57 protein-coding genes and 1 tRNA gene (2 of these 58 cut by a window edge) are annotated in these 55466 nt (G+C 54.7%); 22 read left to right on the top strand and 36 right to left on the bottom strand.

Annotated features, from left to right (window positions below; genetic code table 11):
- Together yicI and ABIE02_RS19515 are read right to left on the bottom strand one after the other, a co-directional pair.
- Positions 1-1909: the 5' portion of an alpha-xylosidase gene (gene yicI / locus ABIE02_RS19520; protein WP_336995105.1), read on the bottom strand. The gene continues 410 nt to the left of window position 1, outside the view; only the first 1909 of its 2319 coding nucleotides appear in the window; it begins with the start codon at positions 1907-1909; its stop codon lies beyond the left edge, outside the window.
- Positions 1910-1921: 12 nt separating this feature from the next.
- The gene (locus tag ABIE02_RS19515; protein WP_077226459.1) at positions 1922-3316 is read right to left on the bottom strand and encodes a glycoside-pentoside-hexuronide family transporter; all 1395 of its coding nucleotides are present in this window, start codon (positions 3314-3316) and stop codon (positions 1922-1924) included.
- Positions 3317-3596: 280 nt separating this feature from the next.
- Here ABIE02_RS19515 and ABIE02_RS19510 point away from each other — a divergent pair.
- Positions 3597-3691 (top strand) — tRNA-Sec (locus ABIE02_RS19510).
- A gap of 72 nt (positions 3692-3763) precedes the next feature.
- Positions 3764-4345 (top strand): DUF6680 family protein, encoded by a 582-nt coding sequence (locus tag ABIE02_RS19505; RefSeq protein ID WP_130588026.1) that lies wholly within the window; start codon positions 3764-3766, stop codon positions 4343-4345.
- Between the two features lies 1 nt (position 4346).
- Here the strand turns inward: ABIE02_RS19505 and ABIE02_RS19500 are convergent, their stop codons facing one another.
- Positions 4347-4538, bottom strand: coding sequence for a toxin-antitoxin system HicB family antitoxin (locus tag ABIE02_RS19500; RefSeq protein ID WP_130588027.1), 192 nt, complete (start codon positions 4536-4538; stop codon positions 4347-4349).
- A 135-nt stretch (positions 4539-4673) separates the two neighbouring features.
- Between ABIE02_RS19500 and ABIE02_RS19495 the strand changes: the two genes are divergently transcribed.
- The gene (locus ABIE02_RS19495; RefSeq protein ID WP_336995106.1) at positions 4674-4964 is read left to right on the top strand and encodes a SymE family type I addiction module toxin; all 291 of its coding nucleotides are present in this window, start codon (positions 4674-4676) and stop codon (positions 4962-4964) included.
- A gap of 136 nt (positions 4965-5100) precedes the next feature.
- Here ABIE02_RS19495 and ABIE02_RS19490 read toward each other — a convergent pair whose 3' ends face one another.
- From ABIE02_RS19490 to ABIE02_RS19480, 3 genes are all read right to left on the bottom strand, one after another.
- Positions 5101-5538, bottom strand: coding sequence for a GNAT family N-acetyltransferase (locus ABIE02_RS19490; RefSeq protein WP_336995107.1), 438 nt, complete (start codon positions 5536-5538; stop codon positions 5101-5103).
- 287 nt (positions 5539-5825) lie between these two features.
- Positions 5826-6824 (bottom strand): class I SAM-dependent methyltransferase, encoded by a 999-nt coding sequence (locus tag ABIE02_RS19485; protein WP_336995108.1) that lies wholly within the window; start codon positions 6822-6824, stop codon positions 5826-5828.
- 75 nt (positions 6825-6899) lie between these two features.
- Positions 6900-7424 carry a lipocalin family protein gene (locus ABIE02_RS19480; protein WP_077226454.1) on the bottom strand — a complete coding sequence of 175 codons (525 nt, stop codon included), beginning with the start codon at positions 7422-7424 and terminating at the stop codon, positions 6900-6902.
- A gap of 115 nt (positions 7425-7539) precedes the next feature.
- On the opposite strand from ABIE02_RS19480, the gene ABIE02_RS19475 reads away from it, so the two are divergent.
- The 4 genes from ABIE02_RS19475 to ABIE02_RS19460 all read left to right on the top strand — a co-directional run bounded on the left by ABIE02_RS19475 (position 7540) and on the right by ABIE02_RS19460 (position 11068).
- On the top strand, positions 7540-8265 hold the full coding sequence (locus tag ABIE02_RS19475; RefSeq protein WP_032615658.1) for a MerR family transcriptional regulator: 726 nt from the start codon (positions 7540-7542) through the stop codon (positions 8263-8265).
- A 99-nt stretch (positions 8266-8364) separates the two neighbouring features.
- The gene (gene uraH, locus ABIE02_RS19470) at positions 8365-8775 is read left to right on the top strand and encodes a hydroxyisourate hydrolase (RefSeq protein WP_130589319.1); all 411 of its coding nucleotides are present in this window, start codon (positions 8365-8367) and stop codon (positions 8773-8775) included.
- 102 nt (positions 8776-8877) lie between these two features.
- Positions 8878-9837 carry a YbgA family protein gene (locus ABIE02_RS19465; protein WP_032615654.1) on the top strand — a complete coding sequence of 320 codons (960 nt, stop codon included), beginning with the start codon at positions 8878-8880 and terminating at the stop codon, positions 9835-9837.
- A gap of 142 nt (positions 9838-9979) precedes the next feature.
- On the top strand, positions 9980-11068 hold the full coding sequence (locus ABIE02_RS19460; protein WP_336995109.1) for an AAA family ATPase: 1089 nt from the start codon (positions 9980-9982) through the stop codon (positions 11066-11068).
- A gap of 34 nt (positions 11069-11102) precedes the next feature.
- On the opposite strand, the gene nlpA is transcribed toward ABIE02_RS19460, so the two are convergent.
- Both nlpA and ABIE02_RS19450 read right to left on the bottom strand, forming a co-directional pair.
- Positions 11103-11906, bottom strand: coding sequence for a lipoprotein NlpA (nlpA, locus tag ABIE02_RS19455; RefSeq protein ID WP_336995110.1), 804 nt, complete (start codon positions 11904-11906; stop codon positions 11103-11105).
- A gap of 139 nt (positions 11907-12045) precedes the next feature.
- Positions 12046-13545 carry an MDR family MFS transporter gene (locus ABIE02_RS19450; RefSeq protein WP_032615648.1) on the bottom strand — a complete coding sequence of 500 codons (1500 nt, stop codon included), beginning with the start codon at positions 13543-13545 and terminating at the stop codon, positions 12046-12048.
- Positions 13546-13623: 78 nt separating this feature from the next.
- On the opposite strand from ABIE02_RS19450, the gene ABIE02_RS19445 reads away from it, so the two are divergent.
- Positions 13624-14283 carry a TetR/AcrR family transcriptional regulator gene (locus tag ABIE02_RS19445; protein WP_032615646.1) on the top strand — a complete coding sequence of 220 codons (660 nt, stop codon included), beginning with the start codon at positions 13624-13626 and terminating at the stop codon, positions 14281-14283.
- On the opposite strand, the gene ABIE02_RS19440 is transcribed toward ABIE02_RS19445, so the two are convergent.
- Positions 14280-14699 carry a GNAT family N-acetyltransferase gene (locus ABIE02_RS19440; protein ID WP_032615644.1) on the bottom strand — a complete coding sequence of 140 codons (420 nt, stop codon included), beginning with the start codon at positions 14697-14699 and terminating at the stop codon, positions 14280-14282. The two genes, ABIE02_RS19445 and ABIE02_RS19440, sit on opposite strands and share 4 nt — an antisense overlap.
- 321 nt (positions 14700-15020) lie before the next feature.
- On the opposite strand from ABIE02_RS19440, the gene ABIE02_RS19435 reads away from it, so the two are divergent.
- Entirely contained in the window at positions 15021-15317 is a 297-nt protein-coding gene (locus ABIE02_RS19435; protein WP_032615642.1) for a YicS family protein, read from the top strand.
- Between the two features lie 36 nt (positions 15318-15353).
- Here the strand turns inward: ABIE02_RS19435 and ABIE02_RS19430 are convergent, their stop codons facing one another.
- Positions 15354-16301, bottom strand: a complete 948-nt coding sequence (locus ABIE02_RS19430; RefSeq protein WP_032615640.1) for a LacI family DNA-binding transcriptional regulator — start codon at positions 16299-16301, stop codon at positions 15354-15356.
- A gap of 294 nt (positions 16302-16595) precedes the next feature.
- Between ABIE02_RS19430 and ABIE02_RS19425 the strand changes: the two genes are divergently transcribed.
- The 6 genes from ABIE02_RS19425 to ABIE02_RS19400 all read left to right on the top strand — a co-directional run bounded on the left by ABIE02_RS19425 (position 16596) and on the right by ABIE02_RS19400 (position 22558).
- Positions 16596-16910 (top strand): PTS sugar transporter subunit IIB, encoded by a 315-nt coding sequence (locus ABIE02_RS19425; protein ID WP_032615638.1) that lies wholly within the window; start codon positions 16596-16598, stop codon positions 16908-16910.
- Positions 16911-16922: 12 nt separating this feature from the next.
- Positions 16923-18248: a PTS sugar transporter subunit IIC gene (locus ABIE02_RS19420; protein WP_032615636.1), complete on the top strand. Its 1326-nt coding sequence runs from the start codon at positions 16923-16925 to the stop codon at positions 18246-18248.
- 17 nt (positions 18249-18265) lie between these two features.
- Positions 18266-19651: a glycoside hydrolase family 1 protein gene (locus ABIE02_RS19415; protein ID WP_336995111.1), complete on the top strand. Its 1386-nt coding sequence runs from the start codon at positions 18266-18268 to the stop codon at positions 19649-19651.
- A gap of 11 nt (positions 19652-19662) precedes the next feature.
- Positions 19663-19965: a PTS lactose/cellobiose transporter subunit IIA gene (locus ABIE02_RS19410; protein WP_072250852.1), complete on the top strand. Its 303-nt coding sequence runs from the start codon at positions 19663-19665 to the stop codon at positions 19963-19965.
- Between the two features lie 159 nt (positions 19966-20124).
- Positions 20125-21504, top strand: coding sequence for a carbohydrate porin (locus ABIE02_RS19405; RefSeq protein ID WP_117386647.1), 1380 nt, complete (start codon positions 20125-20127; stop codon positions 21502-21504).
- Between the two features lie 148 nt (positions 21505-21652).
- Positions 21653-22558: a DMT family transporter gene (locus ABIE02_RS19400; protein ID WP_032615626.1), complete on the top strand. Its 906-nt coding sequence runs from the start codon at positions 21653-21655 to the stop codon at positions 22556-22558.
- 122 nt (positions 22559-22680) lie between these two features.
- Here the strand turns inward: ABIE02_RS19400 and nepI are convergent, their stop codons facing one another.
- The 6 genes from nepI to rbsK form a co-directional block, all read right to left on the bottom strand.
- The gene (nepI, locus tag ABIE02_RS19395; protein WP_336995112.1) at positions 22681-23874 is read right to left on the bottom strand and encodes a purine ribonucleoside efflux pump NepI; all 1194 of its coding nucleotides are present in this window, start codon (positions 23872-23874) and stop codon (positions 22681-22683) included.
- Between the two features lie 166 nt (positions 23875-24040).
- Positions 24041-24493: a DUF1198 domain-containing protein gene (locus tag ABIE02_RS19390; RefSeq protein ID WP_117386649.1), complete on the bottom strand. Its 453-nt coding sequence runs from the start codon at positions 24491-24493 to the stop codon at positions 24041-24043.
- 163 nt (positions 24494-24656) lie between these two features.
- Positions 24657-25661 (bottom strand): alpha/beta fold hydrolase, encoded by a 1005-nt coding sequence (locus ABIE02_RS19385; protein ID WP_336995113.1) that lies wholly within the window; start codon positions 25659-25661, stop codon positions 24657-24659.
- A gap of 156 nt (positions 25662-25817) precedes the next feature.
- Positions 25818-26828, bottom strand: coding sequence for an aldose 1-epimerase family protein (locus tag ABIE02_RS19380; RefSeq protein ID WP_336995114.1), 1011 nt, complete (start codon positions 26826-26828; stop codon positions 25818-25820).
- Between the two features lie 11 nt (positions 26829-26839).
- A complete protein-coding gene (fucP, locus tag ABIE02_RS19375) occupies positions 26840-28156 on the bottom strand; it encodes an L-fucose:H+ symporter permease (protein WP_059309035.1) in 1317 nt (438 codons plus the stop codon).
- 29 nt (positions 28157-28185) lie between these two features.
- The gene (gene rbsK / locus ABIE02_RS19370) at positions 28186-29106 is read right to left on the bottom strand and encodes a ribokinase (protein ID WP_336995115.1); all 921 of its coding nucleotides are present in this window, start codon (positions 29104-29106) and stop codon (positions 28186-28188) included.
- 322 nt (positions 29107-29428) lie between these two features.
- On the opposite strand from rbsK, the gene ABIE02_RS19365 reads away from it, so the two are divergent.
- Positions 29429-30220: a DeoR family transcriptional regulator gene (locus ABIE02_RS19365; protein WP_077226447.1), complete on the top strand. Its 792-nt coding sequence runs from the start codon at positions 29429-29431 to the stop codon at positions 30218-30220.
- A gap of 1 nt (position 30221) precedes the next feature.
- Here ABIE02_RS19365 and ilvN read toward each other — a convergent pair whose 3' ends face one another.
- The 5 genes from ilvN to ABIE02_RS19340 all read right to left on the bottom strand — a co-directional run bounded on the left by ilvN (position 30222) and on the right by ABIE02_RS19340 (position 34430).
- The gene (gene ilvN, locus ABIE02_RS19360; protein WP_032615597.1) at positions 30222-30509 is read right to left on the bottom strand and encodes an acetolactate synthase small subunit; all 288 of its coding nucleotides are present in this window, start codon (positions 30507-30509) and stop codon (positions 30222-30224) included.
- Between the two features lie 3 nt (positions 30510-30512).
- A complete protein-coding gene (gene ilvB, locus ABIE02_RS19355; RefSeq protein ID WP_032615595.1) occupies positions 30513-32201 on the bottom strand; it encodes an acetolactate synthase large subunit in 1689 nt (562 codons plus the stop codon).
- 102 nt (positions 32202-32303) lie between these two features.
- Positions 32304-32402 (bottom strand): ilvB operon leader peptide IvbL, encoded by a 99-nt coding sequence (ivbL, locus tag ABIE02_RS19350; RefSeq protein WP_071886509.1) that lies wholly within the window; start codon positions 32400-32402, stop codon positions 32304-32306.
- Between the two features lie 638 nt (positions 32403-33040).
- Positions 33041-33520, bottom strand: a complete 480-nt coding sequence (locus tag ABIE02_RS19345; RefSeq protein ID WP_032615593.1) for an Hcp family type VI secretion system effector — start codon at positions 33518-33520, stop codon at positions 33041-33043.
- A 196-nt stretch (positions 33521-33716) separates the two neighbouring features.
- Positions 33717-34430, bottom strand: coding sequence for a hypothetical protein (locus tag ABIE02_RS19340; protein ID WP_117386654.1), 714 nt, complete (start codon positions 34428-34430; stop codon positions 33717-33719).
- 823 nt (positions 34431-35253) lie between these two features.
- Here ABIE02_RS19340 and tisB point away from each other — a divergent pair.
- The 4 genes from tisB (at position 35254) to dsdA (ending at position 38627) form a co-directional block, all read left to right on the top strand.
- Positions 35254-35343: a type I toxin-antitoxin system toxin TisB gene (tisB, locus tag ABIE02_RS19335; RefSeq protein ID WP_039032257.1), complete on the top strand. Its 90-nt coding sequence runs from the start codon at positions 35254-35256 to the stop codon at positions 35341-35343.
- A 64-nt stretch (positions 35344-35407) separates the two neighbouring features.
- The gene (locus ABIE02_RS19330; RefSeq protein ID WP_032615583.1) at positions 35408-35854 is read left to right on the top strand and encodes a GNAT family N-acetyltransferase; all 447 of its coding nucleotides are present in this window, start codon (positions 35408-35410) and stop codon (positions 35852-35854) included.
- A 228-nt stretch (positions 35855-36082) separates the two neighbouring features.
- The gene (emrD, locus tag ABIE02_RS19325) at positions 36083-37267 is read left to right on the top strand and encodes a multidrug efflux MFS transporter EmrD (RefSeq protein WP_148569675.1); all 1185 of its coding nucleotides are present in this window, start codon (positions 36083-36085) and stop codon (positions 37265-37267) included.
- Positions 37268-37328: 61 nt separating this feature from the next.
- Complete coding sequence (dsdA, locus tag ABIE02_RS19320; protein ID WP_280713632.1) at positions 37329-38627, top strand: D-serine ammonia-lyase; 1299 nt, start codon at positions 37329-37331, stop codon at positions 38625-38627.
- On the opposite strand, the gene ABIE02_RS19315 is transcribed toward dsdA, so the two are convergent.
- The 6 genes from ABIE02_RS19315 to ibpA form a co-directional block, all read right to left on the bottom strand.
- Complete coding sequence (locus ABIE02_RS19315) at positions 38624-39130, bottom strand: radical SAM protein (protein ID WP_336995116.1); 507 nt, start codon at positions 39128-39130, stop codon at positions 38624-38626. The two genes, dsdA and ABIE02_RS19315, sit on opposite strands and share 4 nt — an antisense overlap.
- Positions 39127-39489 carry a DUF202 domain-containing protein gene (locus ABIE02_RS19310; RefSeq protein ID WP_032615573.1) on the bottom strand — a complete coding sequence of 121 codons (363 nt, stop codon included), beginning with the start codon at positions 39487-39489 and terminating at the stop codon, positions 39127-39129. Before ABIE02_RS19310 ends, ABIE02_RS19315 begins: the two co-directional genes overlap by 4 nt.
- A complete protein-coding gene (locus ABIE02_RS19305) occupies positions 39479-39826 on the bottom strand; it encodes a YidH family protein (protein ID WP_032615571.1) in 348 nt (115 codons plus the stop codon). The genes ABIE02_RS19310 and ABIE02_RS19305 overlap by 11 nt, the downstream gene beginning before the upstream one ends.
- Before the next feature lie 73 nt (positions 39827-39899).
- Complete coding sequence (locus ABIE02_RS19300; protein WP_032615569.1) at positions 39900-41561, bottom strand: putative transporter; 1662 nt, start codon at positions 41559-41561, stop codon at positions 39900-39902.
- Between the two features lie 197 nt (positions 41562-41758).
- Complete coding sequence (gene ibpB / locus ABIE02_RS19295) at positions 41759-42187, bottom strand: small heat shock chaperone IbpB (RefSeq protein WP_059309044.1); 429 nt, start codon at positions 42185-42187, stop codon at positions 41759-41761.
- Positions 42188-42324: 137 nt separating this feature from the next.
- Positions 42325-42735, bottom strand: a complete 411-nt coding sequence (gene ibpA, locus ABIE02_RS19290) for a small heat shock chaperone IbpA (protein WP_032615564.1) — start codon at positions 42733-42735, stop codon at positions 42325-42327.
- 311 nt (positions 42736-43046) lie between these two features.
- On the opposite strand from ibpA, the gene ABIE02_RS19285 reads away from it, so the two are divergent.
- Positions 43047-43379, top strand: coding sequence for a YceK/YidQ family lipoprotein (locus ABIE02_RS19285; protein ID WP_032615561.1), 333 nt, complete (start codon positions 43047-43049; stop codon positions 43377-43379).
- Here ABIE02_RS19285 and ABIE02_RS19280 read toward each other — a convergent pair whose 3' ends face one another.
- The 6 genes from ABIE02_RS19280 to ABIE02_RS19255 all read right to left on the bottom strand — a co-directional run bounded on the left by ABIE02_RS19280 (position 43380) and on the right by ABIE02_RS19255 (position 50506).
- A complete protein-coding gene (locus ABIE02_RS19280) occupies positions 43380-44606 on the bottom strand; it encodes a DUF3748 domain-containing protein (RefSeq protein ID WP_280713631.1) in 1227 nt (408 codons plus the stop codon). It lies immediately after the preceding gene.
- 114 nt (positions 44607-44720) lie between these two features.
- Positions 44721-45533, bottom strand: a complete 813-nt coding sequence (yidA, locus tag ABIE02_RS19275) for a sugar-phosphatase (RefSeq protein WP_032615557.1) — start codon at positions 45531-45533, stop codon at positions 44721-44723.
- Between the two features lie 159 nt (positions 45534-45692).
- Positions 45693-46928 carry an MFS transporter gene (locus ABIE02_RS19270; protein ID WP_419720663.1) on the bottom strand — a complete coding sequence of 412 codons (1236 nt, stop codon included), beginning with the start codon at positions 46926-46928 and terminating at the stop codon, positions 45693-45695.
- 100 nt (positions 46929-47028) lie between these two features.
- On the bottom strand, positions 47029-48042 hold the full coding sequence (locus tag ABIE02_RS19265) for an Ldh family oxidoreductase (RefSeq protein ID WP_103793426.1): 1014 nt from the start codon (positions 48040-48042) through the stop codon (positions 47029-47031).
- A gap of 11 nt (positions 48043-48053) precedes the next feature.
- On the bottom strand, positions 48054-49070 hold the full coding sequence (locus ABIE02_RS19260; protein WP_032615551.1) for a zinc-binding alcohol dehydrogenase family protein: 1017 nt from the start codon (positions 49068-49070) through the stop codon (positions 48054-48056).
- Positions 49067-50506, bottom strand: coding sequence for a mannitol dehydrogenase family protein (locus tag ABIE02_RS19255; protein WP_051916095.1), 1440 nt, complete (start codon positions 50504-50506; stop codon positions 49067-49069). The genes ABIE02_RS19260 and ABIE02_RS19255 overlap by 4 nt, the downstream gene beginning before the upstream one ends.
- Positions 50507-50900: 394 nt before the next feature.
- On the opposite strand from ABIE02_RS19255, the gene ABIE02_RS19250 reads away from it, so the two are divergent.
- Positions 50901-51989 (top strand): mandelate racemase/muconate lactonizing enzyme family protein, encoded by a 1089-nt coding sequence (locus ABIE02_RS19250; protein WP_336995118.1) that lies wholly within the window; start codon positions 50901-50903, stop codon positions 51987-51989.
- Positions 51990-52028: 39 nt separating this feature from the next.
- Here the strand turns inward: ABIE02_RS19250 and ABIE02_RS19245 are convergent, their stop codons facing one another.
- The 3 genes from ABIE02_RS19245 to recF form a co-directional block, all read right to left on the bottom strand.
- Complete coding sequence (locus ABIE02_RS19245) at positions 52029-52778, bottom strand: FadR/GntR family transcriptional regulator (protein ID WP_130588044.1); 750 nt, start codon at positions 52776-52778, stop codon at positions 52029-52031.
- A 92-nt stretch (positions 52779-52870) separates the two neighbouring features.
- Positions 52871-55285, bottom strand: a complete 2415-nt coding sequence (gene gyrB / locus ABIE02_RS19240; RefSeq protein WP_032615543.1) for a DNA topoisomerase (ATP-hydrolyzing) subunit B — start codon at positions 55283-55285, stop codon at positions 52871-52873.
- A gap of 28 nt (positions 55286-55313) precedes the next feature.
- Positions 55314-55466 carry the final stretch of a DNA replication/repair protein RecF gene (gene recF / locus ABIE02_RS19235; protein WP_032615541.1) on the bottom strand. The gene runs 921 nt beyond the window's last position, so 153 of the gene's 1074 nt are visible here — the last part of the coding sequence; its start codon lies off the right edge, out of view — the gene reads right to left on this strand; it ends in the stop codon at positions 55314-55316.

Raw genomic sequence — 55466 nt, 5'->3', positions numbered from 1 at the left:
GCGTCCAGCGCCCTTCCGGCAGGTAGAACTGCACATCCCCCGCCTCGCTGAACACCGGTGCCACCAGCACCGAATCCCCCAGCATGTACTGGCGGTCGAGATAGTCGCAGGCCGGATCGTCCGGGAACTCGAGCATCATCGCCCGCAGCATCGGCGTGCCAGACTCACGCGCCAGTGCCGCCTGGCGATAGAGGTATGGCATCATCCGGCATTTCAGCTGGGTAAAGTGGCGCACCACGTCGCAGGATTCATCATCGTAAGCCCATGGCACGCGGTAGGATTTGCTGCCGTGCAGGCGGCTATGGCTGGAGAGCAGCCCAAACGCGCACCAGCGTTTGTAGACGTGCGCCGGAGCGGTGTTTTCGAACCCGCCGATATCGTGGCTCCAGAATCCGAACCCGGACAGCCCAATCGACAGCCCGCCGCGCAGGCTTTCGGCCATCGACTCGTAGTTGGCGTAGCAGTCGCCGCCCCAGTGCACCGGGAACTGTTGCGCACCCACCGAGGCCGAACGGGCAAACAGCACCGCCTCCTCTTCGCCTACCGTCTCTTTCAGCACGTTCCACACCAGCTCGTTATAGATATAGGCGTAGTGATTGTGCATCTTCTGCGGATCGGAGCCGTCGAACCACTGCACGTCGGTTGGGATGCGCTCGCCAAAGTCGGTCTTGAAGCAGTCAACGCCGATATCTACCAGGCCTTTCAGCTTGTCGGCATACCACTGGCAGGCTTCCGGGTTGGTAAAGTCGTAGATCGCCAGCCCCGGCTGCCATTTATCCCACTGCCATAGCGAGCCGTCCGGGCGTTTCAACAGATAGCCCTTCTCTTTCAGTTCCCTGAAGATCGACGATTTCTGGCCGATGTACGGGTTGATCCATACGCAGACCTTCAGCCCTTTCTCCTTCAGACGGCGGATCATCCCTTCCGGGTCCGGGAAGGTCACCGGGTCCCACTCGAAGTCGCACCACTGGAAGGCCTTCATCCAGAAGCAGTCGAAGTGGAAGACGTGCAGCGGCAGGTCGCGCTCGGCCATGCCGTCGATAAAGCTGTTTACCGTCGCTTCGTCATAGTTAGTGGTAAACGAGGTGGTGAGCCACAGGCCAAACGACCACGCTGGCGGCAGCGCCGGGCGTCCGGTGAACTGCGTATAGCGGTTGAGCACCTCTTTTGGCGTTGGGCCGTCGATGACGAAATACTCCAGATACTCGCCCTCGACGCTGAACTGCACCTTGGACACTTTCTCGGAGCCGATTTCGAACGAGACGTTTTCCGGGTGGTTCACCAGCACGCCATAGCCACGGTTGGTGAGGTAGAACGGGATATTTTTGTACGACTGCTCAGTGCTGGTGCCGCCGTCGCGGTTCCAGGTTTCGACCGTCTGGCCGTTGCGCACCAGGGCGGTAAAACGCTCGCCCAGGCCGTAGACGGTTTCGCCCACGCCCAGATCCAGCCGCTCGAACATGTAGTTGCGATCGCTGTTGCCATCCTGCACGTAGCCGTTGTTTTTCAGCTGACTGCCGGTGATGCGCTGCCCGTTCCTCAGGAAATCGAGCGCCCAGAACTCGCCTTTGGTGACGCGCACGCTGACGTTGCCGCTTTTCAGCTCGGCAAATTCGGCGTTGTTTTCAATCTGCACGTTAACGTCCTTCAGGACGTTGAGCGGATAGTGCGGGCCGTTATCCAGCGCGCCCTGGAAGTGCTCGATGCGCACCCCGACAACCCCCTCCTGCGGCGAAAACAGGCGCACCGTGAACATCAGAGTGTCGAGCTGCCAGGTGCGCTCGCGCACGTCGCGCGGGGCGACATACACCACCAGGTCGTTGCCCTGCTGCTCCACATCGAATACCTGAACCGGATAGGTCACGTTCAGACCCGGTTGAATGAGCCAGTTTCCATCACTGATTTTCATACGTTCGTCCTCTTAGTTCTGTAATTCTTTGCTGACCGGCAGGGTGTTAAATTCCTGCTGATTACGACGCGCACCCTGTGCCAGATCGTCCATGATTTTCATCAGGAATGGCGTTTTCAGGCTGTAGAAGCGTTTGGCGATCACCGCGCTCAGCAGGTAGCACGCTGCCGGAACCAGAGTAAACAGGGCAATAATGATGCTGATGGTGGCGCTGTTCTGGGTTTTAGCTGCGGCATCGTAGCCGCCGCCTGCCAGCATCCAGCCAATCAATGCGCCACCCAGCGCCAGGCCCAGCTTGAGCACGAACAGCGTGCCCGCAAAGCTGATGCCGGTGAGGCGTTTGCCGTTGGTCCACTCGCCGTAATCGACGGTATCGGACATCATTACCCACTGGATCGGGGTCACCAGCTGGTGCAGCACGCCAATCACGAAGATAAAGGCAAACATGGTGATGTTGGCCTGCATCGGCACGAAGAACATCGCCACGCTCGCTACCGCCAGCAGGGCGTTAGTCCACCAGAAGACGCTGACTTTGCACTTCCAGTCGGTGAGCGGTTTTGCCAGCGCGGAGCCAATCAGGTTTCCGACGCAGTAGGTGGTGAGGAAAGCGACGAACAGCGCCGGCGACCCCATGATCCAGGTGACGTAATACATCATCGCGCCACCGCGCACGCAGACCGCCAGAATATTGAGGATGGTGAGCAGGCCGACGATGCGCCACTGGTCGTTCTGCCAGATGTCGCGCAGATCTTCGCGCATGGAGGTGGTGGCAGGCGGCACCTGGATGCGCTCTTTGGTGGTGAAGAAGCAGAACGCCAGCATCATGAACGCCACCACCGACAGCACCGCGATGCCGCCCTGGAAGCCGAGCGCTTTATCCTCGCCGCCAATCAAATTCACCAGCGGCATCATCAGCACCGTGGAGAGCATGCCGCCCGCCGTCGCCAGCACAAAGCGCCAGGATTGCAGGGAGATGCGCTGAGTCGGGTCGTTAGTGATCACCCCGCCCAACGCGCAGTACGGGATATTAACCACCGTATAGAGCAGGGTCAGCAGGGTGTAGGTAACGGCGGCGTAGATCATTTTGCCGTTCAGGCTGAGGTCTGGCGTGGTGTAGGCCAGCACGCAGACCAGGCCAAACGGGATGGCACCGAACAGGATCCACGGACGGAACTTACCCCAGCGGCTGCGGGTGCGGTCGGCAATCAGCCCCATGCAGGGGTCGGAGATGGCATCCAGCGCACGGGCCAGCAGGAACATAGTGCCGACGAACCCGGCGGGGATGCCGAAGATATCGGTATAGAAAAACATCATGTACAACATAACGTTATCGAAAATGATGTGACTTGCGGCGTCACCCATGCCGTAACCAATTTTCTCTTTGACAGACAAAACTTCGCTTTTCATTGTTATTCCTTCACGCGTAGGGGCGCTGAGACCGATTACATGTTTTGTAAACCATCCCCTACTCGTCAGGTATTGCGTTTTCTGGTTACGTTTTTACGATTCTTGTTTTTTGTGATCGCGGTAAAAGTGCGAAAGAAATCGTAACATGAGGATTTTCTTAAGATTTAAGTTGAAGAGGTAACACAGGTCAAAAAAGGGGTGAAATAAGTGTGCGAAAAGATGGGGTAAATGTTTGAAAGTAGCTATAATGCGCCCCGCCTCCATGTAGCAATCGAGGCGCGGAAGATCGTCATCTCCGGTGAGGTGGCTGGACTTCAAATCCAGTTGGGGACGCCAGCGTTCCTGGGCAGGTTCGACTCCTGTGATCTTCCGCCAAAATTTCTGCTTCTTTTATATTTAATCTTCATCTCAATAGTCCTAGCCTTTCCAGAAAATAAAGGAAAAGACATGAATTGGGCATTAGCGATCGCTACGATTTTTGCAACTTTATTTAGCCCTTTAATAGCTGTGAGGGTGCAAAAACTTATAGAAAAACATTCTGAGAAAAGAAGCACTAAAGTTAATATATTCACTGAGCTAATGGCTACTAGATCAGCTCCTGCTCGTCTTTCGAATGACCATGTTAGAGCCTTGAATATGATTGACTTAGCATTCTACGGTGATATTAAAAATGGAAAGCATAAGAGGTCAAAATCAGAAAAGAAAGTTTTGGATGCATGGAAAGAATATTTTACTCACCTTTGCACTCAGTGCCCAGAAAATGAAAGTGGTAGCACTATATGGAATCAAACCAGCGATAGATTTTTTGTAAATTTATTATCGGTCATGGCTGAAGATATAGGTTATGAATTTGACAGAGTTCATTTGCAAAATGCAATTTACATTCCTCTCGCTCATGGGCAAATGAATCTCGATAACGAAAAAATACGTAAAGGTTTAGCGTCTGTTTTCTCAGGTGAAGGTGTATTGAAAATGGATGTGGTTTCTTTTCCTGAGATCGATAACTCTAAAAATAAAATTAGTAATTAATTTAAGATCTTGGCTCAATACCTAACTTGTGTAACTCATTTCTACCAAGGGTCTTGAGCCAATTCCCCAAACTCATCCCCTCCGCCTTAGCCGCTGCCTCAAACTGCGCCTTCAACTCCGGCGTAATTCGAATCTGGAAAGTCGGTGCTTTACCGGATTTTGACTGATTTGGATCGCGTTTAGCTGTTGACATGTACGTACCTATGAGAGCAATATCTAACCATTCAGGTACGTACCTTATCACAGGATAACCTGAGTCGAAACGCCCTCGCCCGGTACTCGCAATACCCGACGAGAGCTAACCTCACCAACTATCAAGGAGTTGATTATGGCTGATTCGCATTCTACCCCAGACACCACCGCAATCGGAACTGAGCGTACTTTAATTGTGGGATATCGCCCGCAAGGTCGCGATCGCAGTACGCCAAACCTGCTCCTGTCCGGCAAATGGCTGCGCGCGGCGGGGTTTGATACCGGGGATAAAGTCACGGTGAAAGTCATGGACGGTTGTATCGTGGTGATGGCGCACAACCCGTATGAGAAGGCGCTGCTCGCGGAGTTAAAGCAGGCGCAGCAGAAGCTGAAAGGGATTGAAGGGGCATTGGCTCTGGCATCATGACCCCGGGTTAAACCGGATGCGGGATGTTTCACCTCACCCCAGCCCTCTCCCCAAAGAGGAGAGGGAGTTGATCGTGCCAGTGTTTTTTTGTGGTGCTCCCTCAGTTCTCAGTGAGAGGGGGCAGAATGTGCGGCCATCAACCCCCATACCGCATATGCAATAACGGAAACGGATTGCCCTGCCCGTCCAGTTCCGACCGCCCGACCTGCACAAACCCCCTGTGCTGATAAAACCCCACCCCCTGCGGGTTTTGCTCGTTCACGTCCACCTCGTTGGCACCGAAATGGTCCCTGGCGTAATTCAGCAATAACGAGCCGACGCCTTTTCCCCGGCTTGCATCGTCAACAAACAGCATTTCAATGCGGTTGTCATCCACCCCCAAAAAGCCGTGAATAGCGCCCGTTTCATCCCGGGCAATCACAACGTTTAAATTCGGCAGATACGCATTGAGCAGGAGCGGGCGTAAGGCCGCAATATCACTCTCCTGCAAAAAGTGGTGGGTAGCACGAACGGATGATTCCCAGATCGCGACAAGACGTTCAAAGTATGAAGGGACTGCGGGTTCGATTTTCATAAAGCGATCATCGTTAAATACCGGAGCGATATCAAGCGTAGCCATTGCACTGATAAACAAGGACGATACACGTAATGACAGACCATTCTATTAACGGCTCATTTTCCCTGCCCGAAAACACTAATTTGCGTACGCTGAATGAATTGATAGCGTCCTGTTCACCAGAAAGCCAACAGCGCATCAAAATAGCCGCCGATAAGATAATCCAGGAAATGCGCCAGCAAATTCTGCGCGACGCGTTGAAAAGGTCGTAGCGCGTTTTCCCCTCTCCCAACGGGAGAGGGAACCTAAACCCGCACCTCCATCACTGCATACACCCCGTCTTTCGGCACAATCACCGTGACGTTTTCCGTCGGGATACCTGCTGCGAGATGAATATCCTGCAGTTGCTGCAATGTGCGCGGGAAGATAGGAGTCCAGCCAATACAGCGCAGGGCGAAATCAATCTGCGGGCTGCTGGTCAGCATGTTCGAGATAATCAGCGCCCCGCCGGGTTTAAGCAGGCGCAGGACATGTTTCAGGAAGGTCACCGCGTCGGTGTCGTTGAAATATTCGAAGATCCCCAGCGCATCCACCAGCTCGACGTTGCCTTCGCCCAGCTCCTGGATCAGTTTATCGCTGCGGATAAGACCCTCGATCAGATCGCGCGGCAGTATCGTCACCTGCTCACCGACCTTAAGCCCCTCGGCGGCGGCCATTTTCTCTGCCCAGCGCAGGGAGACGGGATCGTAATCCACCAGGGTTAAATGCACTTTTTGCCCGTCCAGTTGGGCACCGCGCAGCGCCTCCAGCACCGGAACGGCGGCACCGCTGGCCAGGCTGACCCAGACGTTGTCGATATCGTTAGCCAGATACTGTGCCGCCAGCACGGAGAGCACCTTCGCGCGGGAACGGATGCCGATAGCATCGTTGGCGTGGATAAACCACTGACGGCTGCGGCTGTCCATCCGCGTGCCGTCGGGGAGATGATCATCCAGCGGGTTCTGGATGGCATACAGGGCCAGCGCGGTGGGCACCAGCCGGGTACGCCAGGCGACAACCGCCGGGCGTGTTGCAAACGCCTTTTCAGACCAGTGATGCTGGCATTTAATCGTCTTCCCGCCGCTGGCATCCTTTTCGATGAGCGGCGGCATCAGCTGCGGGTCTGCTTTTAAGGCCCGATCGACGGCGTTCAGCTCACGCGTCACCTCGTCTTTCATCGGCCAGTTGTCGCTGACATCGGGAAACGACGCGCTGTAGATGGTCATGGAGGTCGGCGCGGTGCCGCGAAAGGGTTGCCAGTGCATATGTCATCTCCCGTGTGCCCATGACGCAAGTCTATTCCCTTGCCCGCGCATTACCCCAGGAAGAAAGCACGATCTTTATTGCCTGACCCATACCAGCTCATCAACCCGGAAGCCAAGGCTACGCGCGGTATTGAGGTAATCCTGTTTCACCGCGTCCGGGATGGTTGGCGTGCGCGACAGGATCCACAGATAGTCGCGATCCGGGCCGCTGACCAGCGCGTACTGGTAGTCATCATCCAGCTTGATCACGTTATAACCGCCGTAGAACGGGCCGAAGAACGACACTTTCAGCGCCGCAGTGGTTGGCGCGCCGGTGTAGTAGGCTTTACCCTCGCTCTCATTCCACTTGCGTTTCAGGGGGTCGTATCCGCGGTTAAGCACGCTGATCCCGCCGTCGCTGCGCTTGCCGTAGGTGGCGGTCACCTTCTCCAGACCGCGTTCGAAGCGGTTTTCCAGACGGGCGACTTCGTACCATTTACCCAGATAGCGGCTGGCATCAAAGCCCGTAATCGGCTGTACACCTTTCGGTGGCGTAGGGGATTTGCAGGCTACCAGGGTCAACGCAATGGCGACACCGGTCACAACGGGCCATAGTTTCATGATAACTCCTGTCATTTTGCACGGTTGGAATTAAAGTGTAGTGCAGCGCTCTGGCGCTTCATCCCATGGGAAAATATTCGTAGAATATTGAGATTAATCCTCTTCGGACGCAGACATGGCTTACTCCATTGGCGAATTCGCCAGACTCAGTGGCATCACTCCTACCACGCTGCGGGCGTGGCAGCGTCGCTACGGTTTACTCAAGCCGCTGCGCACCGAGGGCGGCCATCGCCAGTACAGCGACGAGGATGTCCAGCAGGCGTTAAAAATCCTCGACTGGGTGAAAAAAGGCGTGCCCATCGGCCAGGTAAAGCCGCTGCTGGAACGCCCTGTTCCCAGCCGTACCAACAACTGGCAGACGCTGCAACAGAACATGCTGGAACGTTTGCAGGCGGGCAGAATCGAATCCCTGCGCCAGATGATCTACGATGCCGGTCGTGAGTACCCGCGCCCGGCACTGGTCGTGAACGTGTTACGCCCGCTGCGCAGCCTGGTGTCGGCCAATGTTCCCGCCGCCATGACCCTGCGCGAAATCCTTGATGGCATTATCATCTCCTACACCTCGTTTTGCCTTGAAGCCGATAAAAAAGCGCCGGGCGATAACCTCCTGATTAGCGGCTGGCACCTGAACGACCCGTGCGAGATCTGGCTCGAAGCCTTAGCGCGCACCGGCCAGGGCCACCGTATCAACCTCCTGCCCATTCCCCCTGCCGCACTGGCACCGGAGATATTCCCCGATCGCCAATGGCTGCTGGTCACCAGCGCTAAACTCACCGCCGCGCGCCGCAAACAGGTGGAACAGTGGCAACAGCAGGTTGCCCTTGAGGTGATTATCCTCTGATTATTTTGTCCTGCGGGAATGTTCACGAAAAGTTGAATATTTTCCCGCGCGGCAAATGCTAACGTTTTCCTGTGACTTATCACTCCACAGGAAAAGATGATGAAAAAAACTGCCCCTCTGCTGTTGCTGGCCTCTATGGCCGTTGCCCCTGTCGCCTTTAGCGCCCCTGTCGGCACCCTGAGCGTGCATATCCTTGATCAGCAAACCGGCACGCCGCCACCGGGCGTTACCGTCACGCTGGAAAAGCAGCAGCAGGATAAATGGACCCCGCTGGCCAGCGGCAAAACCGACCAGGATGGCCGCATCAAGTCGCTCTACCCGGCGGATCAGGATATGCAGCCAGGCGTCTATAAAGTGACCTTCAAAACGGCAGAGTACTTCCACGGCAACAAGCTGGAGTCGTTCTTCCCGGAGATCCCGGTGCTGTTTACCGTCACCCGCACCAACGAAAAGCTGCACATTCCTCTGCTGCTCAGCCAGTACGGTTATTCGACTTACAAAGGCAGCTAAAAGCTATTGATATCGTTAAACAATAAAAAATAACTCCGCCAATACTTGGACAAAATAATCATTTTGTGTAACTTTTATAGAGAGACTCTGGAGGTGCACATCATGACAACGAAACCTGTACTGGGTATTAGCGGATGTTTGACCGGCTCCGCCGTTCGCTTCGACGGCGGGCATAAGCGTATGGGCTTTGTCATGGATGAGCTGGCTGAGTGGGTTAACTTCCGGCCTGTTTGCCCGGAAATGGCGATCGGCCTGCCGACGCCCCGTCCGGCACTGCGTCTGACGAAGACCACCAGCGGTGAGATCCAGATGCGGTTCAGCAAAGCACCTCATGAAGATGTCACCCAAAAAATGGCCGATTTTGCGGCAGGTTATGTGCCGAAAATGGGCGATCTCTGCGGCTTTATCGTCTGCGCGAAATCCCCAAGCTGCGGCATGGAGCGTGTGCGTCTGTATGACGAAAAAGGCAATGCGGGCCAAAAGGAGGGTGTCGGGCTGTTCACCGCTGCCCTGCTTGAAAAATGGCCCTGGCTGCCGGTGGAAGAAGATGGACGCCTGCACGACCCGGTACTGCGGGAAAACTTTGTGGAGCGGGTTTTTGCTCTGCATGAGCTGAATACGCTGCGGGCAAACGGCCTGACGCGCCACGCGCTGCTCGACTTCCACAGCCGTTACAAACTCCAGCTGCTGGCACACCATCAGGCGGGCTACCGCGAAATTGGCCCCTTCGTCGCCTCGCTGCACGAGTGGGACGATCTGGAAGCCTTCTTCGAGGCGTACCGCGAAAAACTGATGGCGATCCTCAGGAAACCCGCCTCACGGAAAAACCACACCAACGTGCTGATGCATATTCAGGGCTATTTCCGTAACCAGCTGAACAGCCGCCAGCGCGGCGAACTGCGCGATGTGATCCTGCATTACCGTGACGGATTACTGCCTATTCTCGCCCCGCTGACGCTCCTGAAACACTATCTGGCCGAATACCCTGACCGCTATCTGATGACGCAAAATTATTTTGATCCCTATCCAGATGACCTGGGTTTACGTCTGGCCGTGATCTGAATTCAAACGCGAGGCCCCATTGACCCTGAAAGGCCCGAAGCACTACCCCGTTTAGACGACACCTCACTGTCGTCTTTTTTTTGCACTTTGTCTGAAACACTGTAACTTTGTACAGGTTTAGTCCGCAAAATTGGGTTCGCTTATGATCACTACCCTGCATATCCAAAACTACCGCTCGATTCGCGATCTCTCCCTGGAGCTGGAGCAGCTCAATATCGTTTTCGGCCCGAATGGCACCGGAAAATCCAATATTTACAAGGCGATCCACCTGATGCACAGCGCGGCACAGGGGCAATTCTCCCAGGCGCTGGCCAATGAGGGCGGGATTTTAAAGGTCTTCTGGGCGGGCAAAACCCGCAGCGATCAGCTGCGACGCATGAACCTCGCGGTAGAAACCGAGACTTACGAATATGAGCTTCAGGTGGGCTTTGTCGAAAAACTGCCTTATCCCTCGCAGTTCCAGCTCGATCCGGTGATCAAAGAGGAGTCCATCTGGCTGAGCGGTCAGCACCGTCGCCCGTCGTCACAGCTGATGAAGCGCAAGAATCAGGCCGTGTTTCTCAATAATGTGCACCACGAAAAAGTGACCCACAGCGGCACGCTTTACGAGAACGAATCGGTGTTCGGACAGCTGGGTGAACCGCACCTCTACCCGGAGGTGTCGCAGATGCGTGAGTCCCTGCGTAACTGGCGCTTTTATCATGAGTTTTCGGTCGCAACCGGCTCGGCGATGCGTGCGCCGCAGGTGGGGTTCCGCTCCCCGGTGCTGGCCAGCGACGGCGCAAACCTGGCCGCGGCCTTTCAGACCCTTGTTGAGATTGGCGACGAGATGCTGCTGATGCGCATTCTCGACCAGGCTTTTCCGGGCTGCGTGTTTTACAGCGACAATACCGGCGGGCGTTTTCGCATGATGATGCAGCGCGAAGGCTTAAGCAGACCGCTGGAGCCTGCGGAGTTCTCCGACGGCACGCTGCGTTTTTTGTGTCTGGCGGTGGCACTGTTAAGCCCGCGTCCGCCCGCGTTTATCGCGCTCAACGAACCGGAAAACAGCCTGCATCCACAGATGCTGCCCGCGCTGGCGAGCCTGATCGCGGAGGCCAGCCGTTACTCGCAGATCTGGCTCACCAGCCACTCGCCAGAGCTGGCAAGGTTGATTGAAAAGCACCGCGCATTTTCCCTGTATCAGCTGTCGATGGTGGAGGGAGAGACGAAGATGGAGAAGCTGGGATAGCTGGAGTAAATGCGGGGCGCGCCCCGCATGCCTGCTATTCCCAACCCGGCACTGCCCCGCCGTTGAAGATCGTCTCTGCCGCCTTCGCCACTTCTGGCGACTGATACGCCTGAACAAATTCCTTCACGTTTTCCGCCTCTTTATTGTCTTCCCGCGCCACCACGATGTTCACGTACGGCGAGTTTTTATCTTCGATAAAGATGCTGTCGTGCACCGGTGACAGCCCGGTTTGCTGGAGATAGGTGGTACTGATAATCGCCACATCCACTTTCGGATCGTCCAGCACGCGCGGCAGCTGCGCCCCTTCCAGCTCCATGATGTTCAGCTTTTTCGGGTTAGCGGTGATATCCAGCGATGTCGGCAGCAAGCCCACGTCCGGTTTCAGGGTGATCAGCTTTTCGTTTTGCAGCAGCAGCAGCGCACGGCCCAGGTTGGTCGGGTCATTGGGGATGGCGACAGTTGCGCCGTCCTTCAGCTCGGTCACGGATTTGATCTTGCGGGAATAGCCCGCCATCGGGAAGACAAAGGTGTTGCCGACGGCCACCAGCTTGTAGCCGTGCGCTTTGTTATCTTCCGCCAGGAACGGGCGATGCTGGAAGACGTTGGCGTCCAGCTCCCCGTGACTGGTGGCATCGTTCGGCAGCAGCGAGCCGCTAAAGCCCACCAGCTCGACATCAAGACCGAATTTCTCTTTCGCCACTTTTTTGGCGACTTCCGCCACGTCCTGCTCGGCACCGTTAATCACGCCGACTTTAATGTGTTTAGCATCGCTGCCGTTTTGATCACAGCCCGCCAGCAGCAGGCCAGCGAGAAGAAGCGCACCCAATCGAAGTTTCACCCGTCATATCCTTTTGATAACTGTTTTCCCGACTATATCGGCAACGCAGCGGCAGGCTAAAAAACGAAATGGCATCAGTAAGAAGGATAAGTTATATGCGGGTAGTGCCCGGTAAGCGTCGCGCCACCGGGCATGGGTATCAGGCCTGTTTCTTGCGTAACGGCGTTTCGCGCAAAAACCACGACAGCGCAAACGCCAGCACCATAATCCCTGCCGCCATCAGGAACACCGCATGAATGGCGGAGCCAAAGGCATCCAGATAGTTCAGGCGCAGGGCGTCAGGCAGATGGTGAATGGCGGCGGGGTTCATCTCCCGCGGCAGTTCGGTGCCCTCGGGTATCCGCGCCATCAGGCCCGACTGCAACACGTGAGTGAAGACCGCGCCGAACAGCGCCACGCCAATCGCCCCACCAATAGAGCGGAACAGCGTCACGCCGGAGGTCGCCACACCATACTGATCCGCAGAGACGCTGTTCTGCACCGCCAGCACCAGCACCTGCATCACCAGACCCAGCCCCGCCCCCAGCACGCCGGTAAAGAGGTACAACTGCCAGACCGGCGAATCAATGGTGATCCGCGTTAGCAACGCCATGCCGATCACACCCAGCAGGGTGCCCAGGATCGGGAACAGGCGGTATTTCCCGGTGCGGCTGATAATACGACCGCTGATAATCGAGGTCAGCAGCAGCCCGCCCATCAACGGGATCAGCTGTAACCCGGCCTCGGTCGGGGTGGCGTCTTTGACAATCTGCAGATAGAGCGGCAGGAATGTCACCGAGCCAAACAGCGACATGCCGATGATAAAGCCAATCAGACTGCACAGCAGGAAGCTACGATCCCGGAAGAGCGACAGCGGAATAATCGGCTCCCACGCCAGACGCTCCTCATAGATAAACCCGGCGATGCCCGTCAGGCCAAAGGCCAGAATGCACCACAGTTGCGGGTCGCTCCACTCGCGTACCGTACCCCCTTCGCTGGTAAACAGGATAATGCACAGCAGCGCCATGCTGAGGTAAATCGCCCCCAGATAGTCGATCTCATGTTTATTACGCTTCGCGCTGCCGTGGAATACCGCCCCGATCACCAGCAGGGCAAACAGCCCCAGCGGCAGGTTGATGTAAAAGATCCAGCGCCAGGAGGCGTGCTGCACCAGAAAACCACCGACCAGCGGGCCGATCACCGTCGCCAGACCAAAAACCCCACCGAACAGCCCCTGATAGCGGCCACGATCGGCAGGCGGGATGACATCAGCCACCGCCGCCATGCTGATCACCATCAGCCCGCCGCCGCCTAACCCCTGTAAAGCGCGCATCAGCACCAGTTGGGTCATGTTCTGCGCCAGCCCGCACAGGGCGGAGCCAAGCAGAAACAAGACTATCGCGATTTGCAGTACGATTTTGCGGCCAAAGAGATCGCCAAACTTGCCGTACAGCGGTACCACGATAGTGGAACTCAGGATATACGCCGTCACCACCCAGGAGAGCTTATCCAGCCCGCCAAGCTCGCCCACAATGGTGGGCAACGCCGTGGAGACGATGGTCTGATCGAGGGCCGACAGCAGCATTACCAGCAAGAGCGCGCTGAACAGCAGCCGGACAGAAGGCGCGTTTTTGGTTTGCGTTGTCGATTCGGACGCCATAAAACACCGCTTGAAATTAATTAATTGGGTAATTAATATTTAATGAAGTTATGAATCAGGTCAAGGGATCCTCCGCGCATGTCAGCACATAAAGATAATTCTGAACCCAGGCCACAGGCCCGCCGCCCGGGGCGTCCGCGCGGAAGCAAACCCACCGCCACCAGCCGGGAACAATTGCTGGATATCGCGCTGGATCTCTTTTCGCGTCAGGGGATTGCCCGCACCTCCCTCAACGCCATTGCCAAAGAGGCGGGCGTGACGCCGGCGATGCTGCACTACTACTTCAACTCCCGGGAGCAACTGCTCGATGCCATGATCGAGGAGCGTTTTTTGCCGCTGCGCAGTGCCATTGGCGCGCTGTTCAGCGCCCACCCGGACGATCCGGTAACCGCCCTGACGTTAATGGTGAAAAAGCTGGCCGATCTGGCCGTCGAACACCGCTGGTTCGCGCCGCTGTGGATGCAGGAAGTGATCGGGGAGATGCCGGTGCTGCGGACGCATCTGCAGGCCCGGTTTGGTGATGAGAAATATCAGGCGACGCTGGAAACCATTGCCCGCTGGCAACAGGAGGGAAAACTGAATCGCGACCTGGCACCCGAGCTGCTGTTCACCACCCTGTTAAGCCTGGTGCTGGTGCCCTTTTCACGGATGCGCAATGACGAGAGGTTACATACCCTCTCGCCTGACAGCATCGTGCGCCATGCGTTGGCGGTAATCGGTAGCGGTATTGGCGCTTAAAGCGCCTTCGACAGGTAATGGCGCTGTATGCCCGGGTAAGGAAAATCGTTCAGCGTCATTTCAAGCTTATAGCCCTGCTTTTCATAAAACGGACGCGCCTGGAAACTGAAGGTATCCACCAGCGCATGGCGGCAACCCTGACGTCGCGCTTCGCCTTCGGCGGCATCCATCAGTTGTCGTCCCAGCCCGCTGCCGCGTTTCTCGTCGCTGACCCACAGATATTTAATGTTCAGCCACTCGCCCTGGCGATTGCCGATAAGCCCGCCGCGCATTTTGCCGCCCTCATCGCGGGCATACACGGCGATATCATTCCCCACGCGGGAAAAATCAATAAACTGGCTGTTGTAGATCCGCAACTGCTGCAGTAACTCTTCTTGTTCTTGTTCGGTAATGGTGTCGGTAATACTCAGTTGCATATCATTCTCCCGTTACGTTGCTTCTCGACTATCCCACATTCTGCCGACGATAAAAACACCAAAATCTGGCGTAACGCGCGCTAAAAAATGTAAGTGCAATCAATGCCAAATTCCCTTTGCGAACATCATCACCTTTTGTTGCGTGACTGTCACCCGCCGTCACAAATTTTTCGTTTGCGCGTATCTGCCTGGTCAGTTCTGTGGCTACGCTTATTCATACCCTGGAGCAACTATTCGCAAAATTAATACTTTCGGCTGGGGTCGAAAACAGGGATGTAACGATATATTTCATAAACGTGTGTGGTTTTCCCGGAGGTTTCCATGAAGTCAGCGCACCTGTTTTGCCTGGTAGTCTGCTTGCTTTTTGCCGCCTTCGTTCATGCTCAGGAACTGAACGACCCGGTAAAATTAGAACAAATGAAACAGTCGGTTTTGAAGGATGTGAAGAAAGCCTGTGCCCCGCAACGCAAGCAAAGTGATAAAGAGTGGCAGGCGATGATCATGGCTTCGGAAGCCAATCAGATGCTGGTCAAAAATGCGGTCGTGGCGATGGAGCGGAACAATCAGGAGGGTTACTGGGATGCCGTGAGTCAGGTGGACTGCATGGAGGATTACTGATTACGCATTAAGGGGCCATGCAGCCCCCTTAATTTTTTATCGCCGCACGTCTGGAATAATCAAATCCCCACGCAGCACATACGAACCCAGCATCTGGGTCTTCTCATTCAGCCAGGTGACGATACGTGCCGCCATGGCATCCATCGAGTATTCAATCGCCGGGATGGTCGGAATGCCCGGCAGATGCAGCGATCCCGCCAGACTGAACACCATGATGTCGCCCGGTACTGACCTGTTGAACGCCTGCAGCTGCGGGATCACCCGCTGTGCTTCCTGTTCGTCGGCGACCAGTAAAGCATTGAAATTCAATGTGCTGGCGTTGTTGAGCAGCTCCTGCAGGGCCACGGAGGATGACGTGGCTTCCATAAACACCAGGTTGCGATTAAACGGCAGGAAGTTCTTCTCCAGCCCATGCTTGTAGCCCAGCAGCACCTGATCGGCAAAGCCGCTGCCGTGCGGGTGGATCAGGGCAATCTGGCGTCGGCCCTGGCTGGCGAGGAAGTTACAGGCGGTTTCCGCGGCAAAAGCATGGTCGTACTGGATGCTGTTGACGTTGTTGGTTTCCATGCAATCCACCAGGATGACATTCTCCTGATCGATGTGCAGCGGGAAACGGGCGCCGATAATCAGAATGTCATCGCATAATCCGCAGGAGAGTTCATCCAGCGCGCCCATGACTTCGGCTTTGGTGTTGGCGAAGCGAAGCAGCAGGTGCTTCTGGTGCTGGCTGAGGTGTTTTTCCAGCGCGTACAGGTAACCCGTGGTTTGATTAATGTTGTCCTGCGCGCAAATGACGCCGATACAGCCGGTAGACTGGCTCAGCAGCGACTGGGCAATGACATTTGGCCGATAGTTCAGCTCTTCCACCGCTTTTAGTACGGCCTGGCGGCTGGCTTCCTTTACGCCGCGCGATCCGCTCAACACCCGTGATACCGTGGCTTTGGACACCCCGGCCAGACGTGATACATCGTTGATTGTAGACATCTTTATCCCCTGACAGGTCGCTCCAGGCACCTGTAATTCCTGAATCCACTTCGGCTCATATTATAGCCACTGAGGAGTATATCTGTTTCCGTTTTCCATGGAAACCGATTTTCCGTTTCCACTCCATATGCTGCAAAAACAGTCAAAATACGTGACCTGAATCCGATAATAAGGCGCGATAAGTAAGGGATCTTGATGGCTGTCACACTTCTGTCTTATACCAATGGAAACCGGTTTCCATATGTTATCCAATCATCCCCGCAATAACTATTTACATTTTGAGGATGGTTGTCGATGTTCAAGATAATGCTGTGCTGTTCTGCCGGGATGTCCACCAGCCTGCTGGTTCGGAAAATGGTCGAAGCCGCGAACGAACGCGGTTTACCGGTCAAAATCGATGCGTACGGTGTTTCAGAATTTGATACACAGTTTCCGCAATACCAGGTGGTGCTTCTCGGACCCCAGGTCAAATACATGTTAAAAACGCTCTCAGACAAGGCTGCCACCCAGGGCATACCCGTACAGTCCATCGATACAATGGATTACGGTATGCAACGTGGCGATAAAGTGCTGGACTATGCTCTGTCGCTCATCGAAGCGGCACACTAAGAAGGTGTTCTCATGAGTTCGTTATATCAATCTATGGTTGCCGTCATTGAGCAGTCCATCGCGCCGCTGGCAGGCAAGCTGGGCCAGCAGAAGTACGTGATTGCCATCCGTGACGGCTTTACCGCCGCGCTGCCGTTTATGATCATCGGCTCGTTTATGTTGGTATTTATCTTCCCGCCGTTCTCCGCAGATACCACTAACAGCTTTGCCCGCGGCTGGCTCGATTTCTCTGAGACGTACCGCGAACAGCTGATGCTGCCATTTAACCTCAGCATGGGCGTGATGACGTTCTTCATCTCGGTAGGGATTGGTGCCAGTCTGGGCCGTCAGTTTAATCTCGACCCGGTGATGTCCGGCCTGCTGGCCTTTATGGCGTTCCTGCTGGTGGCCGCGCCGTATGCCGACGGTAAAATCTCTACCCAGTATCTGTCGGGCCAGGGGATCTTCACCGCGCTGATCACCTCCATCTATGCCACCCGCGTTTACGCCTGGCTGAAGGATCATAAAGTCACCATCCGTCTGCCGAAAGAAGTGCCCACCGGCGTGGCGCGCTCGTTTGAAATTCTGATCCCGGTCGTGGTGATCATCGGTACGCTGCACCCGCTGAACCTGTTTATCGAAGCGCAAACCGGGATGATCATTCCGCAGGCCATTATGCACCTGCTGGAGCCGCTGGTTTCCGCCTCTGACTCCCTGCCTGCCATTCTGCTCTCTGTGCTGCTGTGCCAGATCTTCTGGTTCGCCGGTATCCATGGTGCGCTGATTGTCACCGGCATCATGAACCCGTTCTGGATGGCTAACCTTTCTGCCAACCAGGCCGCACTGGCTGCCGGCGCTGCGCTGCCGCACGTCTATCTGCAGGGCTTCTGGGATCACTACCTGCTGATTGGTGGTGTGGGTTCTACCCTGCCGCTGGCCTTCCTGCTGCTGCGCAGCCGCGTAACCCACCTGCGTACCATCGGCAAAATGGGCGTAGTGCCAAGCTTCTTTAATATCAACGAACCTATTTTGTTCGGTGCGCCGATCATCATGAACCCGATGCTGTTTATTCCGTTCGTGTTCGTTCCGATGATCAACGCTTGTCTGGCGTATACCGCCACCAAACTCGGCTGGCTGGCACAGGTCGTCTCGCTGACGCCGTGGACCACTCCGGCTCCCATTGGTGCCTCCTGGGCGGCAAACTGGGCGCTCAGTCCGGTGGTGATGTGCGTCATATGTATGGTGATGTCGGCGCTGATGTATTTACCGTTCCTGCGTGCTTATGAGCGTTCTTTGCTGAAAACCGAAGAACAAAAAGCGCAGGCAACCGTAGGTGCAGCAGAGACCGTCGGCAATTAAGTCAAAGAGGACGTTTTATGAAATATGCATTTCCCGAAAACTTCTGGTGGGGTAGCGCCTGTTCTGCACTGCAAACCGAAGGGGAAAGCCAGGGCAGTGGTAAGGGATTAACCACCTGGGATCACTGGTTCGCTACTGAGCCGAATCGCTTTCACAATGGGGTAGGACCGCAAAATACCTCCACGTTTTATCAGCACTGGAAAGCCGACATTCAGCTGTTAAAGCAGCTGAACCACAATAGCTTTCGCACCTCGATAAGCTGGGCGCGCCTGATCCCGGACGGCGTGGGTGAAGTAAACCAGGAGGCGGTCGCGTTCTACAATCAGGTGATCGACGAACTGCTTGCCCAGGGCGTGACGCCGTTTATCACCCTGTTCCACTTCGACATGCCGATGGCGATGCAGGAGATCGGCGGGTGGGAAAACCGTGATGTGGTCGCGGCCTATGCCCGCTACGCAGAAACCTGCTTTGAGCTTTTTGGTGATCGGGTAATGCACTGGTTTACCTTTAACGAGCCGATTGTGCCGGTAGAGGGCGGGTATTTGTATGACTTCCACTACCCGAACGTGGTTGATTTCCGCCGCGCGGCAACCGTGGCCTATCACACCGTGCTGGCCCATGCGCAGGCGGTTCGTGCCTTTCGCGCCGGGCATTTCGCCGGTGAGATTGGCATTGTGCTGAACCTGACACCGTCCTATCCGCGTTCGCAGAATCCGGCGGATGTGAAGGCCGCGCACCATTGCGACCTGCTGTTTAACCGCAGCTTCCTCGACCCGGTGCTGTGCGGGGAATACCCGGCGGATCTGGTGGCGATGCTGAAGGCACACGATCAGTTGCCTGCCTGTCTGCCGGAAGACAGCGCGCTGATTACCGACGGCAAAATCGACCTGCTGGGGGTTAACTACTACCAGCCGCGTCGGGTGAAGTGTCGTGATACGGCCATCAATCCACAGGCACCCTTTATGCCGGAGTGGTTCTTCGACAGCTACGAAATGCCGGGCCGTAAAATGAACCCGTACCGTGGCTGGGAAATTTACGAGCCGGGTATTTACGATATTCTCATTAACCTGCGCGATAATTACGGCAACCCTCGCTGTTTTATTTCTGAAAATGGCATGGGCGTCGAAAACGAGCAGCGTTTTATTGAGAACGGCCAGATTAATGATCAATACCGTATCGATTTTATTTCTGAACACCTTAAATGGCTACACAAAGGAATTAGCGAAGGCTGTAATTGTCTTGGCTATCATATGTGGACATTTATTGATAACTGGTCATGGTGTAATGCCTATAAAAACCGCTACGGTTTTATCCAGCTGGATTTAACCACGCAGCAGCGCACCATTAAAAAGAGCGGAGAATGGTTTGCCGAAACCTCTCTGAATAATAGTTTCGATAAATAGAGTAATAGATGATGATTGCCTTAGAAGAAGCCGTAATGGAAATCATCGTCAATGCTGGTCAGTCGCGCAGCCTGTGCTTTGAAGCACTGCATGCTGCGCGGCAGGGCAACTTTGACGAAGCGAAAAGCCTGCTGCGCGAAGCCGATGGCTACGCGCGCCAGGCGCACCATATGCAGACCAAACTGATCGAGCAGGACGCGGGTGAAGCCCGCCAGCCGATGACGTTAATTATGGTACACGCCCAGGATCATTTAATGAACTCGCTGCTGGCCCGTGAATTATCCGAAGAAATTATTCACCTGTATCAGCGTTAATAGTAAATATTAGCCATGGAGTGAATGTTACGATAATAGTGTAAAGCCTCTGTACCCTAAAAAATAAAAATCAACTTGTTCTGATGACAGCGACATATTCTGTCAATGCGGAACGGGGTGGTTATTGTCTGAATAAAATTTAAATATATTGAGATAACCATGAATATGATTAAAAAACTTCCATTAACAATGGCGGTTATCGCCGCGCTTTGCCCAATTTCTGTCCTCGCCCAGGAATTCACGCAGGAGCAAATCGACGCCATTGTGGCCAAAGCGGTGGACAAAGCCCTGGCCGAGCGCCAGGCCAAAATGGATGCTGCGGTGGCGAAAAAGGCCGACGTGGTGACCGAACCGCAGAGCGCCGCCCAGTCCCCGGATATGGCCATCCCGTTCGGCATTAAATTTACCGGCTATGCCCGCTACGGCGCGCACTTCCAGGCCGCCGACCAGAAATACGTCGCGGTGGACGGCTCCTACAACGGCGCCTCGGCCATTGGTCGTCTGGGCAACGAAGGCAACGGCGGCGAGTTCCAGCTCTCGAAAGCCTTTAAGGGCGAAAACGGCGCCATCTGGGACGTCAACGTGATGATTGACCACTGGGGCGACGAGGTGAACCTGAAAAAAGCCTATGCCGGGGTGACCAACATTCTGGCATCCAACCCGAACGCCTATATCTGGGCCGGGCGTGACTTCCACCAGCGTCCGCAGCAGGGCATCAACGACTACTTCTGGATGAACCACGACGGCCAGGGGGCCGGGGTGAAGAACTTCGACATCGGCGGGGTGCAGTTTGACGTGGCCACCGTGGCGGCAGTGGAATCCTGCAGCCCGGAAGTGATGGACGACGAAGCTAACCCGTCGCGCATCAGCTGTACCGGCGGCTCCGGCACCGGGGACAAAGGCAACTACGCGGCCACCTCCAAAATTCACGGCATGAAGCTCGGCCCGATCGACCTGGAGCTGTACGCCAACTACGGCTTTGACTCGAAAGCCATCGACACCGAAGAGCGGACCAACGCCTGGCAGGGTGGCGTGGTCCTGAGCCACACCAGTGACAGCGGCGTGAACAAGGTGATTGCCCGTTACTCTGATAACGCTGACAACAGCGTGTACAACAAAACCGAGGACCTGACCACGGTCTACGCCAGCTTCGAAGGGCTGTACAAGTTCACCCAGGCGACCCAGGTGGAGTACCTGCTGGCCTTCCACGACTATGACAACAGCCGGGACAATACCGACAACCGTAAGAACTACAACGCCATCGTGCGTCCGATGCACTGGTGGAACGACGTTCACTCCACCTGGCTGGAGGCGGGCTGGCAGCATGTGGATTACGACAACGGCGGGGATAACAAGGGCTGGAAGCTGACCCTGTCCCAGAACATGTCCATCGCCATGGGGCCGGAGTTCCGTCCGATGCTGCGCTTCTACGTCACCGGCGGCAAGGTGGATAACGAGCGCACCGCCCGCGTGAACAACACCCGGGATGAAACGCTGGACGACTTCAACGTCGGCGCGATGTGGGAAGCCTGGTTCTAGGTAAGACAAAAGCAAAACGGCAACATGCGTTGCCGTTTTTCATGTTTGCCCCCTCTCCCCATGGGAGAGGCCCGGCGTGGGGGCATCAGGCTGTACGCAACCATGCTATGCTGTTGGCCGAATAAAAACCAACATCGCAGGGGAGAACATGGGTTCCACACGTAAAGGGATGCTGAACGTCCTGATCGCCGCCATTTTATGGGGCAGCTCAGGCGTTTGCGCGCAGTACATCATGGAGAAAAGTCAGATCTCTTCACCTTATCTCACCATGATCCGCCTGCTGTTTACCGGCGTGATCCTGCTGACGCTCTCATTCGTCCACGGCGACAAGATTTTCTCGGTCATCAAAAATCGTAAGGACGCCATCAGCCTGCTGATTTTCTCCCTGTTCGGGGCGCTGATCGTCCAGCTTACTTTCCTGGTCACCATTGAGAAATCCAACGCCGCCACCGCCACCGTGCTGCAGTTCCTGTCGCCGACCATTATCGTGGCGTGGTTCGCGCTGGCGCGCAAAAAGCGCCCGGGCATTTTTGTGCTGGCGGCAATCATGACGTCGCTGATCGGCACCTTTTTACTGGTCACGCACGGCGATCCCACCTCGCTGACCATCTCTCCGGCAGCGCTCTGCTGGGGCATCGCCTCCGCCTTCGCCGCGGCGTTTTATACCACCTACCCTTCCACGCTGATTGCCCGCTACGGCACCCTGCCGATCGTCGGCTGGAGTATGCTGCTGGCCGGACTGATGTTAACGCCGTTCTATGCCGGGCGCGGGACCACCTTCGTGATCGACGGTAGCCTGCTGCTGGCATTCTTCTACCTGGTGGTGATTGGCACGGCGGTGACCTTCAGCCTGTATCTGAAAGGCGCGCAGATGATTGGCGGGCCGAAGGCGAGCATTCTGAGCTGCGCCGAGCCGCTGAGCAGCGCCCTGCTGTCGGTTATTTTACTGGGCGTGGCGTTTACCCTGCCGGACTGGCTGGGCACGCTATTGATTGTCTCGTCGGTGGTGTTGATTTCGATGGATTCGAGAAGACGGGTTCAGACATCAGCCTGATTTCCCCTCACCCTAACCCTCTCCCCAAAGGGGCGAGGGGACTGTCCGGTGCGGTCTTTTCGCTCTCTCCTTAGAGGGGCTGCGGTCTTTTCACCCTCGCCCCTTTGGGGAGAGGGGCGAATTTACGACTTCGCCCTCACCTTCGCTGCCACCAGCAGCGCCGTCAGCAGCATCAGCGTCCCGGAAATCACCAGCGGTGACGTCAGGCCCAGATGGTCGAGCGCCACGCCGCCCACCGCTGCACCGCAGGTGTTTGCCAGCTGGATCACCGCTACCTGAATCGACCCGGCTTTTTCGGCCTGATCGGCCAGCGAGCGGGTGATCCACGTCGACCAGCCCACCGGTACCAGCGCAAAGGCAAAGCCCCAGATAATCGCAATAGCCGAAGCCACCCACTTATCGCTGCCCCACAGGATCAGCACGGCAGCGCTGATTGCCAGCACCAGCGGCGCACCTGCAAGCGCAAATTTCAGCGAGCGTTTCAGGAACTGCGCCGACAGCGAGGTGCCGACAAAACTGGCGATACCAAAGCTCAGCAGCACCAGCGTCAGGCCATCGACGTCGAACCCGGCCATGGTCATAAATACCGGGCGGATGTAGGTAAAGAACGCAAACTGCCCGGCAAAGGACATAAAGATGGCCGTCATCCCCGCCAGCACGCCGGGGCGCTTCAGGAGGCTGAACATGTTCTGCTTATGGTGTGCGGCTTCGCCCGGCAGCGACGGCAGCGCTTTCCACACCCACACAATGCACAGCAACCCCATCACCGCGGCACCGTTAAAGACGTTGCGCCAGCCGATGATCCCGCCGAGGAAGCTGCCCAGCGGCGCAGCGATCACCAGCGCAATGGAAACCGCACCAAAAATAACCGAGAGCGCTTTCGGCACGGTACGCGCCGGTACCAGCCGCATGGTGAGCGAGGCCGACATTGCCCAGAATCCGCCCAGACCCAGCCCAAGGCAGGCGCGCCCCAGCAGCAGCAACATAAAGTTATCGGCAAAGGAGACCAGCAGGCACGAGAGCGTCAGCAGGACAGAAAAGAGGATCACCACCTTGCGGCGATCGGTGGTGCCAATCGCCTGGGTAATAAACAGGCTGGCAAACATGGCAACAAAGGCGGTGACGGTGACCGACTGACCCGCCAGCCCTTCAGAAATGCCCAGATCCTGCGCCATCGGCGTCAGCAGGCTGACCGGCAAAAACTCCACGGTAATCAGGCAGGCGACGCAAAACGCCACGGAAAAAACCGCCGACCAGTTCGGGCGGGAGACCGCTTCAACATGGGGCGGAGGGGCGGATTGGATCTGTTCTGTCATGGCATCACCTGAGGAGAAAACGAGCGAGAAAGCCGTGCAGTTTAACAGCTAAAGTGTGATCTATTTAACGTTTAGACTACTTTTGGCACTTTTTGCCGGGCGGCGCATACACCGGGCTACAGGTCAGGCAGGCCCGGTAAGCGTCGCGCCACCGGGCAAGGTGGAATCAATGCAGAAAGAAGACCCCCTCTTCCGGCAGGAAGAGTTGGTTATAGCGCTGCTGGAAGGCGTTAAGTTCGTACGGATCGGGTTCCATATCGCGCATAAAGCCGAGCGCCAGGCGAATCTGGGCATCGGTGATCGGCGCAGCGAGACGCGCTTTGCGCAGCAGGCGATACCAGCTCAGCAGGTTGTTTTCGCTGCTGTCGACTATACACACCTGCCAGATCAGCAGCACCTGAGCGGCATTTTGCAGATGCGCCTCGTCCGGGCGCTCCAGGTAGCGGATAAACTCATTGCCGGCGGTTTTGCCAAACTGATCGATCATCGACTCCAGCGGCACAGGGGTGATCCCCAGACGTTCACTGAGACGACGAATGGCGCGTCGGGGTCCCGACGTCATGACGCGAAAGCCCACCACAAACACCACGGCAAGCGTAGCCAGCATTATCCAGACCATGAACTCTCCTTACGGTTAGCCGTGCATGATATCGGGAAATGCGGTGTATCGACAGCAGACAACATCGGATTAATAAACGGAGAAACAGTGGATCGGGGCCATGAAAACCGATATCCGCCCGGCAAAGCATCCAGGCGAATATCAGCGTGCAATGAAAGTCAGATCAGCGTGTCTGCAAGCCCTTCAGCAGCGCCTCGTGGAAACGCTGCGGATCCTGCATCTGCGGGGCGTGGCCCATGTCGTTAAACTCAACCAGCGTCGCCTGGGGAATGCGTTTTGCCGTCTCTTTGCCCAACACCGCGTAGTTGCCCAGCGTCTTGCGCACCTCCGGCGGGGCGAGATCTTTCCCGATGGCAGTGTTGTCCTTCTTGCCGATCATCAATAATACCGGCATCTTCAGCTCGCTGAATTCATAGATCACCGGCTGGGTATAAATCATGTCGTAGAGCAGCGCCGAGTTCCAGGCGACTCGCTCTTTGCCCGGCCCGTTATTCAGCCCGGCGAGCATGGTGACCCAGCGCTCGTATTCCGGCTTCCACTCCCCGGCATAGTAGGTGTTTTTTTCGTACTCACGAATGCCGTCGGCGCTGGTTTTCAGCTCCCGCTGATACCACTTATCCACGGTGATATGCGGCACGCCGCGTGCTTTCCAGTCCTCCAGCCCAATCGGATTCACCATCACCAGCTGTTCCACCTGCTGCGGCCACATCAGCGCATAGCGGGTTGCCAGCATGCCGCCGGTGGAGTGCCCAATAACGGTGACGCGATCAATGCCCAGCTGTTTCAGCAACGCGTGGGTATTGTCTGCCAACTGCTGGAAGGTGTACTGGTAGCGCTCCGGCTTAGTGGATTTGCAAAAACCGATCTGATCGGGAGCCACCACGCGATAGCCGCTGGCGGTGAGCGCGCGAATGGTATCTTCCCAGGTTCCGGCACAGAAGTTTTTACCGTGCATCAGCACCACGGTACGGCCGTTGGCTTTTTCCGGCTTAACATCCAGATACGCCATATCAAGCGACTGATTTTGTGAGGTGAAGGTGAAGTGTTTCACCGGCCAGGCGTAGTCAAAACCTTCCAGCTTTTCGCCATACGTGGGAGTATCGGCAGCCATTGCGGGTGAGGCCAGTGCCACCAGCAGCGCAAGGCAGGACAATCGTCGGGTCAACATGCAAGCTCTCCATTAGCAAAAGGGGCTAAGGCTGCACGAAAGGCGGCAGCAAAAAAACTGTAGAGCATGGGGCAGATCGAGGGTGTAAAGCGGGGTAAAGGTTTGCGGGTTTTCCCTGGTGAAAAACCCGGCGCGAGGCCGGGCGGGGTTCGACTCTTACAGAATACCGGTCGTTACCTGGAAATGACGGGTTTCCCGGGACGCAAGCTGGATCAGGCTGCCGCTGCTTTGCGCCGCCAGGAATCCTTCCGGGCGGCAGGTGGCCGGAAGCACGAAGGCCGCAACCTGCTGATCGCCGTTATAGAGGATCCAGCGGGTGGCGTAGTTCAGCTCAGCACTGCTAAAGCGCGTGACAAAGGTGGTGCCATCAGGAGCGATCATGCGGAATTCCGGGCTATCCGTGTAGCGATCGAGCCGGTCGGCAAAAAAGACAATCTCAGGATCGTAAAAGTGCGGTTCAGAGAGCGTCTTCAGGGTGGCTTCGCCCTGCTGGAGCCGTTGGTTGAACGCCAGCCACTGTTCGGTCGGCTTCACGTGCGCCGGAATCGACTCGCGCAGCTGAATAGCCTCATCCGGTACGTTCTGGCTGAAGGTCGCCCCTTCAACATACGCATAGTTCATATGGCACATGTACTGCAGCGGCATGGGTACTGTCGCCAGATTGGTCACCGACATGGCGATATCAAACAGGGCGCTCTCTTTACGTAACGTTACCGCTGGCTGCGCCTGATAATGATGACCGAATCCCATCACGTACTCATAGCGACCGGTCACCGTCAGGCTATCGCCATCCAGCTCCAGCCAGGCGTCATCCATTGACGCGCAGGGCATTTCACCGTGCAGTGGATGGGCGTCCTCCGGCGACGGACAGCCGTTTGCCAGCAGGCCAGAGTGAAAGGCGAAGCAGCCATAGGTTTCGATAACCTCTTTTGCCGCTTTTGGCTGACTGAACATATTGCGCATCGTCAGGTCGCGGCCATCGAACTCCGCATCCCAGATCATCTGTCCCAGCCAGGGCAGGATCACCAGGTGGCCGCGGCTGTTTTGCACCCGCAGTCCTTCCACGCCGCTGGCGTAGCGAAACGCCGTCACCGTGAAGTCATCATTTTGCAGCAGGGTGCGCGGCTGTTCAGTAAAGAGCGCGCGCCACAGGGGAAGTTGCGTCATCGTGATTCTCCTCAGGAAGCGGTGGCTTCGGTCAATTCACGGCGCACTTTGCTCTCACGCCAGAAGTAAACCCCGACGTAGACAAAGCACAGCATGGAGACCAGGAACGAGGCCTGTAACGAATGGAACAGGTCCGCGACATAGCCCTGCACCGCAGGGACGACTGCCGCACCGACAATCGCCATCACAATGACCGCGCCTGCCATTTCGGTATGCTCGTTGTCCACGGTATCCAGCGTGCCTGCATAGATGGTCGCCCAGCACGGCCCGAACAGAATGCTCACCAGCACCGCCACGTAGACCGCGCTAAAGCTCGGTGCCAGCGCTACGTACGCCAGGAACAGCGCACCGATAACCGAGTACAGAATAAGCACTTTCGCCGGGTTGAAGCGGGTCATCAGAATGTTGGCGACAAACTTGCCGATGAAGAAGCAGGCAAAGCTGTAGACCATAAAGTTAGAGGCGTCGCGTTCGTTGATGTCCCCTAACTCCAGCGCCAGACGGATGGTGAACGACCACACCGCGACCTGCATGCCCACATAGAGGAACTGCGCCACGATACCGCGACGGAAGCGGGCATTGGTAGAGAGGTAACGCAGCGTATCCATTGCCGACGGGCGCTTACGTTCTGCGGTTTGCGCCACTTTGCAGGTTGGGAAGCGGGTCAACAGGAACAGAACCATCACCACAACCAGCACCATAATCATGTACTTATAGGGTTCGAGCGTGTTTTCCAGCATCAGGATCTTGAAGTTATGGATCTGTTCAGCGTTCATGCCCGCCATCTGTTTTTCCAGGCTGTCGCCTTCGGAGAAGACCAGATATTTACCCAGCAGGATGCCCGCCGCCGCACCTATCGGATAGAAGGTCTGGCTGACGTTGAGGCGCAGCGTGGCATATGCTTTGGGGCCAATCATTGAGCTGTAGGTGTTGGCCGCCGTTTCAAGGAAGCTCAAACCAATGGCAATGGCAAAAATTGCCGCCAGGAACATGGTGTAGGTTGCCATATGCGAAGCGGGGAAAAAGAGCGTACAGCCCACGATATAGAGCGTTAATCCGATTAAGATCGCCACTTTATAGCTGGTCTTTTTAATGACCAGCGAGGCCGGAATAGCAATAAGGAAATAGCCGCCATAAAACGCGCTTTGCACCAGCGCTGAGGCAAAATTACTGAGTGCAAAGACGCTTTTAAACTGCGTAATTAAAATATCATTTAAAGCAGCAGCGCATCCCCATAACGGGAATAAGCAGGATAACAAAATAAACTGGAACAGAGGGGTTTTATTCAGATAGCCGTCAGGCATCTGAATGATGTTTTTATCGTTCATAGTGCTACCTTTTATTTCGCAGGGTTTTATTATTCGTTCAATGCCAGATACTCATTGAATTGTTCAATGCTGGGGTAAGACGACTGGGTGCCTTTCCCGGTGACGCTGAAGGCGGCAAAGAGGGAGGCTTTTTTCATGGCGGCTTCAACGTCGCCGCTCTGGACGTAGTAATGGGCGAAGCAGCCGATAAAGGCATCACCGGCCCCGCTGGTATCTACTGCATTGACTTTACATGCCGGAACCTTGACTTCCCGGTCGCGCGTCATCCAGAGCGCGCCTTTTTCACCCATGGTGACGATAATATTATTCAGCCCTTTCTCTACCAGCGATCGCGCCGCGAGACAGATATTTTCGTAGGTATTCACCGGCATGCCGGTCAGAATTTCCAGCTCGGTTTCGTTCGGCACAAAGAAATCACATTTACAGGCATAGGACATATCTAATTCACGTAATGCAGGGGCTGGATTTAATAGCACCTGAATACCGTGCTTTTTACCAAAGTCGATGGCGTGATAAACCGTCTCCAGCTGCACTTCAAGTTGCAGAACAATTAACTGGCACTTTTTCAGATCGTCTGCCGCGCGGTCGATATCTTCTGGTGAGAGGAATTTATTGGCGCCCTTCACAATCAGAATACTGTTGCTGGAGTTGGCGTTAACAAAGATCGGCGCCACGCCGCTACTGGTACAGGGCACTTTTTCCACATAGGTGGTATTGATACCCCAGGACTCCAGATTGCGGATGGTGTTATCAGCAAAAATATCGTCACCGACCTTGGTCAGCATCATCACCTTCGAATTGAGCTTGGCCGCCGCCACCGCCTGATTCGCGCCTTTGCCGCCACAGCCAATTTTAAATGCCGGGGCTTCGAGGGTTTCGCCCTCCTTCGGCATCTGATTAATGTAGGTGATGAGATCCACCATGTTGGAGCCGATAACCGCGATATCCATCTTTACTACCTCTCTGAAACAATCACACAACAATGATATTATCGTAACATTATCATGTTATTTTCGTATCATTTGTGACTGTGATCGCGATTACAGGATCCCTCCCGCTGTTTATTGTTTAAGCGTTATGCGGCGATAGAAATGTGATCCAGGATTGAGGTTTGTTAATTAAATCATTTATAACAATGAGTTGAGGTAGACAAACAGTTTGAGAAGTGACTTTTCTTTCCTGCCGGGCGGCAGTATAGTATGGCGCAACAAGAATGTTCCTGACGCATCATAAATGTGTTTATCGGAACATCATAAAGTGCGGAGAGGGTGAATGGAGACGAAGCAAAAAGAACGAATCCGGCGTCTGGTGGAGCTATTAAAGAAAACCGACCGCATTCACCTGAAAGATGCCGCCAGGATGCTTGAAGTCTCCGTCATGACCATCCGTCGCGATCTCAGCCCGGATAACCATGAAACCGTGCTCCCCCTGACCCTGCTGGGCGGCTATATCGTGATGGTCAACAAACCGGCCTCCGCGCCTGCGACCCCCGTCGTTCGCAGCCAGACACACCATCCCGACGACTTGCCCATCGCCATTCTGGCGGCCGGCATGGTGGCAGAAAACGATCTGGTCTTTTTCGATAACGGCCCGGAAATGCCGCTGGTGATTAGCATGATCCCGGACGACATCACCTTTACCGGTATCTGTTATTCACATCGCGTATTTATGGCGCTCAATGAAAAGCCCAACGCCACCGCCATTCTGTGTGGCGGCACCTATCGGGCAAAAAGCGATGCGTTTTATGACACCAGCAATCCCTCGGTGCTGGACTCCCTGAACCCGCGTAAGGTGTTTATCTCCGCCAGCGGCGTGCATGAGCACTACGGCGTGACCTGGTTTAACCTGGACGACCTGGCCACCAAGCGCAAAGCCATGCAGCACGGCATCCGCAAAATCCTGCTGGCCCGCTACGCCCTGTTTGATGAAGTGGCCCCCGCCAGCATCGGGCCGCTGTCGGCCTTTGATGTGCTGATCAGCGACCGTCCGCTACCGGCAGACTATCCGGCCCACTGCCGGAACGGCTTTGTGAAGATCATAACCCCGGACGCTGCCGGGGACTGATTTACTCGAAGAACACCGTAATTTTGTTAAACATGGTCGGATCGGACTGGTTACGCACCACTTTCACCACATCTTCCAGCTTGTCGATCTGGGCCATCATCTGCTCCAGTCGCTGATCGTCATTCACCAGCAGCCAGATGCGGCTGTGTTCGCTTCCCTGAATCGGCAGACAGAGGATGCCCTCCACGTTAAAAGCGCGGCGGGCAAACAGCCCGCAGACGTGGGTCATGACGCCGGGGTGGTTGCGGACAGTAAGCTCCAGAATGACGTTATCGTTTTGTTTTTGCATGGCTTATTCCCCCACCATTTCAGTATTGGCCGCACCGGGTGGGACCATCGGATAGACTTTTTGTTGTGGATCGATACGCACGTGGATCAGCGCCGGGCCAGGGCGTGAGATCGCTGCCTGCAGCGCCGCGTGCGCGTCTTCCTCGGCATTCAGATCGCAGGTGTGCAGGCCAAAACCGGCTGCAATCTGCATAAAGTTAATCATCCCCGGATAGGTGGCCGCAAAGACGCCCTGCTTGTAGAACAGGCTCTGCTGCTGATGCACCAGCCCCAGCGCTTCGTTGTTCATAAGGATAATTTTCACATCCAGCTGGTTTTCCGCCGCGGTGGCCATCTCCTGAATATTCATCATCAGGCTGCCGTCGCCGGAGAAGCAGATCACTTTCCGGTCCGGGTTTGCCAGCGCCGCGCCTACTGCCGCAGGCAGACCAAAGCCCATCGTTCCCAATCCGCCGGAGGTCAGCCACTGACGTGGACGGTTCAACGGATAGGCCTGGGCGGTCCACATCTGGTGCTGGCCCACGTCGGTGGTGATGATGGCGCTGTCGTCCACGCAGGCGGCCACGGCGTTAATCAGCCCGTAATGGCTGAGCGGATCGCCCCCGGTCGGAATAGCCCCCGGGAACTCCTGTTGCAGGCCGGTCACCTGCTGATGCCACGCGGTGCGCGGGGTAGCATCAATGTGTGGCAGCAGCTGCGCCAGCACCTCGTTAACATCCCCCTGGATCGCTACATGCGGCTGTTTGATTTTGCCCAGCTCTGCGCGGTCGATATCCACATGGATAATTTTGGCGTTCGGGCAGAATTGCTCGGTTTTGCCAATCGCCCGGTCATCAAAACGCGCCCCGAGAACAATCAGCAGATCCGCTTCCTGCAGGATAAAGTTGGTGCTGCGGGCGCCGTGCATGCCAAGCATCCCCAGCGACAGGGGGTGCGCTTTTGGCAGCATGCCCAGTGCCATCAGGGTCATGGTGGTCGGCAGGCTGGCTTTTTCGGCCAGGGCACGCACCGCGTCAGGCGCATCGATGACCCCACCGCCCAGATAGAGCACCGGACGTTGTGCAGCGTTTATCATCGCCGCCGCCTCGCGCACGCTCTCAACGCTGAATTCAGGCGATGGTGCACGCGTGCCGGGTTCTGGCAACACGTCGATCTCAATTTCAGCGGTCTGCACATCCTTAGGAATGTCTATCCACACCGGGCCAGGGCGGCCGGACTGGGCGATACGGAACGCATCGCTGATAACCTGCGGTAATTCGCTGATATCGCGCACTAAATAGTTGTGCTTGGTGATGGGGATAGAGATGCCGTAGGTGTCCACTTCCTGAAACGCATCGGTGCCGATCATCGAAGCTGGCACCTGGCCGGTAATGCAGACCAGCGGGATAGAGTCGAGACGGGCATCGGCGATGGCGGTCACCAGGTTGGTGGCCCCCGGCCCGCTACAGGCCATACAGACCGCCGGTTTGCCCTGGGTACGCGCCATGCCCTGAGCGATAAAGCCTGCGCCCTGCTCGTGACGCGCCAGCACGTGGCGGATCTGCGTGCTTTGGCTTAAAGCGTCATACAGCGGAAGTACCGTCCCGCCAGGAATACCCGCTACCGTGGTAATGCCCTGACGTTCCAGCAAATGAACGATTAACTGCGCGCCAGTAAAACGCGTCTTGTGTGATGTTGTGCCCGAACTTGCCATGCTCCAGTCCTTTTATTCTGAGCCAGGTTTCCGGGGGGCCTTTAAACAAAAACCCCGCCGGTTTGCGCCGGCGGGGTTTGGAATCGTGTGTTGATTCAGTCCCTACGGCGCATTGCCGACGACCACCACCACACGCACGACGACCACTGCGGCTGGGTGCGCAGTTTTTAGTAGGGTCGAGGTCAGCATGGAAGCGTTCATTAGGAACCTGTTTCTGGAATCATTAAGTGGATTTATACAAGCACAGGTTTTGAGGCGTGACAACGGAATTATTTTCATCTGGCCGAAAATGCGTCAAAGATCACGTTTCGCTTGTCGAGTGATGACGCTCAAAAGGGGAATGTAACTCACCCAATCAACAGTGCAGGTGTTACACCGAATCTGGTCACCAATGTTTTGATATGGTTGAGAATCCATCAAGGTTTTACAACCGCAATACTTACAAGAACGGATTCCATTTACAGGCGTAACGCAACCATGTCGGGGCTATATGCTTCATAGCGACTAATTCTTGCACGCACGGTATCCAGCGTTGGAAAAAATTTTCAATGCTGCAGGGTACGGAAAATGACCTTTTGCTATGGTTCGCCTAAAAATGGCGTTCTTGCGTGTGCTGCGGAAGGTTGGGTACCGCATATAAACCAGCTTTCATAGAAATTAGTCGCGTTCTATTCCTCTGATAAGCGACATCTGACTACTTCGCAATGTTAACAAAAGCAAAAACCACCGCTTATTTCGGTGGTTTTATAAGCATTGCAAAGACTTACTGCATGTGTATGACATAAACCTATAAGCTAGAACTTTAAATTTTGCCAGATAGCTTTGTTGTAAATCCCGTTTCAGTATGTTGCTCGCTCATTCCAGGAGTCACTATAAATAATATTGCCCTCGCAATGCTTCCAGGTAATTTTCTCATAACGTATGAGAACCGTTTCAAGGTGTGTTCCCGTGTTTGCGCCTGGATACAGGTCTGGTGTGATTGAGGTTATTTTTACATTCTCAAGGAAGATATTAAAATACTCCTGTTCTAAACCAGCCTGATTAATCTGATACATCTTAATAGTGGCAGACTGGAGCGTTTTCCCCATACTCAGCGCCCGAAATAAAAGCGGGGTGACACGATCAAATTCCTTTTGAAACATGACGGGCATATGTATGCGCGTACCCGTCAATCTCCCGGTGTTCCCGTCAACAGGGATGTTTACATTATGCGTGAAAGATTTAAGTTCAATTGCACCTTCACGCCCTGATACAAGGCAAGGGCCAACCATGGGAGAACCATTTTCATCAGTTAAAAATAAATAAGCCGGATTTGACATAAAAACTCCTTTTTATAAAATTCAATCGTACTTATCAAAGCGACCGAAAATGATTGGATGAACAATAATAAATACGACGATAGCAATGAATGTTAACAATACCCAGTAGTCGGGTACCAACCACAGGAACAAAGAGGCGCATGCAAAAATATAAATTGGAAATAAAATATCCGAAAATAAAATTGATAGCAGACTCTTAAACATACCCCTTATCCTTTAAGTCATTAGAAATTGACTCGAAATCTCTGTAGAATCCCATTCGCACCTTCTTAATAAGTTCAGACAGAAAAGGCTCAAAAAAGTAGTAAAGCATTTCTAATTGTGCGGCATAGAGAGTTGCGTAATAATCAGGATCCAGAGTTTTCAAGCGACGGGCAGCAAGAGCGCACTTCTGTTCTGTGCCAATCAATTGCAGTGCCATGACGACGTTAGGTACGCGACGTGCAAGCCGTTCGATGACGATTTCTGAGAGTAAGCCAGATTCGGAAAGGGATTTTGCCAGTCTCCAAGCTATTGTTAAACGTGCAGCCTTACTTGTAGGTATATTTTTAACAAGGCCGGTTACTTTTGAATCCATCTTACGAACACGATTTTGTTCATTTCCATTTTCAGAATCAGCTATAACACTTTCGAAATAAAGATAGAGCATATAGGCTATTACATCGCGATAACGATAAATAGACATAATAGAGAGATACATCCTCTTTTCTTCTGAGAGAAGCTCATCACATGCATCATGATAGATGGGAATTAAGCATGATGAGTACCAACTTACACGCTCCATTCCTGAGTAAATATCAGAGCCGATCCCCTTTAATACTTGCCATGTCCCTGCAACGCCTTGCTGTCCATAAATAGCCAACTGTCTGTCGCTCTGGAACTTCATCTTTAAATAATCAGATGCTTGCATAATGTATCCATACGATTACTGCGATTATATAGGTATACATTGAAAAGCCATGCAATTCAAATTAGTGAGATTGATTCACATAGATATTCACATAAAACATAATTTGGTTCATTACTATTTATTATGATAATACGTGATGCACTTTTAATTTTTCATGGGGTATGGATGACTTATATTAATTTACGAACTTAGTGGCGTTGACATGCAAAATTAGACACCTACTTCTTCATAAAAATAGTGTTCCTTAAGCGATCCTAACCAATCAGCAGCGGGGCTAAACAGCGGAACCACTACTTTCCAGCGGTTGGTTGAATATTATAATTATATCAAATTTATATATAACAATTATCAAATGGATGGTTTAAACATGCTGCATACCAGCCGTGTGCGTGGCTAATAAGTAGACAGATGTTTTTGAGACCACAAAACAAAAAACCCCGCCGGAGCGAGGTTTTTTTTCAGTGTTTGCGGCTGGTGACCGCAGAGCACACTGTGTTACGTCAACGCACGAAGTATACGCGATCGCACAGGAACGCGCAATTTACGGCACGGATTTTGACGCATTTGAGTATGGCTCCCGCTTCACGTTTTGTCCATAAATTACTGTTCATATATACAGTATTTATCTATACTGGGTGTGTTCACAGGGTGTGAGGGGAGCCGCTCGTAGTACACCGGCGCAACGAAGTCCTGGCTGAAACGGGTGGTGCCGTCAGCGCCTCCACTCCCCACCTGAGCACACTGTGTTACGTCAACAAAGGTGCTGGTCACAGGCGGCGGAAAGGTACGCCAGCATCGTGCTCCTTAACCAGAGGAGACGCGTATGAGCGTAGTGGATATGGTTGTACTTATCCTCAAACTCATTGTTGCAGCACTGCAACTGCTTGATGCTGTCCTGAAATACGTTAAGTAACTCAGGTTCAAGCCGCACCAAAGAGGGGCGGGAAACCGCCCCTCTTTAATAACGAGGGAATGCTATGTTGCGTTTGTTAATTGAGCCTGTCACGCCGCACGAACCGGGGTATATCGCGCTTAAAACCGAGAGCACCGCGCTCAATTTCAATATGTTGCGCAGGCTGGAAGAGAACTGGGAACGGGGTGAAAACCGCTTTAACGCTCCCGGTGAAAAACTGTTGGGTGCGTTTCTGAACGGCAAACTGGTGGGGATTTGCGGGTTAAACCGCGATCCGTTCAGCCAGCAGCCGCGGGCCGGTCGCATCCGCCATCTCTATATCAGCGAAAGCTGTCGTGGGCTGGGTATCGGCAAGCAACTGCTCGCCGTCGTGATGGCCGATGCCAGCGTCTGGTTTGATTTTCTCAATACCCACGCGCCTGAGGCTGCCTGGCCCTTCTACCAGCGTGCTGGTTTCACGCTGGTTGTGGATGAACCGCGCGTCACGCACCGGTTATTCTGCGCAGTGTAACGGGCGGGCCATATCGGTTTGCGGCACGACGGATCGCGGCTGCGCCAGGCCCGATCCCGTGGCAACTTTAGTTGCCGTTGTTGTTTATTAATCCTGCCTTTCTGCCGCGATTCATTCATCACCGCAATACTTAACTTGTCATCTCACTGTGGTAGATTCCACGCGCATTTATGGGAATGCGTAGTCACTTATTCTTTATTTATCACTTTGGCAGAAGTATTCAGCAACATGAAAAGACAACGGAACGTTAATTTACTCTTGATGTTGGTATTGCTGGTCGCCGTCGGTCAGATGGCGCAAACCATCTATATTCCGGCCATTGCCGACATGGCAAACGCGCTCCAGGTGCGTGAGGGTGCCGTCCAGAGCGTAATGGCAGCCTACCTGCTGACCTATGGTGTGTCGCAATTATTCTACGGCCCGCTCTCTGATCGCATTGGTCGCCGTCCGGTGATTTTGGCCGGGATGACGATTTTTATGATCGCCACGGTGATTGCGATAACCACCCACAGCCTGAGCGTGCTGATTGCCGCCAGCGCATTACAGGGCGTCGGCACAGGGGTCGGCGGAGTGATGGCGCGTACGTTGCCGCGCGATCTGTATGAAGGCAGCCAGCTGCGCCATGCCAACAGCCTGCTCAATATGGGCATTCTGGTCAGCCCGCTGCTGGCCCCGCTGATTGGCGGCCTGCTGGATACCATGTGGTCCTGGCGCGCCTGTTACGGCTTTTTGCTGGTGCTGTGCGTTATCGTCACCTTCAGCATGGCGCGCTGGATGCCGGAAACCCGGCCCGCGGAAGCGCCGCGCACCAAACTGCTCACCAGCTACAAAATCCTCTTCGGCAACGGAGCCTTTAACTGCTACGTGCTGATGCTGGTGGGTGGCCTGGCGGGGATCGCGGTATTCGAAGCCAGTTCGGGCGTACTGTTGGGCGCCGGGCTGGGCCTCAGCAGTATGGTGGTGAGTATTCTGTTTATTCTGCCGATCCCGGCGGCGTTTTTCGGCGCCTGGTTCGCCGGGCGCGCCAATAAACGCTTCACCACCCTGATGTGGCAGTCGGTGGTGAGCTGCCTGCTGGCGGGGCTGATGATGTGGATCCCGGGCTTGTTCGGGGTGATGAACGTCTGGACCCTGCTCGTCCCGGCCGCGCTGTTCTTCTTTGGCGCGGGGATGCTGTTCCCGCTGGCAACCAGCGGTGCGATGGAGCCGTTCCCGTTCCTCGCAGGCACCGCCGGGGCACTGGTGGGGGGGCTGCAAAATATCGGTTCCGGCGCGCTGGCCTGGCTTTCGGCAATGCTGCCGCAAAACGGACAGGCGAGCCTCGGGCTGCTGATGACGCTAATGGGTCTGCTGATTTTGCTCTGCTGGCTGCCGCTGGCCTCCCGCGCGTCACATCACGAGCAGGCGGTGTAAGCGGATCTTGCCCCCAGGCCAGTTTCCTGTTTTCTTAAGGGAATACACCTGTGAGGATCCTATGACGCCACAAACCCTGAAGTTAATCGCACAATACCCTCTGCTCAATGCACTAATCGCCCTGCAAGAGACCACCTGGCTTAACCCAAAAGCCACCACTCTGGCCGCAGGGCTTCCCCATGTCGGGCTGACCGAAGCCGATGTGGAGGATGCCCGGGCGCGCCTGAACCGCTTTGCGCCCTATCTCGCGAAAGCCTTCCCGGAGACGGCAGCCACCAACGGCATTATCGAATCTGAGCTGGTTGCCATTCCGGCGATGCACCGACGGCTGGAAAAGGAATCTGGCGCCACCCTTCCCGGCACCCTGCTGCTGAAAAAAGACAGCCATCTGCCGATCTCCGGCTCGATTAAAGCCCGCGGTGGGATCTATGAAGTGCTGACCCACGCCGAAAAACTGGCTTTGGACGCCGGGCTGCTCAACCTCAACGACGATTACAGCATCCTGCTTGAGCCGCGCTTCAAAGCGTTCTTCAGCCAGTACAGCATCGCCGTGGGGTCTACCGGCAACCTCGGGATGTCTATCGGCATTATGAGCGCCCGCATCGGCTTTAAGGTGACGGTGCACATGTCTGCCGACGCCCGCGAGTGGAAAAAATCCAGACTGCGCAGCCACGGCGTGACGGTAGTGGAGTATGAACAGGATTACGGCGTGGCGGTGGAGCAAGGGCGCAAAGCGGCGGAAAACGATCCGAACTGCTTCTTTATCGACGATGAAAACTCCCGCACCCTGTTTTTAGGTTATGCCGTGGCAGGCGAGCGCCTGAAGGCGCAGTTTGCCGAACAGGGTCGTGTGGTGGATGCGGATCACCCGCTCTTTGTCTATCTGCCGTGCGGCGTGGGCGGTGGCCCTGGCGGGGTGGCGTTTGGGCTGAAGCTGGCCTTTGGCGACCACGTACACTGCTTCTTTGCCGAACCGACCCACTCCCCGTGCATGTTGCTGGGGGTATATACCGGTCTGCACGATGAGATTGCGGTGCAGGATCTGGGGATCGATAACCTTACCGCGGCGGATGGCCTGGCGGTGGGTCGTGCCTCTGGCTTTGTTGGCCGTGCCATGGAGCGTCTGCTCGACGGGTTCTATACCCTCTCCGATCAGAGCATGTACGACATGCTGGGCTGGCTGGCGCAGGAAGAAAATATTCGTCTTGAACCATCCGCGCTGGCGGGCATGGCCGGGCCGGTGCGTATCGCCGCTTCCGGCCACTATCCGCTGAATAACGCCACCCACCTGGTGTGGGCAACCGGCGGCGGCATGGTGCCGGAAGAGGAGATGGCGAAGTACCTGGCAAAGGGACGTTAATTCACCCGCTGGCTCTGGCGCATCAGAGCCATCAGCTCGACAGGTGAACGGCGATAACGCATTAAATCGCGCATCACCCGCATGTGCGGGGCGGAGTGGCGGAAGAACGCCTGATACCCTGCGCAGAGGGCGTTTTTGCCCTCAACCCACGGCTGCGGGGTGTCACTGTTGCACAGATAACGAACCGGGCACGCCTGGCATTCGTCGGGAAGGGGGAAAGCGTAGATCGGCGGTGGATTGCCGCGCCAGATCTCCAGCGCCGAGTCAAAGAGTTGTACAGAGATACGACCGATATCTTCCCGTACCCAGACATCAAACACCGCCGTCAGGAACGCGGCCCACTGCTGGTCGGTGATGGACGCCGGGTTATCGCGTGCCTGCAAGGGAATAAAGTGTAGATACCGCGAACCCTGGCTGCGCAGATCGCGGTACAACCGCTCCGGCTGGCAACAGTTCTGGCGGTTGATGAGCGTTACGAGCACTTTGGCCTGACATCCTGTCATGCAAAATCCCTGATAAAAATAATGAGATGGTGAACATGACTAGCAGCAAACAATAATGCGAGGGATAACACTGCGAGGGAGATCAAAAATTTAATACGTACAGGTCGGGATGCTGAAAAGTCGTACAGCGAAACGTCCATCCGTGCGCGGTTGCGGGTGTAATGCCAGAGGATCAGCGCTACCAGTGCCAGCACGCCCAGCGCTACCCAGAACAGCGGGCCAGCCTGTTGCCAGTTGTGCCTGACCGCCAGCACCATCAACGCGCCGTAGCCAAACAGCGTGCGCAGCCAGGCCAGCGAGGTGCGCTCCGGCTGCAACCCTGGATCGGCCACCCGACGCGCCTTACGGCTATCCGCCATACAGCACCAACCCCATCACAATCACCGCGACGAACAACAGGATCAGGCTGATAACCAGCAGGCTGTGGGTGTAGGGCAGATCGTCTTTCAGGCGCATGGCTTTTTCATTACGCAGCCAGCGCAGGTAACCGTAGATCGCCAGCCCCCCGGAAAAGAGGCACAGCAACAGTGCCAGCAGCTGGCGGATCACTGGTGTGGCAAAATCGGGGGCCAGCTGGTCAAGGCCGACACCCGCCGCCAGAAAACCGAGCGCGGTGCGGATCCACGCCAGAAAGGTACGCTCGTTTGCCAGCGAGAAGCGATAATCCGGCGCTTCGCCGAGGCGGGAAATTTTCATGACCACTCCTGTCTGACTGCCCGTTGTACAAAACTGCGGCAATGTTAACGTATCCAGGGCAGTATTTCTCGCCTTAACCCATCCCCCAGAACAGCACCGCCAGCAGCTGCGGTGTGATAATGCGCATAAACATCACCAGCGGATAGACCGTGGCGTAGGAGAGCGCCGCCGCACCGCTGGTGGCGTGCAGGTTGTTGGCAAAGGCCAGTGCCGGCGGATCGGTCATCGAACCGGCCAGCATGCCGCACAGGGTTAAATAGTTCATCTTTGCCAGCAGCCGCGCCAGAATGCCCATGGTGATCAGCGGGATGGCAGTAATGAGGATGCCATAGCCAATCCAGCTGACCCCGTCGCCGCGGGCCAGGGTCTCGATGAACTCCCCACCCGACTTTAGCCCCACCACCGCCAGGAACAGAACAATCCCCAGCTCGCGCAGGGCGAGGTTGGCGCTCGGGGGCATAAACCAGTAGAGCTTGCCCACGCAGCCGATGCGCCCGAGGATCAGCGCCATAATCAGCGGCCCGCCTGCCAGCCCCAGCTTGAGCGCCACCGGGAACCCCGGCACGTACAGCGGAATGGAGCCGAGCAGGACACCCAGACCGATGCCGATAAAGACCGGCAGCATCTGCACTTGCTGCAGTTTTTGCTGCGCGTTGCCTACCATATTGGCAACGGCATCAATGGAGGCCGGACGCCCGACAAGGTTGAGGATGTCACCAAACTGCAGGCTGGCGTCCGGGCTGGCCACCAGCTCAACCCCGGCGCGGTTCAGGCGCGAAATCACGACGTCATAACGCTCTTTTGCCTGCAAATCGCGGATTTTTTTGCCCAATACCTGCTCATTAGTCACGACTACCCGTTCGACGCGCATGTCGGTGCCGCGCGTCGAGAGCGAGGTATCGACCTCCTGGCCGATCACCAGTTGGGCGTTGTGCAGATCGACCGGCTGGCCGACGAGGTGCAGCAGATCGCCGGTCTGGATCAGGGTGCCGGGCAAAGGCACCATCAGGGTCTGCTCGCGCTTCAGGCGGGAACAAATAATGTTGGCGCTATTGAGGATCGGCACATCCTGGATCGCCAGGTTGTTGAGATTGGGATTATCGACGCGGATGTTGATGGTTTTTATCAGCGCCTGACCCTGAGTAAGGGTGGATTCATGCTGCTTAGCTTCTTGCTCTACGTTAATGTGAAACAAAACGCGCATCAGCCACATGGTGAGCAGAATGCCGCAGATGCCGAACGGATAAGCCATGGCGTAGCTCATGCCCATATGATCCACGATGCCTGGCTCGATACCCAGATCGCGCAGGATTTGTTGCCCGGCTCCCAGCGCGGGGGTGTTGGTGACCGCACCGGAGAAAATCCCCAGCACCACTGGCAGCGGGATGGCGAAGAGTTTATGCAGCAAGGCGGTGACCAGCCCGCCCATCACCACAATCCCCATCGCAAAAAGGTTGAGGCGCAGGCCCGAGACACGCAGCGAGGCGAAAAACCCCGGCCCAACCTGAATGCCGATGGTGTAAACGAAGAGGATCAGGCCAAATTCCTGAATGAAATGCAACATCTGCGCGCTGAGCACGATGCCCAGCTGGTCAGCAAAATGACCGACAAAAATTCCGCCAAACAGCACGCCGCCAATGCCGAACCCGACGCCGCGGATTTTGATATTGCCTATCCACAACCCGACCACCGCAACCAATGCCAGAATACTGACCGTTAACGCTATATCACTCATGACGGCATCCCTGTGAATAACATTATTATCAGAAGGGATTTTCGCAGAGCGCAGGCGGGTTGTATGGGCGATGGCGCACAAAAAGCCCGCGCTAAAAGCAAAACGGCCACCCGAAGGTGACCGTTTGAGTTTTTACCCTCTCCCGTGAGAAAGGGTTGGGGTGAGGACATCAGGCCGCATCACCCGATACACGGGTATTAGCTGTTCAACGCCGGGCGTTCGCTAATGGCGATCCGCTGCGGAGCAATTTCTTCCGGCACGTTGCGGGTAATGTCGATATGCAGCAGCCCGTTATTAAAGGTGGCGCCCGTCACTTCCATATGTTCAGCGAGGGTAAAGCTCAGGCTGAACGGCTGAGTGACCAGCCCCTGATGCAGCCATTTGGTTTCGGTCTCCGGTTTTTCCGGGGTACCTTTAACCGTCAGGCGCGTGCCTTCCAACTGGATATCAAGGTTCTGCTGGCTGAACCCTGCCACCGCGAGCGTAATGCGATAGTGGTTATCGTCGCTCTTTTCAATGTTATACGGCGGGAAGGTCTGGCTTTCGGTGGTGCTTTGCAGCGCGCTAGCCAGTTTGTCAAAACCAATCCACTGACGCAGCAGGGGGGATAAATCGTAGTTACGCATACTAAATCTCCTTCTGAGAAGCGAGTTCGGCACAGTTTAATTTTGTGCGCAGTTGTTTCTGCAAATCCTGATGGATTCACATATGCTCCCGATATCGGCAAGCATTCAGGTATGGGCCGCAGATGCGACCCGGACAATTAATTAATTTCGATACGGCGCGGTTTTTTCGCTTCCGGGATCACACGTTCCAGATCGATATACAGCAGGCCGTTTACCAGGTTCGCGCCGTGAACGTGAATGTTCTCAGCTAACTGGAACTTACGTTCAAAGTTACGTTCTGCGATGCCCTGATAGAGGTAGGTACGTTCTTTCTGCTCGCCCGCATGAGCGCCTTTTACCACCAGCAGGTTGTCCTGCGCGGTGATCTCCAGTTCGCTTTCAGCAAAGCCGGCAACAGCAATTGCGATGCGGTAGTGGTTTTCGTCAACCAATTCAACATTGTATGGAGGGTAGCCATTGCTCTGGCTTTGGTTGTTTTCTAAATGATTGAACAGACGATCGAAGCCAATGGCTGAACGATAAAGCGGAGAAAGATCAAAGTTACGCATACAGTTAAAACTCCTGAAATCAGCAAGAATTGTCGCCTTCCACCGTGGACAGGCTGGGGTATCCCAAACGCCCCTCAGGCACGTTTGTTCATTGATACACTCTTAAAATGGGTCTGCTTCCGTCCTTTTCAAGAGCAACGTAGCGAGAATTTTTTGCACTTTGCGGGTACTGGAATAGACTGGGACTACAGCATGTAAGGTTAAAATGCGATAGGTACCACAGAGCGGTACTTTTCAACTATTCATTTTGATCATGGCCCGTTATAAACCCGGTTGCGGGTCTGTATTGGGCCATTGATGATGACTGACTGATAATGAAAAATGTTCTGATAAAGCTGACGATGTTTAGCACGGTGGTTTTGCTTTGCGGGTGTTCGAGCGTGATGTCTCACACCGGCGGTAAAGAAGGGACATGGCCCGGGACGCGCGCCAGCGCGAAAATGATCGCGGATGACGACACCAACTGGGGGACTAAATCCCTGGTGGTGCTGGATATGCCGTTTACTGCTGTTGTTGATACCCTGCTGCTGCCGTGGGATCTCTTTCGTAAGGACAGTTCTGTTCGCTCCCGCGTGGAGCAAAGCGAGGAGAAGACGCTGGCCACCAACGCCGTCATCCCGCCCGCTGCGATGCCTTCTCGCTAATTAGCGCCCGGTTTCTGTCACCCAGAGCTGACGGAAGCCGTCGATCTCTTCCATCCAGGCAAGATAATGCCCGTCAGGCGAGTAAACCACAGCATCACCTGACGGCGGATTGCCGTGATCGGATGTCAAAAAGGTTACTTCGCCCGTGGCGGCATCACAGCTGGCAAGGCGATTATCCAGCACAAACCCCAGCGAATGGCCCGCCGGATGCCAGTTAAACGCCGACTGAATATCGCGTTGATTATGGGTGAGCTGACGAGGCTCTCCCCCTTCCGGCGCGATGAGCCACAGCTGCACCACACCCTTATCATCACGCATCAGGAACGCGATTTGTGTCGCCTGCGGGTTGCTGCGCACCCAGTGTCGCGGCACGTTCACCAGGCCCGGGAAGCGGTGGCTGTGGGTGAAGGTTAAACGGCGCTGCACCACCCCGGCTGGCGGGGCGGGCATGCACTCCGCCGTGCCCTGCAGCGGTAAATCCCCGGCCTGTTTCCAGCCCTGCTCCTCTTTCGGCAGATCCACGATAAACAGTTCCGGCACTTTTTCACCCTGAGCGGAAAGGGTATCGCCGATAAAGGCCAGCCTGTCGTTACCGACCCAGCCCTCTTCATAGGCGCGGTTGATCTCATCGCTGCCCGGCTGCGGCGTGGGGGTCGTACGGCTGACCAGTACGCTCCAGTGCGTTCCACCATATTCACGCGGATGGTTGCCAGCAGGCGTCACCGGACCATAGGGCGCGGCCACGCCCACGTTGCGTAGATCGCGCTTCGGATCGAGCGTATGCAGAACATGGTCGTTATAGGTAAAGCTGACGAACTGGCCGTTCGGGCTGAAGACATGCACGTGGCTGCCGCCGCGCAACGCGCCGGGGGTGAAGGGTGCGGTGATATCCATTGCATCGAGATTGCTTGTCTGCCCCTGTGCAGCAATCACCCCCTGACGGTGATGAAAGTCGTACTGCCAGTGGGCATCAGGATGGTTTGGGCCGTGGATAAAGACGTACTTATCTTCCGCTGGATGTACGGTCACGACCCCAACATGCGCGCCGTTTGTGGCGCGATAAATCACCTCTACCTCACCCGTTTCGACGTTAACCCGCTCAATGGTGTCGCCGGTAAACGATGCCCCGGACGGGCGGACGTCAAAGACCAGCCACTGGCTGTCTGCAGTCCAGGTGCGGGTGTTGGTGAGCTGATGGTTGCGGGGAGCGAAGGTGATTTGTTTCATGAGGATACCCTGATGCGCGGATGTCGCATCAGGGTATAGCATTGCCGGGAATTAGCCTACCCGTTTCACGTCGCCCACCAGCAGGATGTAGGAGAGCGCGGGTTTTGCCGGGTCTTAATTCAGAACAAACTTCTCAATAGCGTAAGCCACGCCATCTTCGAGGTTGGATTTGGTGACGAAGTTAGCCACCTCTTTCACCGACGGGATCGCGTTTTCCATCGCCACGCCTAAGCCAGCATATTCCAGCATCGCAATGTCGTTTTCCTGATCGCCCAGGGTCATGATCTCTTCCGGCTTGATCCCCAGCGCGTCGGCCAGCGACTTCACGCCAGTGCCTTTATTGACGCGTTTATCGAGGATTTCGAGGAAGTACGGCGCACTTTTCAACACGGTGTATTTCTCTTTCACCTCTGCCGGGATACGGGCAATGGCTTTGTCCAGGATCTCTGGCTCATCAATCATCATTACTTTCAGGAACTGAGTGGCGGGGTCCATCTTCTCCGCTTCGCAGAACACCAGCGGAATGGTGGCGACGAAGGATTCATGTACCGTGTAGTAGCTGATGTCGCGGTTGGCGGTGTAGAGCGTATTACGATCGAGAGCGTGGAAGTGCGAGCCGACCTCACGGGAGAGTTGTTCCAGATAGCGGTAATCGTCATAACTCAGCGCCGTTTGCGCCACCGTGCTGCCATCGGCTGCTTTCTGGACCAGTGCGCCGTTGTAGGTAATGCAGTAATCACCCGGTTCATTCATGTGCAGCTCTTTCAGGTAGCTGTGAACACCTGCGTATGGACGACCGGTGGTCAGCACCACGTTCACGCCTTTCGCACGGGCTGCGGCAATTGCGTCTTTAACGCCAGCAGAGATAGTGTGGTCTGGCAGCAGCAGCGTGCCGTCCATATCGATTGCAATGAGTTTGATAGCCATGGGATCCCCGGTTGGAATGAGTCTGACTTCATGCTAACGCGATTCCGCTCAAAAAACAGCAACACCGGAGAAGGAAAACGGGGCTGAAAGCACAGGAAATATTCCCCGTTTAGGCGGCAGCAATCCGGCAGCTTGGCTACCGGATTGCTACGTCTGTCTTTAGATTGCCGCTTTCTTTCGACCGCCAAACATTAACAGCACGGCTGAAATAATGGCCAGCGCTCCAACCAGATAGAAAGCTGAATAATATTGCCCGGTGCCCTGGACAATGAAACCAGTCAACATAGGCGCAAACACCCCGGCCAGGTTCGCCAGAAAATGGATAAATCCACTGACTGCACCAACGTTGTTGCCTTTTACCGTATCCTGCACAATGGCCCAGTAGCAGGAGGTGGTGACATACATGGCAAACATACCGACGGACATCAGACCAATTGCGCTATACAGGCTGGCCACCAGCGCCGACGCGGTAATACAGACAGCAGCGATAATCAGCCCAACGACAATAATAACCTTTCGGGAAAACAGCAGATTATTGGTGATTTTATAAATGTAATCAGAGATAAAACCACCCGAGATTAGCCCGACGAACCCCAACAACCACGGCAGGACGTTAGCGATACTCATATCGTGCATATTCAGCCCGCGCGCATCCAGCAGATAGCTGGGGAACCAGGTCATAAAGAAAAAGAGTATGTAGCTGTAAGCGAAAAAGGCCAGCGCAGTGAAGAGGATAATCGGCTGCTTCAGATAATAAGAGAGCTTTTCATCCGGCAGACAGCTCTCTTCGCTATCAACGGGGGAAGCCTGTTGCTGCGTATCGCTCTGATCGCCGGTACGGTTTCTTGTCGCAGCCAGCCAGATCACCACCCAGACAAAACCGATCAGCATCATGCCGATAAAGGTCATCCGCCATCCAAATGCCAGCGCAGCGGCAGCAACAATAGGCGCTGATACTGCCCCACCCATTGGGTTGCCGGAAAAAGAGACGCCCACGGCGCGGGCGCGCTCCTTCGCAGGGAACCATTTAACGATCGTTTTATTGGTGACTGACCCCATCGGGCCTTCAGCGGCACCAAATATCACGCGGATGATAAACAGCGAAACAAAGTTGAACGCCATGCAGGTTAAGCCTGCAAAAAGCGACCATAGCCCCATGGCTCCAGCAAAAATGCGCCGTGGGCCATATTTATCAGCCAGCCAGCCGCCAATAAAACAAAAAACAGCATAACCAATAGCAAAGCTACTGAAAATAAGGCCCAGCTCAGCTTTATTGACATTGAGATCGGCGGTTATATAAGGGGCGAGAATAGATAAAGCCGCCCGGTCGATATAATTTATCATCGATGCAATAAAAAGCAGAATGAGTATAAAATACCTTCTATTGGTATACATATTTCTCTCCATGATGTAGGGTACGTCCAGTTATATTTATTCAGGATTAATAATAAATAAGATAGATATCATCCTCTCCATGTTGTCGATTGTATCGTTTTTAATTCTCACCGGTTAAATACTGGTAAATACCTTCAGCTACCGGAATGCCCTCACGCTGACATTTGGCTTTATAAGCCATCTGCGGATCGTTCGGAGCAAGGACTTTTTCCACACCAGGAACCGGTCTTACCGCCCGCAATTCATCCCTCATGGTCTTCATCGTCGCGGCAAAAAAGGCATTACCCAGTTTGTCTGGATCGATGGCAATGACCAGGCTCGCCAGCTTACGCATTTTGTCGTAGTCACCGTACATACGTACAATATGGTTGCCGAAGTTAGCCCCCATTAAGATGCCGGTCAGGGCATCTATCGCCAGCGCAATCCCGGAGCCTTTATGCTTACCAAAAGGCAGGAGGTTTTCTATTTTGTGCGGGTCAGTTGTCACGTTGCCCTCTTTATCCAGCGCCAGCCCTTCACCAACAGGCTGTCCGGTCTCCTTGGCATGTAAAATTTTGCCAAAGGCAACGGCGCTGGTGGCCATGTCGACAATCATCGGTGCTTCATCTTTTACCGGAAAACCAAAGGCCAGAGGGTTGGTCCCCAGAAAACGTTCCGCACCGCCATAAGGCGCTACGCAGGTGTCTGTCTGCGTCATCACAATGGCGATAGCCCCCTGGCGGGTCGCACGTTCGGCAAAATAGGAGAGCGCACCGCAGTGAGAGGTGTTTTTGATGCCAACAAAACCTACCCCAGTCTCTTTTGCCAGCTGTACCGCACGATCCGTGGCGGCGAGCAGCGCTGAATGCCCCATACCATCATCTGAATCCAACACGGCGACGGAAGGTGAAATCGACTGGAATGCCATCACGGCAGCCGGATTTAACCCCCCCGCCTGCAGGCGCGTGCAGTAATGTTCAACTCGCATAACGCCGTGCGAATGGACACCCGTCATGTCGGCATGCACCAGCACATCGGTGACCTCTCTTGCCGTGTTGTCATCCAGACCGGCACGAGTTAATTTTGTTAAGACTAACGCTTTTAATTCATCTTCTTTAATTAATACGCTGGACATCGAAATCTTCCTTAAAATTTAATGACGCCTTTAACTAATTTTTTATTTTCGACAACGTCTTCTTTATAACCGTCACCGAAGCTGTAAAAGTCATATTCCTTATTAACCATTAAACCTTCGTGTAATACCCCGTCCGCCATTAATGCGATAACGCACTCGAAGTCTTCGCGCGTGGCATTACGGCTGGCTAAAAGCGTGGTCTCTTTTTTATGGAATGTCGGGTCATCAAGCTGCAGTTCGCCAATATAGAGTCCAATAAAGACAATTTTCCCACCGTGTCGAATAAGGTCGACCGAACGTGACATTGACGCTTTATTTCCTGTAGCGTCCATCAGGACACAGGCTAACTGGCCGTCAAAGCAGGCTTTCAGATCTTCTGGATAGCTTTGCAGGGTCGGATCCAGGGTGGCTACCGCCAGTTTTTCACTGATTTGCTGACGGCGGCCCGCATCAATATCGGCAACCACAACGCGCCCGCCCTTCGCTTTGGCTATCGCAGCAGCCGCCAGTCCAATCGGGCCAGCACCCACAATCAGCACATTTTGCTGTGGCCTGATATCGGCCCGACGAACCGCATGGGCGCCAATGGCAAAACACTCTACCAGCGCCCCGGCGTTATCACTCAGGCTGGACGGCAACTCGACCAGGTTCTCTTCGCGGACAGCGAGATATTCGCTAAAACCGCCGTCCTGATGCACGCCATACAAAGAGACGTTTTCGCAGCAGTTAGTCTTGCCCTCCTGGCAGGCGGCACAGCTACCGCAGGGAATGCACGGAATAACGCTATAGCGCAGCCCTTTTTTGACGCGAGTGCATGCGCTGCCTGTCTCTTCTACTACGCCGCAAATTTCATGGCCCAGTACCCGTGGGTAGGAAAAGAAGGGCTGCCGGCCCGCAAAAGCATGGATATCGGTGCCGCAAATCCCCACCGCGCGGGTTTTAAGAAGCGCCTCACCCTCTTTTAATGAAGGAATGTCTCTTTCGATGTACTCAATCTGGTGCGGTTGTTGGCAAATAAGCGTTTTCATGGATTTTCCTGCAGCAATAGATTTTTGATGGCGTCACGAACGCCCTCAGATTCGATGGTAAGAAAAGCGAGACGGATTTCGTGCAAAAATGAGGTGTTGTCACAGGCAAGCGTGCCGAAGATGCTTTCGATCTGTAGCAAGGCGTGGGCCTGTTTCCATGAGGAGTCAAACTGGCTCACCCGCGCATGAAACTCTGCATTCAGGGGATCGGCGATGGCCTGGCCGCGAGAAACAGCACCAATAATGTAATGAAGCCAACCGGCGATCAGCACCGCCAGTGCCGTCCCTTTTACCTTGCGCGCCTGTAGCGTACGCCATGGATCTATGGCGCGTTGCGGAAGCTTCTGCGAACCATCCATGGCGATCTGGCTGGTTCTGTGTTTGATATGCGGGTTGCTGAAGCGGGCAACCAGCAGCCGGGCGTACTGTTCCACATCCAGGTTTAATGCCGGGTTAAGGGATTTGGCTTGCTCTTCCACCATCAGATGGAATACCGCGGCATTAAGAACGGGATCGGCCATGCATTGATAGATAAATTCATAGCCTGCCAGGCTGCCGTTATAGGCCAGAAACGAATGGCTGCCGTTTAACATCCGCAGCTTCATCTCTTCGTAGGGCAATACGTCGCTGACGAACATTGCTCCGGCCTTGTCCCATTCTGGTCTTCCGGCAACAAAGTTGTCTTCGATCACCCACTGCCGAAAATCTTCGCAGACCACGCCGCAGGGATCGGCATAACCCATTTCTTCTTCAATAACGGCAAACTGTTCTGCCGTCATGGCGGGAACGATGCGGTCAACCATGGTACCGGGAAAGGTCACATTGCTTTCGATCCACTCAGCCAGATCGCTATCAATCTGCCGCGCGAAGTCGAGCACCGCGTGTCTGGTCAGCAAGCCGTTTTCCGGAATGTTGTCACAGGAAAGAACGCTAAAGGGTGAGAGTTTTCGTTCGCGCCGTATACGCAACGCTTCCACCAGCAAACCGATGGCCGACTGAGGCGTGCGGGGTGATGTGACATCATGGTGAATAAGCGGATTGCCGAGGTCCAGTCTGCGTGATTGCGGATCGGTGCAGTACCCTTTTTCAGTGATGGTCAGCGAGACGATTTTTACCTGCGGTTCAGCCAGTTTATCGATCGCGGCCTGAATACCGCTCGCAGGCGTATGAAGTGCGCCAGCCATCGACCGCACCTGGCGGCAGGTGGTTGAGGTAGCGGATTTTTCCACCACGCTGAACAGGCATTCCCGGGCATTCAACTCATCCACCAGCTCCGCGCTGCCAAACATATTAATGCCAAAAATTCCCCAGCGTTGTTCCATGCTTTCATTGCAGAGATCGGTATAAACCGCCTGGTGCCCGCGATGAAACGCCCCGAGTCCGATATGTACGATATCGGCTTTCAGCGCTTGTCTGTCGTACGTTGTCTTTTCCATTAGAAACCCTCCACAAATCGTCGACCAATAATGCCAAACAGGTTTACCAAAACAGTGATAATGATCTCAAATGGTAAACAAAGAACATGAATAAAATCCTAATTAAATTCAGACCTCAAACCAAATACCATTAATATCAATAAGATAGTTAAAATAAGAGACAAGAAAAGAGCATGCTTATTTAAAAGTGTGATAAGCATCGAATGAGCCGTCAGAAAAATTGGTGTACCATTAAATAAGTTACAAGCTAAACATGAGCAATCCATTGAATTTAAATGGTTTAAACCAAAGTCGTTCATCAAAACGCGTCAATCTGGTTTACAGAATTAGCAAAACAGGCATACCAAAGCATTGAGCAAATGAATTGAATAATGGGAATTAAGAGGACCAAGAAATGAATACGCTTATCAAACACGTTCAAACCCGACTGTTCAAAGTGCCGCTGGCGGAAATACTGGTGGATGCGAAACATGGCGATCACAGCCATTTTGAACTCATCACGACCACGATTACCCTGGAAAATGGCGCGACCGGCACCGGTTATACCTATACCGGCGGTAAAGGGGGTTATGCCATTAAGGCGATGATTGATCACGATTTGGCTCCGGTCCTTGTAGGTAAAGACGCGGCGGAGATCGATGCCATTTACGACTTTATGGAGTGGCATATTCACTATGTTGGACGGGGAGGAATTGCCTCGTTTGCAACCTCAACGGTCGATATTGCGTTATGGGATTTGAAGGGCAAACGTGAGCAATTACCGCTCTGGAAAATGGCAGGCGGTGCCAATAACAGCTGTAAGGCCTACTGCGGTGGCATTGATCTGGCGTTTCCACTCGATAAGCTGCTGCGTAGCATCCAGGGTTATCTGGACAGCGGCTTTAACGCCGTGAAAATAAAGGTGGGACAGAAAAATCCACAGGATGATATCGACCGTATCAAGGCGGTTCGCCAGCTTATTGGCCCTGACGTAACCTTTGTGATTGATGCTAACTACTCGCTCTCTGTTGAACAGGCTATTGCGCTCTCGAAGGCGGTTGAGTCGTGCGATATTAGCTGGTTTGAAGAGCCAACCATTCCTGATGATTACGACGGCTACGCCCGCATTGCTGAAAACACCACTATCCCACTGGCGATGGGGGAAAATCTGCATACTATTCATGAGTTTGGGTACGCGCTGGATCGCGCCAGGTTAGGGTTCATTCAGCCAGATGCCTCGAACTGTGGTGGGATCACCGGTTGGCTGAAAGCTGCCAGATTGTCGACCAATTATGGTCTGCCGATTTGCTCGCACGGCATGCAGGAATTACACGTTAGCCTGGTATCCGCTTTTGATACCGGCTGGCTGGAAGTACATAGTTTCCCTATCGATCGCTATACGAAACGTCCGTTAGTGGTAGAGAACTACCGGGCCGTCGCCCCAGATGAATGCGGAATTGGCGTTGAATTTGACTGGGATAAACTCAACCCATATGAAGTCTGATGGTTGCCGGGCCTGCCACCATGCAGGCCCGGCGCAGAATCAGGTGGCAAAGAAAAAGTCGTCAAAATCATCCAGCGACTCGTCCTGATGGAAGATTTTCACCAGTTCGTTTTTGCTGTTTTCAAGGTGGTTCCAGGATGCCTGACGGGCTTGTTCAGCATTACGCTTCTGTAGAGCGAGGAAGATAGAGCGGTGATCCTCAACCCACATCATGCGTAACTCTTTTTTATGCAGGTAGTGGTAATTCAGGCGTTTCCAGCGGGGGTTTTCCGTTCTGACGGCTCGCCAGAGCTCTGCGGATTGCTTCATCAGCACGCGGTTTTGCGTCGCCTCGGCAATAATATTGTGGAACTGCCGATCCAGCTCTTCGAATTTGTCGCTATCACCGTCAATCAGCTTAACCTGCTGGGCAATGATTCGCTTAAGCTCGCGTAGCTCATTCAGCCTGATCTGCGTTGCGGCAAAACCGGTAATATTGCTCTCGATAACCTGCCGGGCCTGAAGCAGTTCGAAAGGGCCGATATCAGAATAGGGCAAAAGAGCTTTTTGATTTAACTTTTCAGGGCTATCAATGAAATAGATGCCAGCACCCTGACGAACTTCCACCACGCCCTTCAGCTCAAGCATGATAATAGCTTCACGGATTGTGGTTCGACTGGTGTTAAAACGTTCTCCGAGCTCTCTTTCCGAAGGAAGCCGCTCTCCTGCTTTAAACACCCCAGAATAGAGCAGCTCCTCTATCTGGAGACCAACATCATAATAGCGCCTTTTAGTGATCGCCTGTTCCATGCTTACGCCTATAAAAAACCGACAATTCAACCCGATGATAGTGTGAAGCAAGCTAATCCGCGCCTTCCCGTAAGGAAAGCGCGGAGGCAGACTTAGATATCGATGTTCGCCGCTTTCAGCGCGTTCTCTTCGATGAAGGCACGACGTGGTTCAACCGCATCGCCCATCAGGGTAGTGAACAGCTGGTCCGCTGCAATCGCGTCTTTTACGGTAACGCGCAGCATGCGGCGACTCTCTGGATCCATGGTGGTTTCCCACAGCTGATCCGGGTTCATTTCACCCAGACCTTTATAACGCTGAATGGAGAGGCCACGACGGGACTCTTTCACCAGCCAATCCAGCGCCTGCTCGAAGCTGGCAACCGGCTGACGGCGTTCGCCACGCTCGATAAAGGCATCGTCTTCAATCAGACCGCGCAGCTTCTCGCCCAGAGTACAGATACGACGGTATTCCGCACCGGTCACAAACTCATGATCCAGTGGGTAGTCGGTATCCACACCGTGGGTACGCACACGGATCACCGGCTCGAACTGATTCAGTTCGCTGTTCTCGTTCACGTCGAACTTCCACTGGCTACCGTGCTGCTCGTTCTCGTTCAGATCGGTCACCAGGGTGTTCACCCAACGGGTCACGGCCTGCTCGCTGCTGAGGTCGGCTTCGGACAGCGTCGGCTGATAGACCAGCGCTTTCAGCAGCGTGCGCGGGAAGCGACGCTCCATGCGGCCAATCATCTTCTGGGTAGCGTTGTACTCAGAGACCAGACGTTCCAGCGGTTCACCCGCCAGCGCCGGGGCGCTTGAGTTAGCGTGCAGGGTCGCGCCATCAAGGGCGATAGCGATCTGGTACTGATCCATCGCTTCGTCGTCTTTGATGTACTGTTCCTGCTTGCCTTTCTTCACTTTGTACAGCGGCGGCTGGGCAATGTAGACGTGGCCACGCTCAACGATTTCCGGCATCTGACGATAGAAGAAGGTCAACAGCAGCGTACGGATGTGCGAGCCGTCGACGTCCGCATCGGTCATGATGATGATGCTGTGATAGCGCAGTTTGTCCGGGTTGTACTCGTCACGGCCAATGCCGCAGCCCAGGGCGGTGATCAGCGTCGCCACTTCCTGAGAAGAGAGCATCTTGTCGAAGCGCGCCTTCTCAACGTTAAGGATTTTACCCTTCAGCGGCAGGATCGCCTGGTTCTTACGGTTACGGCCCTGCTTCGCAGAACCGCCCGCGGAGTCCCCTTCCACGAGGTACAGTTCGGACAGCGCCGGGTCGCGTTCCTGACAGTCTGCCAGTTTGCCCGGCAGGCCTGCTAAGTCCAGTGCGCCTTTACGACGGGTCATTTCACGGGCTTTACGTGCCGCTTCACGGGCGCGCGCCGCGTCGATAATTTTGCCGACCACGATTTTGGCGTCGGATGGGTTTTCCAGCAGGTATTCGCTCAGCAGTTCGTTCATCTGCTGTTCAACCGCCGATTTCACCTCGGAGGAGACCAGCTTGTCTTTGGTCTGAGAGGAGAATTTCGGATCCGGCACCTTCACGGAGACAACAGCAATCAGGCCTTCACGGGCATCGTCGCCGGTGGCGCTGACTTTCGCTTTTTTGCTGTAGCCTTCTTTATCCATGTAGGCGTTCAGGGTACGGGTCATCGCCGTACGGAAGCCAACCAGGTGTGTACCGCCATCGCGCTGCGGGATGTTGTTGGTAAAGCAGTAGATGTTTTCCTGGAACCCGTCGTTCCACTGCAGCGCAACTTCCACGCCGATACCGTCTTTTTCGGTAGAGAAATAGAAGATATTTGGGTGAATTGGCGTTTTGTTCTTGTTGAGATACTCAACGAACGCCTTGATGCCGCCTTCGTAGTGGAAGTGGTCTTCTTTGCCGTCGCGCTTGTCGCGCAGGCGGATAGAGACGCCGGAGTTCAGGAATGACAGCTCGCGCAGGCGTTTGGCGAGGATATCGTATTCAAACTCGGTGACGTTGGTGAAGGTTTCATGGCTTGGCCAGAAACGGACCTGAGTCCCGGTTACGTCAGTTTCACCGGTAACCGCCAGCGGAGCCTGCGGTACGCCGTGCACGTAGGTTTGCTGATGCACTTTGCCTTCGCGACGGATCAGCAGTTCCAGCTTCTGCGACAGGGCGTTAACCACAGAGACACCCACACCGTGCAGACCGCCGGATACTTTATAGGAGTTATCATCGAACTTACCGCCTGCGTGCAGGACGGTCATGATAACTTCCGCTGCAGATACGCCCTCTTCCGGGTGGATACCGGTCGGGATGCCACGGCCATCATCGGTTACGGAGACGGAGTTGTCGGCGTGGATCGTCACCACGATGTCTTTACAGTGACCCGCGAGCGCTTCGTCGATAGCGTTATCCACAACCTCAAATACCATGTGGTGCAGACCGGTGCCGTCATCCGTGTCGCCGATATACATACCCGGGCGCTTACGCACCGCATCCAGCCCTTTCAGGACTTTGATACTGGAGGAGTCATAAGAATTCGACATCAACGTTTCTCGCTCATTTATTCTTGGGTTAATCCGTTATTTTACCCTTTTCCACGGTGAACATCTTCGAATTTTTGTCCGACATGTCCATTACGTGTTCAGCGCTAATCGCACTGACGAAAACTTGTGACTGCGTGGCTTTTAAGCGGCTGGCAAGCAGTCCGCGCCGCGCGTCGTCAAG

It is taken from the genome of Leclercia sp. 1548 (assembly GCF_050435045.1).
In the GTDB taxonomy this organism is placed as follows: domain Bacteria; phylum Pseudomonadota; class Gammaproteobacteria; order Enterobacterales; family Enterobacteriaceae; genus Enterobacter; species Enterobacter adecarboxylatus.
This window is presented reverse-complemented; position numbering and strand designations above follow the sequence as displayed.

What these genes read in the sequence shown, in the direction of transcription:
- ABIE02_RS19515 (WP_077226459.1), bottom strand. Translation starts at nt 3,316, where the DNA reads ATGAAAAGCGAAGTTTTGTCTGTCAAAGAGAAAATTGGTTACGGCATG.
- ABIE02_RS19505 (WP_130588026.1), top strand. Translation starts at nt 3,764, where the DNA reads ATGAATTGGGCATTAGCGATCGCTACGATTTTTGCAACTTTATTTAGC.
- ABIE02_RS19500 (WP_130588027.1), bottom strand. Translation starts at nt 4,538, where the DNA reads ATGTCAACAGCTAAACGCGATCCAAATCAGTCAAAATCCGGTAAAGCA.
- ABIE02_RS19495 (WP_336995106.1), top strand. Translation starts at nt 4,674, where the DNA reads ATGGCTGATTCGCATTCTACCCCAGACACCACCGCAATCGGAACTGAG.
- ABIE02_RS19490 (WP_336995107.1), bottom strand. Translation starts at nt 5,538, where the DNA reads ATGAAAATCGAACCCGCAGTCCCTTCATACTTTGAACGTCTTGTCGCG.
- ABIE02_RS19485 (WP_336995108.1), bottom strand. Translation starts at nt 6,824, where the DNA reads ATGCACTGGCAACCCTTTCGCGGCACCGCGCCGACCTCCATGACCATC.
- ABIE02_RS19480 (WP_077226454.1), bottom strand. Translation starts at nt 7,424, where the DNA reads ATGAAACTATGGCCCGTTGTGACCGGTGTCGCCATTGCGTTGACCCTG.
- ABIE02_RS19475 (WP_032615658.1), top strand. Translation starts at nt 7,540, where the DNA reads ATGGCTTACTCCATTGGCGAATTCGCCAGACTCAGTGGCATCACTCCT.
- uraH (WP_130589319.1), top strand. Translation starts at nt 8,365, where the DNA reads ATGAAAAAAACTGCCCCTCTGCTGTTGCTGGCCTCTATGGCCGTTGCC.
- ABIE02_RS19465 (WP_032615654.1), top strand. Translation starts at nt 8,878, where the DNA reads ATGACAACGAAACCTGTACTGGGTATTAGCGGATGTTTGACCGGCTCC.
- ABIE02_RS19460 (WP_336995109.1), top strand. Translation starts at nt 9,980, where the DNA reads ATGATCACTACCCTGCATATCCAAAACTACCGCTCGATTCGCGATCTC.
- ABIE02_RS19450 (WP_032615648.1), bottom strand. Translation starts at nt 13,545, where the DNA reads ATGGCGTCCGAATCGACAACGCAAACCAAAAACGCGCCTTCTGTCCGG.
- ABIE02_RS19445 (WP_032615646.1), top strand. Translation starts at nt 13,624, where the DNA reads ATGTCAGCACATAAAGATAATTCTGAACCCAGGCCACAGGCCCGCCGC.
- ABIE02_RS19440 (WP_032615644.1), bottom strand. Translation starts at nt 14,699, where the DNA reads ATGCAACTGAGTATTACCGACACCATTACCGAACAAGAACAAGAAGAG.
- ABIE02_RS19435 (WP_032615642.1), top strand. Translation starts at nt 15,021, where the DNA reads ATGAAGTCAGCGCACCTGTTTTGCCTGGTAGTCTGCTTGCTTTTTGCC.
- ABIE02_RS19430 (WP_032615640.1), bottom strand. Translation starts at nt 16,301, where the DNA reads ATGTCTACAATCAACGATGTATCACGTCTGGCCGGGGTGTCCAAAGCC.
- ABIE02_RS19425 (WP_032615638.1), top strand. Translation starts at nt 16,596, where the DNA reads ATGTTCAAGATAATGCTGTGCTGTTCTGCCGGGATGTCCACCAGCCTG.
- ABIE02_RS19420 (WP_032615636.1), top strand. Translation starts at nt 16,923, where the DNA reads ATGAGTTCGTTATATCAATCTATGGTTGCCGTCATTGAGCAGTCCATC.
- ABIE02_RS19415 (WP_336995111.1), top strand. Translation starts at nt 18,266, where the DNA reads ATGAAATATGCATTTCCCGAAAACTTCTGGTGGGGTAGCGCCTGTTCT.
- ABIE02_RS19410 (WP_072250852.1), top strand. Translation starts at nt 19,663, where the DNA reads ATGATTGCCTTAGAAGAAGCCGTAATGGAAATCATCGTCAATGCTGGT.
- ABIE02_RS19405 (WP_117386647.1), top strand. Translation starts at nt 20,125, where the DNA reads ATGAATATGATTAAAAAACTTCCATTAACAATGGCGGTTATCGCCGCG.
- ABIE02_RS19400 (WP_032615626.1), top strand. Translation starts at nt 21,653, where the DNA reads ATGGGTTCCACACGTAAAGGGATGCTGAACGTCCTGATCGCCGCCATT.
- nepI (WP_336995112.1), bottom strand. Translation starts at nt 23,874, where the DNA reads ATGACAGAACAGATCCAATCCGCCCCTCCGCCCCATGTTGAAGCGGTC.
- ABIE02_RS19390 (WP_117386649.1), bottom strand. Translation starts at nt 24,493, where the DNA reads ATGGTCTGGATAATGCTGGCTACGCTTGCCGTGGTGTTTGTGGTGGGC.
- ABIE02_RS19385 (WP_336995113.1), bottom strand. Translation starts at nt 25,661, where the DNA reads ATGTTGACCCGACGATTGTCCTGCCTTGCGCTGCTGGTGGCACTGGCC.
- ABIE02_RS19380 (WP_336995114.1), bottom strand. Translation starts at nt 26,828, where the DNA reads ATGACGCAACTTCCCCTGTGGCGCGCGCTCTTTACTGAACAGCCGCGC.
- fucP (WP_059309035.1), bottom strand. Translation starts at nt 28,156, where the DNA reads ATGAACGATAAAAACATCATTCAGATGCCTGACGGCTATCTGAATAAA.
- rbsK (WP_336995115.1), bottom strand. Translation starts at nt 29,106, where the DNA reads ATGGATATCGCGGTTATCGGCTCCAACATGGTGGATCTCATCACCTAC.
- ABIE02_RS19365 (WP_077226447.1), top strand. Translation starts at nt 29,429, where the DNA reads ATGGAGACGAAGCAAAAAGAACGAATCCGGCGTCTGGTGGAGCTATTA.
- ilvN (WP_032615597.1), bottom strand. Translation starts at nt 30,509, where the DNA reads ATGCAAAAACAAAACGATAACGTCATTCTGGAGCTTACTGTCCGCAAC.
- ilvB (WP_032615595.1), bottom strand. Translation starts at nt 32,201, where the DNA reads ATGGCAAGTTCGGGCACAACATCACACAAGACGCGTTTTACTGGCGCG.
- ivbL (WP_071886509.1), bottom strand. Translation starts at nt 32,402, where the DNA reads ATGAACGCTTCCATGCTGACCTCGACCCTACTAAAAACTGCGCACCCA.
- ABIE02_RS19345 (WP_032615593.1), bottom strand. Translation starts at nt 33,520, where the DNA reads ATGTCAAATCCGGCTTATTTATTTTTAACTGATGAAAATGGTTCTCCC.
- ABIE02_RS19340 (WP_117386654.1), bottom strand. Translation starts at nt 34,430, where the DNA reads ATGCAAGCATCTGATTATTTAAAGATGAAGTTCCAGAGCGACAGACAG.
- tisB (WP_039032257.1), top strand. Translation starts at nt 35,254, where the DNA reads ATGAGCGTAGTGGATATGGTTGTACTTATCCTCAAACTCATTGTTGCA.
- ABIE02_RS19330 (WP_032615583.1), top strand. Translation starts at nt 35,408, where the DNA reads ATGTTGCGTTTGTTAATTGAGCCTGTCACGCCGCACGAACCGGGGTAT.
- emrD (WP_148569675.1), top strand. Translation starts at nt 36,083, where the DNA reads ATGAAAAGACAACGGAACGTTAATTTACTCTTGATGTTGGTATTGCTG.
- dsdA (WP_280713632.1), top strand. Translation starts at nt 37,329, where the DNA reads ATGACGCCACAAACCCTGAAGTTAATCGCACAATACCCTCTGCTCAAT.
- ABIE02_RS19315 (WP_336995116.1), bottom strand. Translation starts at nt 39,130, where the DNA reads ATGACAGGATGTCAGGCCAAAGTGCTCGTAACGCTCATCAACCGCCAG.
- ABIE02_RS19310 (WP_032615573.1), bottom strand. Translation starts at nt 39,489, where the DNA reads ATGGCGGATAGCCGTAAGGCGCGTCGGGTGGCCGATCCAGGGTTGCAG.
- ABIE02_RS19305 (WP_032615571.1), bottom strand. Translation starts at nt 39,826, where the DNA reads ATGAAAATTTCCCGCCTCGGCGAAGCGCCGGATTATCGCTTCTCGCTG.
- ABIE02_RS19300 (WP_032615569.1), bottom strand. Translation starts at nt 41,561, where the DNA reads ATGAGTGATATAGCGTTAACGGTCAGTATTCTGGCATTGGTTGCGGTG.
- ibpB (WP_059309044.1), bottom strand. Translation starts at nt 42,187, where the DNA reads ATGCGTAACTACGATTTATCCCCCCTGCTGCGTCAGTGGATTGGTTTT.
- ibpA (WP_032615564.1), bottom strand. Translation starts at nt 42,735, where the DNA reads ATGCGTAACTTTGATCTTTCTCCGCTTTATCGTTCAGCCATTGGCTTC.
- ABIE02_RS19280 (WP_280713631.1), bottom strand. Translation starts at nt 44,606, where the DNA reads ATGAAACAAATCACCTTCGCTCCCCGCAACCATCAGCTCACCAACACC.
- yidA (WP_032615557.1), bottom strand. Translation starts at nt 45,533, where the DNA reads ATGGCTATCAAACTCATTGCAATCGATATGGACGGCACGCTGCTGCTG.
- ABIE02_RS19270 (WP_419720663.1), bottom strand. Translation starts at nt 46,928, where the DNA reads ATGTATACCAATAGAAGGTATTTTATACTCATTCTGCTTTTTATTGCA.
- ABIE02_RS19265 (WP_103793426.1), bottom strand. Translation starts at nt 48,042, where the DNA reads ATGTCCAGCGTATTAATTAAAGAAGATGAATTAAAAGCGTTAGTCTTA.
- ABIE02_RS19260 (WP_032615551.1), bottom strand. Translation starts at nt 49,070, where the DNA reads ATGAAAACGCTTATTTGCCAACAACCGCACCAGATTGAGTACATCGAA.
- ABIE02_RS19255 (WP_051916095.1), bottom strand. Translation starts at nt 50,506, where the DNA reads ATGGAAAAGACAACGTACGACAGACAAGCGCTGAAAGCCGATATCGTA.
- ABIE02_RS19250 (WP_336995118.1), top strand. Translation starts at nt 50,901, where the DNA reads ATGAATACGCTTATCAAACACGTTCAAACCCGACTGTTCAAAGTGCCG.
- ABIE02_RS19245 (WP_130588044.1), bottom strand. Translation starts at nt 52,778, where the DNA reads ATGGAACAGGCGATCACTAAAAGGCGCTATTATGATGTTGGTCTCCAG.
- gyrB (WP_032615543.1), bottom strand. Translation starts at nt 55,285, where the DNA reads ATGTCGAATTCTTATGACTCCTCCAGTATCAAAGTCCTGAAAGGGCTG.